This is a genomic window from Sulfuricurvum sp., assembly GCF_049277495.1.
Lineage (GTDB): Bacteria > Campylobacterota > Campylobacteria > Campylobacterales > Sulfurimonadaceae > Sulfuricurvum.
The window spans coordinates 1-51206 of the sequence record NZ_JBASYM010000056.1; the positions used below are offsets into that span (position 1 = coordinate 1).

A 51206-nucleotide genomic window follows, 5' to 3' on the forward strand; every position below is an offset into this window, starting at 1 on the left:
AACGGGTGTTTTTCTAACCAGTGAAACATTTTTCCCCTCCTTATTAAGCGCCCATAGGCGATGCGTTTTGAAGTTCACTCTCTTCAACACGGCGAGAGCTTGTCATTGTTTTGTACATATTGTACGCAAACAAGAACATACCTACGAGATACAAAGTACCACCAACAGCACGGATCGTGAAATATGGGTGCAATACTGAAACGGTATCGATGAACGAGTAAGCCAAGTTACCGAACTCATCGTGAGCACGCCACATCATACCTTGAGTAATCCCTGCAATCCACATAGATGTGAAATACAAAACAACACCAAGAGTTTGAATCCAGAATTGAGTATTCATCAACGATTTAGAATAAATCTCACGTTTATATACACGTGGAGCCATATGGAAAAGTGCCGCCATAATCATGAAAGCAACCCAACCAAGAACACCGTCATGTACGTGACCAACGATCCAGTCTGTAAAGTGAGCCAATGCATTGACCGATTTAATCGCTTGGATCGGACCTTCAAGAGTTGAGAACATATAGAATGTAGACGCAAGGATCATAAATTTGATCAATGGGCTAGATGCTACTTGTTGCCATTCACCCTTCATAGTAAGGAGCATATTGATCGCAGAACCCCATGATGGGAGAATCAATACAACCGAGAACACAGAACCCATAGTTTGCATCCAATCGGGCACAGTAGAGTAGATCAAGTGGTGTCCGCCTGCCCAAAGGTAAACAAACATCAATCCCCAGAACGCAAGAAGAGACAATTTATACGAATAAACCGCTTGCCCTGATTCTTTTGGAAGGAAGTAATAAATCATCGCAACGATAGGTACAGTAAATCCGAACGCAACTGCGTTATGTCCATACCACCATTGTACCAACGCATCATTTGTACCAGAGTACATTGAAACAGAGTGATACCATGCACCGATTCCGCCTGAAGCAAAATATGTTGGAATTTCCATATTGTTGAAAAGATACAACATAGCGATTCCAAGGAATGTAGCAATATAGTACCAGATAGAGATATACAAAGATTTTTCACGGCGAATACCGATCAAACCAAAAATTGACATACCCCAAGTAACCCATACCACAACTACTGCGATATCAATAGGCCATTCAAAATCTGCATACTCTTTACCGGTAGAAATACCGAGTAACAATGAGCCAACAACAGCAACTACTACTAATAGATAAACAAAAAAGTGAAATTTAGCGAGGAACATCAAAAACTTTGATTCTGCCATAGACACTTTCAATACACGTTGACCTACGTAATACCATGTAGCCCAGATACCGCTTAGGGTAAATCCAAAGATTACCGAGTCAGTATGTAACGGACGAAGACGACTAAAGTTGGTATACTCTGCCAACCCTTCTCCCGCCATCAAATTCACAGCTGGAAACGCCATTTGCCACGCTAAAATAACGCCGACAAGCATCCCGACAATACCGAGAACAACAGTTACAAGCATAAACCACTTAGCAACCGTGTAATCATACTCCAATGGACGATTCTCCATTTACGACCTCCTTAAAGATTCAAAGCATAAGAGCCTATTAGGGCACCTCTGACTTCGCAAACCTGTGAAATCAAAGATGCCCTTAACACTTTTGTAACAAAAGTAGGCTATTAAACACTCTAATGATAGCAACCACAGTATTTGAGGAATCTTAAATTATTAAATATTTTTCACACTATTCAAACTTAACGATATATTTAAGCTTATTCACAGAAATGGGGGTAAAAAAGTAACACTTGCAGGAAAAATTATTGTGGGAAAGTTACTTCGGGATCTCCGAAGCAACCCGTTTACCGTTGAAGAAGTTGGAGAAATTCGTTGAATATATAGCGGCTCTCTTTAGGGCCCGGACTTGATTCGGGATGGTGCTGAACCGAGAATACATGTCCGCTGTTGTAGCGCAGGCCTTCAATCGTATTATCGAAAAGGTTAATATGGGTTACTGTTGCGATTTCACGTACCGATTCCGGTACATTATAGTTATGATTTTGAGCCGTAATCTCAACCATACCGGTAGTAACATTTTTAACGGGATGATTTCCGCCATGATGCCCGAATTTCAGCTTATGGGTATCATAACCGTGAGCAATACTGAGAAGCTGGTGTCCCAAACAGATTCCGAATAACGGAATTTTGCGATTGATGAGCTTTTTGATCTCTTCTTGTTCACGCTTCAGAACCAGCGGATCTCCCGGACCGTTTGAGAGAAACACCCCGTCAATCTCTTTAGCGTCGTAACGGGCAATCAGCGTATCGGCACTAAAAGAGTTCGGCAATACTTCAACTTCCAATCCCGCTTCGGTAAGTTCGTTCAGAATATTGCGCTTGACTCCGAAATCGATTGCCGCAATCTTTGCTTTCGCTGCAGGTGCATCGTTATATCGGAAATTGAACGGGTCGTAGATACCGTTCTTATGAACGTATGACGTTTTCGTACTGACTTCTTCGATATAATTGACCTCTTCGATACGCGGTGAACTCTCAAGAATTTTTTTCAATTCCTCTTTGTCACTCACCTGTGTCGATGCGATCATCATCATCGCCCCTTCGGTGCGGAGCATTTTGGTAATGAAACGGGTATCGATATCACAAATGCCGATAATCCCGTGCTTTTCCAAAAAGGTATGCAACGCTTCTTCTGCGCGAAAATTCGAATAATGGCTTTGGTACTGGCGGACGATAACCCCTTTGCAGTGGGCAGATGAACTTTCCATATCTTCGCTATTCACTCCGACATTACCGATCTCCGGCATGGTAAAAGTTACAAATTGTCCCGCATAGGAAGGGTCGGTAATGATTTCCTGGTATCCGCTCATCGAAGTATTAAAAACGATTTCTCCGACTGCTGTCGTATCGGCACCAAAGCTTTTAGCACTTAAATAAGTGCCGTTTTCCAAATAAATCCACGCATCACGCATTATGCCATCCCCCTTCGAACCAACTCGTCTTTATAAAGTTTTTCATACACAATCTCATACTCATCCGTTCCGGGAATAAGGTTGCGCTTATAGCTTTTGATTTTTTCATACACAGCCGACTCGATTTCGCTTGAATCGGCGATCGATCCGGTAATGGCATCATAAATAATATTTTTAATACGGTTTTCACTCACATCGTAATTAATCAAATCTTCTTCATACAATACATCAAGAATCTGGTGTGCAATGTCGGAATAGCGGTCTTCGTACGAAAGGACAACACCGTACTCAGGAGCCAATTTCTTTTTGATCATGAAAAACAGCTGCCGCTCATCCGCCAAATAGAAATCAATTTGCTCTTCGTTGGCATTAACGATCTCTTTGACCTTCTCTTCCAGAGCCATCTCTTTTTTAATATTGGCGGCCAAAACCGTTTCGGCCTCTTTGGCAACACTCTCAAGTCCTTTGGTCATAGTGACCAAACCGCTGCGGCTAAGATCGACAGCTATGCGTGTCGCGATATGGGGTACGTGTGTCAGTGAAACCTTCATTGCCAGCCCTGAGTGAAATTTTTTGCATTTTACTCTAAAATACCTCTAAAATCGCTTAGAGGGATTAGGAAGTTATTTTGGGCTCTCCGGAAGTTTTCGCAGTGCATCGGTAACTTGTGATCCTTTTTTAGGGTCCATTTTCCCCAGAATCTGTCCGGTGACCTTGCTGTTAAGCGTCATCATAATCTCAGCGGCATCGGCCGCATCCATTTGGGAGAGGATTTGTGCCGATGCTGCCGGTTTCATTTTTCCGAAAGCCTGGGATACCTTGTCCGCTTTTAATTGCTTCATCTCATCCAATACTTTTTTATTCTCATCCAACATTTTTTTGATGGAGGCCTCTTTTGTTTTGATCTCATTTAATTTCTGATCGACTTTGACATCTTTCCCCTGGACCATGGCCTCTTTTTTACGTAAAAGTTCTTCCGTCGCACGTTTAAGGGCATCGAGGGATTGGCGCTGTTCGTCAATCCGTTCCAGCTCCACCAGCAGCTCATTTTTGCGATCTTCAAAAATTTTGGTACATTCATACGATTTGGTCGCGGGTGCACCGTAAAGTCCGCTCAATATCAGCAGTACTAAGCTCCAGATAATTTTCATAATATTTCTCTTTTATAGGTTATGGTTCCGATTTCATCGAGCATTTTATCCTCTTGAGCTTTAAGAAGTTTTAGATGTTCATTCATCTCTTGCACTTCCAAATATTTAAATTTCTCATAATCGATCATTGCCTGTTTAAAACGTTCGCGTGCTTGCACCTGTTTTTGCTCTGCGAGCTGAAGTCTGTTCTTACACTCTTCAATCGTGAGATGCTGGGCATGGATTATTGCAGCAGCTTGGGTGAATTCACCAATGGAACCTTGTGTGGGCAGCATCATACGAGAGAGATCCTCATAAGCATGATGCAGTTTAGTAGAAGCGGATGAGAGTTCATTATTCGCGCTTATGAGAGAACGTTCGGTGTTGTCCAGACTCTTTTTTTTGAGTTTGACTAACGGTGCATATTTTGACTTCATGTTCCGTCACCTCTGCCACACGATGGGCAAGTATCAGTGCCTTAGCGGCAAGTGCAGCCAAGCGGAATCTTCCGCCGGTGTTCACATTAAAATAGTGTCGTTTCGATCCGGTGATGTAGAAATCATACCGATTTTTGTTTGTGTTAACTCTTCAATCGCACGAAGGTATTCTTGTGCCGTAACAGGAAGATCTTCAAAACGGCGGACCCCTTCCGTTTTATCCCATCCCGGAAAAGATTTGTATACCGGTTTCACGTTATCCAAATCCAAAGGAAGATAATCGATCACTTCGCCATTGACTTCGTATCCGATACAGACTTCAATCGTCTCAAATCCGTCAAGAACATCGAGTTTCATAATGGAGAGATCATCGCATCCGTTGAGACGGCTTGCATAACGGCACGCTACCGCATCAAACCATCCGCATCGGCGAGGACGTCCGGTGGTCGTACCGAATTCATGTCCCGCTTTACGTAAACGCTCACCGATCTCACCGTGATCTTCGGTCGGGAAAGGGCCGTTTCCGACACGTGTGCAGTAGGCTTTGACGATACCGGTTACTTTACCGATGTCTTTAGGATTGATCCCAAGGCCGGTACATGCTCCTGCTGAAATCGTCGAAGAACTCGTAACAAACGGATAGGTTCCGTGGTCAATGTCAAGCATTGTCCCCTGTGCCCCTTCGAGAAGGATTTTTTTGTCCTCATCCATCATTTTCCAAGCCATTTGGGTTGTATTGGCTAAAAAAGGTACCAATTTTTCAGCATAGCCGTTGAGCTCAACAACCAAATCTTCGCGTGTCGGCAATGCAATTTTCATTGCCTCAAAAATTGCCTTATTTTGATCAAAATATTCCATGATACGGCTGGCCAAAGTTTCAATATCACGCAACTCTCCCAAACGAAATCCCGCACGGGCAATTTTTTCACTGTATGCAGGCCCGATACCGCGACCTGTCGTACCGATCGCATTTTCGCCTCGAAGAATCTCTTTGGCTTGGTCGATAAGGGTGTGGAAGGTTAAGATCATATGGGCCGATTCGCTCACAAATAAACGTCCGAGAAGATTATCAAATTGTTTCATCTCTTTGATAAGCGCTTCGGGAGAGACAACAACACCGTTTCCGATGATATTGATCGCTTTAGGATTCAAAATTCCGGACGGGATAAGATGCAATGCGTGGGTTTTACCGTCAACGACAATCGTATGACCGGCATTATGCCCCCCCTGATAACGGGCGACTACATCGTATTTCTGCGCCAATAAATCGACGATTTTCCCTTTTCCTTCATCACCCCATTGTATCCCTACGATCAAATCTGCTTTCATAAATAATCCTATTTTTATTGGTGTAATGCGTCAATTAACGCATCGGTGTAAATGGCGAATCCGACCGAAACGGTCTCATCGCTTTTATAGCGTCCGCCCATTGCATAGACTTCATTAGCCTCAATGACACGGAAAAAAAGCTCATCATAATAGAGCATTTTAGCGTAATAAAGAGGTGCTATGACGACATTTGGATATTCTAGCCCTTCACACAGCTCTTTGATCTTGATCAGTTCCGGTTTGATCGACTCCGGAACTATTTCAGCTACCGCATCGATTTCATCGGCATGCTGCATATACACCAGCCGCGTCAGCCAATCAATTTTCAATGACAAAAATTTCTCGATATTCACATGACGGAAATCATCTAAGCTCAACCCCAGTGTCTCAGACAAAATACGGGGGATATTGATGTTGGAGATTTGCAACAGAGGCGTTATCTCCAACTCATTTAAAATCTGTGTCGCCTGATAAAGCGCACTAGAGAGGTTGGGCTCATCGATGATCTCGACCCCTATCTGATACTGCTCATCAGCCGGAAAGCGGTATACCGGTTGGATATAGAACCATTTTTTGTGCTCCGTATTGCCATCAAGCCGCTTCTTTACTATCCGCACCACGTCAATCGTCGAATCGGCACGGAGGCTGATCGGATGATTTTCGCTGTCGTTCACGCGGATAAGCTCACGCTGATCGCAGACACTCATATGCTGGTGATAGGAGAAAAGAGGGGTTAAAATCTCTTCGAAGCCGGCATCGCTTAACAAGGTGCTCGCTTTGGTTTCGATCAGGCGCTTCATTTTGGCCGTTCCGGCAAAGTAAAGCTTTGAGCCTTCCGGAATTTCGTGTTCAAATACCATAATATCAGAGTCCGAAATAGACGGTATTGAATACGCGGTTCGCGGTCCCGTCATAGGCACGACGCCCAAGTTTTGCCATGGCTAACTCAACAGCATTGATAACCCATGAAGCCTCATACGGTGCAATCAGTCCCATGTGGTTAATACGGAAAATCGAATCTTTGATGTGGTCTTGTCCGCCTGCAACGTTTGTCTCGTACTCTTTTTTCAACAGTGAACGGATCTCTTTTGCCTGAGCATCATCAACAGTTGTCATCGAATCTGCGGGGGTTGCCGGATAAATATGCAATCCGATCGCTACCATCGCCTCACGGGTCGCTTTGGCACGGCGTGCCGTATCGCTGTAAAGTTTCTCCAGACCGCCTTCGGCTTTGATACGGTTTAGAATATTTTCAAGACCGATGATAAGGGTTGTTGCCGCGGTCCATGCGGTCGTATTTTTACGCTGGTTTTTGATCTCGGTTGCAAGGTTAAAGTAATATCCTTTACCGCTTCCGATCTTCTCTATTGCGGCGTTGGAAAGCCCCATGATCGCCAATCCCGGAGGAAGCATCAACGCTTTTTGGCTTCCTGAGATCAAACAGTCAATATTGCTGACATCGATTTTTTCAACACCGACCGCCGTGATCCCATCGGCAATCACCATGATCGACGGGTTAAACGCTTTGACGGCTGCGGCAATCGCTTCGACACTGTGGCGCAATCCGCCGGCACTTTCGCAGATTTGAATGGCGATAGCGTCAACGTCAGGGTTTGCATTAAGGGCTGCCTGTACCTCTTCAACCGTAGCCGGCGTGTCCCACTCGTGCTTGATCTCGACATTCGCGATCCCGTGAGCTACGGCGATTTTGCCGAAACGCTCTCCGAATTTTCCCGAATTGATCGAAAGGAGTTTGGAAGCGGTGAGATTGATCACCGCGGCTTCCATTGCACCGGTACCGGATGAAGCAAGCATCAAGACCTCATCCATCCCAAGCAGTTCAAACAATAATGTGCGGGTTCGCTCAAAAATCGCTTCAAATTCAGGGGTACGGTGGTGAAGCGTTTCACCAGCCATTGCAATACGTACCGATTCAGGGACAGGTGTAGGTCCGGGGGTAAAAAGTAACATCAAAAATTCCTTAATGGAAAGTGTCATAAATCCGCGCATTTTACCCTAGTTGAGGTTAGGGGAGGTTTAAGGGGGAACGCTATGGTACAATTGCACCCAAAAAAAGAGCTTTACAATGACATTATTTGACGCATTGATCCTCGGCGCACTCGAGGGGGTAACCGAATTTTTACCGATCTCCTCGACAGGCCATCTTATCCTTGCTTCGCAGCTGCTGGGGCTGGAACAAACCAATGCCCATAAAGCATTTGAAGTCTCGATTCAACTGGGAAGTATCCTCGCCGTCTTATTCCTCTATGCCAAACGGCTGATGCAGGATAAAATGCTGTGGCTGAAAATCGGTATCGCTTTTTTACCTACCGGTGCTTTGGGATTTTTGTTTTACAAACAGATCAAAGCCCTATTCGGAGTGGAAACGGTGAGTATTATGCTGATTGCCGGAGGGATTGTTTTTCTCTTAATTGAATATATTCGCAGACACGAGCCGATGACATCCGGAAAAGATGTCAGTGAACTCACTATGAAAGAAGCGTTTACGATCGGTGTTTTCCAAAGCCTCTCGATGATCCCCGGAACCAGCCGCTCAGGTGCTACCCTCATCGGGGGATTGTTCATGGGGCTCAGCCGTAAAAGCGCGGCAGAGTTTTCATTTCTCCTCGCGATTCCGACGATGATCATTGCCACGGCATATGACCTGCTCAAACACCGCAATGAAATGGTCGTGGACGATTATTTTATGCTTTCTATCGCATTTATAACCGCTTTTGTATTTGCATTGGCTACCGTCAAAATTTTCATCAATTTTGTCAGCCGCCACACCTTTGTCCCGTTTGCCATCTACCGTATTATTGTAGGGGTCATTTTCTTCTATTTAGTCGCAAGACTTCCGGTCTGAGTACGTAGGAATTTGATCTGATCGATTAAGATTTTCGCCAGTTCCAGCGCTTTGGAGCGGTGCGAAAGCCCTTTTTTGACATCGTTGGCTAATTCACCGAGCGTTTGTGCGTATCCGGCAGGGGTAAAAATCGGATCGTACCCGAATCCGTTTTCCCCTTTTAAAATTGTTCCGACACTTCCGTGCATCCAGCCATGCACACAGCTCTCCCCCTCTTTCGAGACAATCGCTATGGCAGCCGTATAGTGTGCATCGGAGCACTCTGCCCCTTTTTCTTTCAATGCTTCTACGAGTTTGAGCAGATTATCCCGATCACTGGCCCCCTCTCCCCCGTAGCGTGCACTGTAAATCCCGGGAGCACCGCCAAGAATATCCACACTGATACCGCTGTCATCGGCAATGACGACGGCCTCGGCATCTCCCAGCGCGGCATACACCGCACGCGCTTTGATAAGGGCATTCTCTTTAAATGTAGCGCCGTCTTCGATGATCTCGAATCCCTCGATCAAATCGGTATAGGGGAAAACTTCCCGATCATGAAGAAGTTCGATAATCTCTCGGACTTTCCCTTTGTTTGACGTAGCCAAGACGATTCTCATTTCATTCCTTACAATAGACTTTAACTATCGGTGTTTACCCGATGTTTCATCTAAGGGTGTAATATAATACTGAAAATTTTAACGTATCTAAGGTTGCACGGTGTTTAAAACGGTTCTCCCCCTCTCCGCGATTTTATCGCTTCGTTTTTTCGGTCTTTTTTTAGTTCTTCCCGTACTCTCTGCTTATGCACTTAATCTCGAAGGCGCCACTCCGATTCTTATCGGTGTCATCGTCGGCGGATATGCTCTGACTCAAGCTATTTTTCAAGTCCCGTTCGGTGTCATGAGCGATAAGATCGGCCGTAAGCCGACACTTCTGATCGGTTTGGTCATCTTTTTGGTCGGATCGATCATCTGTGCCGTCAGTACCGATATCTATATGCTGATGGTTGGACGTTTTTTACAGGGTGCCGGAGCAATCGGAGCAGTTATCCCTGCCATGATAAGCGATTTGGTGAATGAAGAATCTCGCGGTAAAGCAATGGCGCTTATGGGTGGAACCATCGCGATTAGCTTCGCCGCAGCAATGGCTTTAGGACCGGTTCTTGCGGCCTATGCCGGATTTTCGTCACTCTTTTGGATCGCTGGAGTTTTATCGATACTCTCCATGATCGTCCTCTTTACCAAAGTCCCGACTCCTCCGCGTATTCGTCATATCTACCATTCATCAACAACAACCAAAGATATTCTAAAAGATCCGAATCTGCTCAGTATGATTATTACCAACGGGATGCAAAAAGGGCTGATGACCGTTTCATTCGTCCTCATCCCTATTTTTCTTACCCAACCTGAATACGGCTTTCTATGGGATAAAAAAGATCTATGGCAGGCGTTTATACCGGCAATGGTCATGGGTCTCTTAGCCATGGGACCAGCAGCGGTGTTCGGCGAAAAATACAATAAACCGCGTGAAATATTTTTGATCTCTATCGTTCTCTTTATCGCAGCCTTTACCCTTATGGGCTTTGCCACAAAAAGCTGGGAATTTATTGTGGGCGTTGTCAGCTTCTTTATGGCATTCAACATGATGGAGCCGCTTGTACAATCGATGATCTCCAAATATGCCAAAGTGCATCAAAAAGGGGCCGCACTCGGCATTGCCAACGGATTTGCCTACTTTATGACGTTTATCGGAGGTGCTGCCGCGGGGATTGCCCTCCAATATTCAAGTCGCGAAGTATTCACGGTCACGCTGATCGTTATCACTACGTTATGGCTCTTATGGACATTCAAAATGCAAAATCCACACCGTTATTCGCATTTGTATCTCTCACTGGATCATGTTGATATGGAAAAATTAAATAATTTGGAACATGAACATATCGCAGAATGGTTTATCAATGAGACCGAAAATATTGTCGCGGTAAAATACCGTAAAGATATGGTTGAAGAAGAAGCTATTAGAGCGAAGATTATTAAATAAATTTTTGTCATCCCCGACCAGATCGGGGACCCATCTTTAATTCACTATCAAACTACCATTTAATCCAAACCATGTATCCAAAAGCAGATGTAAAACTACACCAAAATTTATTGCGTATCTGTAAAATGCAAAAAAAGCTTCATTTGCTCGTGCATTTTTATATTGATACTGCTCATCATTCGTTAATATTTTCCCCTTGAATTTTGCAAGATACGCATTAATACGTGCCAAGGCATGTTCGTTTTTTATCTTCCAAAAAGAAGCGGTAAAATATATAAAACAATAAGGTATCAGACTGCCTGGCATTACAAATATCACCAACATGCAAAAAACACTTAAAAAATAAAGTGGAGATAAATGGAACCAATCCATTCCGGCAAATACATGAAGAGGTATACTTATCATCAGAAGAAAATCTCCGAAACTATATCTCTTCGTTTGATGCTTATAAAAATTATTTACTTCTATCTCTTCCCTATTCATTGGTTCATCCATGAGCTTCTTCCGATGAAGTTCCATCGCGATTTCCCGCTCGGGACTTTTGAGAGTGCAGTATGGACGGTATAGGATCGTCAGATACGCCCCTATCGCCATAATGATTCCAGAAAAAATATAAAGCGGCATGACCCATGGTGCCATTTCGTATGACCTTTGATTAAATAATCGCTTATTATACAAAAATTATTAGATTATGTTAAATAATAAAAACGGAAATTAGGGATGGATTCCCAATCGAGTTGGGAATGACGAAGAGTAAAGGCGAAGAGCATTAAATAATTTGTCATTTTGGACTGCACGTGCCCTTTAGGGTAGATCCGCAATCTAAGATCCTGAATTAAATTCAGGATGACGAGAATTACAGTTTTATAACTCTAACAAGTGTCCCCGCTTCCAAATCCCCATCTTCTTCGCCGCAGATCATCAATCCGGCATTTCCCAGAAGGTTGGTCAATATCGCGGAACTTCCCGTCTTTTTCCCCTCAAAATCAACCCAGTAACGGCCATCTTCGAAACACAGATTACACGCCGTGAATTCGCTTTTATTGGAACGTTTGGAAAATGGGACCTTGAGCGTCGCTTCGATAGGTTCATAAGGATTTTCACGCCCCATCATTCGGGCTAAGAGCGGAGCCGCATAGAGGATAAAGGTGACCGTGGATGAGTAGGCGAACCCCGGGAGCGAGACAATAAACTTCTCTCTGCGCTGCGCCACCATCACATGTTGCCCGGGTTTGATGTTAACCCCTTTGAAAATGACCTCGGCACCGAGTGCAGGAACGATATGTTTGACAAAATCGTAGTCTCCGACACTCACGCCGCCCGTGCTGACGATAATATCACACGAGTGCATTGCTTCCTCAAAACGCTCCATGATTGCGCTTTTATTATCTCCGACTATTCCCATCTGTACACTCTCTCCTCCGAGAGAATCGACGAGGGCTTGAAGCGTGTAGCTGTTGGAACTTCGTATCTGGCCTGCATGACTCGCACTCTCGCCGATATCAAGTATCTCACTCCCGGTCGCGATAATGCCGACACGGGGACGCTGTACGACACGGATCATCACACGATTGATCCCCGCCAAAACACCGATTTCGGCAAATCCGAGCTTGGTCCCTTTTGAGATCAATACTTCACTGCAGCGATAACTCTCACCGACCGGCCGCGTCGCAAAACCATAGGGTACCGGCTTGGTGATAATGATTCGATCTCCATCCACACGGACATTTTCGATCGGGATCAGGGTATCTGAACCGCCGGGCATCAATGATCCCGTAAACGTTTTAATACAAATACCGCTCGTCACATCCGCTATCTTCTCGGCTCCGGCAGGGTTGTCTCCCTGAATTTCCAGAGAGTCCAATGCTTCCAAATCGCTGTGGAGTATCGCATATCCGTCCATTGCCGAGGTTGGATGCGTCGGATAATCTTCATCGGCAACAATATCTTCCGCCAAAACACGTCCCAAAGCGGAACTCAAAAAAATCCGTTCGCTTCGGATATTTCCCATACTCAAAAGGCTGATCATGTTTTGTGAGGTTTCATACGAGATCATACGTCTCCCCCCAACAATCCCGCTCCGGAAATCGGAGTAGAACGTTCCCGCGCATAGATTCGTTCTCCGTTTTTCAGATCGTACTTCCAAATCGGTGCGGAAGCTTTGAAATCTTCGACAAACTTCTCGATCGTTTCCAGTGCAACACGCCGTTTCGGAGAAAATACCGCCGCGATATAGCTCGATTCATGAACCATTACATCGCCCCGGCTGTGCGCCATTTTGAGCTTAGCCCCTAACGGTTCGACTTTAGCCTGCCATGCTTTAAACCATGCGTCCAGAATCGGCTCATACACATCGAAACTAAGTCCCTCGATACCGTCTTCCTCACGCACGGTACCGATAAAAGGGATATAAGCACCATAGTTATACTCCGCTTCTTCCGTGTACCATCGTGTAATTATCTCAGGGACGTTCAAAGGACCGTCATAAAGTTCCAACATACTCATCCACCGCATACCGGGGGGAGAAGAGAGACTTTATCCCCTGATTTGAGGGACACATCCAACGATGCCACAAGTGTATCATTGACCGCGACGGCACAATTTTCAATCCATTGAGCCATTTCGCTATCTTGTTTTAACACTTCTGCGACATCCCGTAAAGATGCTGCTTCCATCGTCATGGCCGCTTTTTGAATCGGCCCTAAGAATTCGATTGTCACCATGACAATTCCCCTTTTTGGGTAGTTTTATTGGTGTAAATTATAGCAAAAGAGAACTAACAGTCCCTTTGAGTATAATTGTATTTTCATATTCTAAAGAGGGATTATTTTGATTTTCGGAAAAATTGACTTTTTAAATCTCCTCCCCTTTCATGTCTTTATCAAACGCTACGCCCGCAGTACCCGATATCAGCAAACACTCCATTATCATAAAGGTGTCCCCTCGGCATTGAACCGTGAATTCGCCATGCGTCGCATTGATGCGGCATTTATCTCGAGTATTACGGCTAAAAACTGCCGCCATTTCGGCGTCGGGATCGTAGCTCAGCGCGAGGTTTTAAGCGTCTTGTCGCTTCCCAACGCCGATAAATCCGATGCCGATTCGGCGACCTCCAATCTCCTCTCCAAAATCCTTGATATTAACGGAGAAGTACTGATCGGAGATAAGGCACTGCGCTATTACTACAGCGGAGGAGAGCATAGCGATCTCGGAAAAGTGTGGAACGAGCGGACAGGACATCCGTTTGTCTTTGCCCTTCTCTGTACACACTACCACACGGATGAGCTCAAACGCCTCAGTCATGCGTTTATCAGCAAAAAAGTCAAAATTCCGTATTACATTTTAATGGAAGCGTCACGCCGCAGCGGACTTTCTCCCGCACAGATTACCCACTACTTAAAATTTATCAGCTATAAAGTCGGGATACAAGAAGAAAAAGGGTTCAAACGATTTGTGAAAGAGGCAAAAAAGAGAGGGTTAAATCCCTCTCTCGGAAAGATTCGATATTAATGCGCTAACAGCGCTTCAATCCGCAAAAGTGTCTCGTCGACACCGATAATGGACATCACCGTATCCAGCCCCGGACCGGAGAGTTTCCCCATCAATGCAACACGCAGCGGCTGCCCGATTTTCCCGAATCCGATTTCGAGTTCTGCCACGACCGCTTCCATAACATGGTGATAATCAGTCGGCAAATGAAGATCATGGGCATCTTTCAGTGCTTGGGCAAATTTTTCTAAAATAGCCCGGCTCTCCTCTTTGAACCCTTTTTTGAGTGCCGCTTCATCATACGCGACCGGAGAAACCAAAATCTCACTCACCAGCGACGCCATTTCAGCAATCGTTTTTGCACGCTCTTTGACCGCATCGAGGAGGATTTCCCGTTTATCGTGACTAATCAGCATCACACCGTGAAACTCCAATAAATCGCACAGTTTGTCATTGCTCATATTTTTAATGTAGTGACTGTTGAGCCAATCAAGTTTATCGACGTTATACACGGATGCGGAACGGTTGATATCGCTCGGATCGAAGAGTTCAAGCATCTCATCCATCGAGAAGATTTCCTGATCCCCGTGGCTCCATCCCAATCGAACCAAAAAGTTGAGCAGCGCTTCAGGGGTATATCCCATCGTTTTGTATGCCATAACGTCAGTCGCACCGTCGCGTTTGGAAAGTTTTTTCCCCTCGCCGTTGTGAATCATCGGCACGTGAAAAAATTTCGGTATCGGAAATCCGAGAGCTTCGTACACTACGATCTGCTTAGGGGTATTTGAGAGATGGTCATCGCCTCGGATAACATCGGTAACCCCCATCAGCGCATCATCGACCGCGACCACGAAGTTATACGTCGGTGTACCGTCGGCACGGGCGATAATAAAATCATCGAGAATATCGGCAACGTTAAAAACTACATCCCCTTTCACCCCGTCATGTACCGTAATCGACCCCTCTAGCGGCGTTTTGATACGGATGACCGCTTCGCGTCCCTCAGGCGGAGTCCCGGTAAAATCTCGGTAGCGGTTATCGTACTTCGCACGCTCTTTACGCGCCGTTTGTTCCTCACGGAGCGCTTCAAGTTCTTCTTTGGACATGTAGCATTTATATGCTTTTCCCTCAGCCAGTAATTTTTGGGCATATTCCTGATAAATCGCTAAACGGCTGGATTGATATTCAATCTCTCCGTCATGCTCCAATCCGACCCATTTAAACGCTTCGACGATTGCAAGGGCTGCAGCTTCATCATTACGGCTGAAATCGGTATCCTCGATACGAAGTAAAAATTTTCCGCCGTTGCGGCGGGCCCAGAGATAACTCAGCAACGCCGTGCGCAATCCGCCGATATGAAGATACCCTGTAGGGCTAGGAGCAAATCTGGTCACTACCATGTTGTAAATCCTTTTTGGATGCAATTGCGCAATTTTAGTTAAGGCTATGTTAAAAGCGGGTAAAATAGGAAACTTTACCAAGGAGCATCGATGCGTTCTTTAACCCTTTCCGCTTTATTAGCCACTTTTTTATGGAGTGCCCCGATCGGCGGCGTGGCCGTATTGGTCAAAAACAACCCTATTACTCTCTATGAAGTCACCCAAGAGATGAAACAAAGCGGAACAAGCGCAACCCAGAGTGCCGACACCTTGATCCGCAAAAAGCTGGAACAGCTCGAGGCAGATGAGAAAAAAATTACGGTGACCTCAGCTGAAATCAATGAAGAACTAGCGCGTATGGCGGCTCAAAACAACCTCTCTATGGAGCAGTTTTTAAATGCGATGCAAAACGTTCGGGGATTAAGCGAGAAAGAGCTCAAAGCGAAAGTGGAAGAGACGATCAAAGGGCAAAAGCTTTACAGCTCGATTGCTTTTTCCAAAATGGGTCAACCGACGACCGAAGAAGAAAATGAGTATTATCAACTTCACCTCGATGAATTTTCACGCCCGGAAAGTTTTGATGTAACGACCTATACTTCGACTTCCCAAGAAGCCCTATCGGCCAAAATTGCCGATCCGATGCGCCATTTTGAAAATATTCAGACCAAAGAGGAAAATATCCCTTATAAAGCTATCAATCCTCAGTTAGCACAAATACTCAATAAAACCCAAGATGGCAATTTCAGCCCTATTCTCCCTAACGGGAAAAACGGATTTATGAGCTTTTACATGCGCAATAAACAAAACGTCGTGACCGAGAGTCTCGAGTCTGTACGCCCACAAATTTCCAATGCGATTCTCGGTGAAAAACGGAATCAAGTCCTCAATGACTATTTCACCCGCCTGCGATTGAGCGCGGAGATTAAAGTTATACGCCTTCCCTAAGTTAGGGAAGCGCCCTCTCTTCTTTTATCGTACCATCTCATTCAAGATGGCAAAGAGTTCTTTACTCGCTTCTTCCGCAGCTTTAAAGCAAGCAATAACCTCTTGATCGTTTTTGACTGAGTCTTTTTTCAATAATTCCATCGCCTTTCGAATCTCTTCATGCACTTTCTTGTGCGGTTCCAAGAGTTTCCCGTATGCAGGCAATTGGCCGAATACCGTTTTCCCCTCGCCTTGCTCGTACCAATGTCCGAGGGCACAGGAATGGTGGTCGCTGAATCCATTTTGCTGCTCAACTTTCCCTTCAAATCCGACCTCATACGCACGGGCTTTAAAGATCATATGGTCAATCTTCGCCATATTGGTGAAAATTTCATAGCTGATCGCCTGATTGTCTTCTTTGATTTTCTCGACATTGCTGATTAATTGCGACATGACTTGTTTAAAGGCATCCAAACGCTGCGTTGAATCAACCGCATACTCTTCGACCCGCTCGCTATTTTCCAACATACCGACTGAATTTTGTTTCAAGACACTGATGTTGGATTCCACTTCACTCGTCGCTTTTTGTGTCCGCTCTGCCAGCTTACGCACTTCATCGGCAACAACGGCGAATCCTCGCCCGTGTTCTCCCGCCCGCGCAGCTTCGATCGCCGCATTAAGCGCCAAGAGATTGGTCTGATCCGAGATATCTTTAATCAGAGTGATGACATTTGAAATTTCACTCACATTGTGATTCAGCTGTTCGGAGTTGCTGCGCGAATCATTAATCATTTCGGTAATGTTGGCCATACTCGTCATAATCTCATCGGTCTGCGTACTCACTTGATCGACAACGTTTCCGGTTTCTTCGTTTAACTGGTTAACCTCGTTAAGATCTTTTATACTGCTTTCCAGGCTCCCGCGAAGGTTCCCTGCATTGTCAATCGTTCCGCCGATCATTCCATGTGCCAATGCCAATGAAATCGCGTTTTTGCGGTTTTGTTCTTCCATTTTTTCTTTTGCGAATGATGCCTCTTGAGCTTTCCCCTGTGCTTCAACCGCGATCTTTTCAACTTTTTCAATAAAGATATTGAAACTTTGCGCAGCTTTCCCGATCTCATCATTCGAAGAGATACGGAGCCGTTTGCTCAAATCAGCATCCCCGCTTGCAAGTTCCTGCGCTATAGCGTCAAGGTTTTTGATCGGTTCCGTAACGGCTCGGCGTACGATAATAACCAATAACACTAAAATAATAATATCGATGAATGACATAATGACCACTTGGCGCAAGAGTGAATTTTCCGATTCGCTGATCATACTTTCGACCGTTTCCAGTTTTTCACCGGTCAAAGCGTACCCCACGATGTTTTTGGAAAAATCTTTGATCGCGATAGGGGTCACATAATAATTTTCAGTTTTAAAGGAACCTTTTTGAGGGTCAAAAACTGTTGAATCCAGCTCTTTTAAAAACGCTTTGTCGATCGTATCCTTTTTCAGTGCCAGCGTATAGTCGGCACCGATTTTAGGGGCATCTTTCAGCTCTTTGGCAACACTCAGATAGCCATTATTGACGGCTACGATCACTTCAGCCCCATAATTTTTCCGCATGTCTTTAACGATAGAGTTCAGCCCCTGCATAAACTCCACAGAACCCAAATACTCACCGCCTGAAATAATAGGGGCAATCCCTCTAAGTTCGAGACCCGCATTCCCGACCTCGATGGCGACAAGAGGTTTTCGGCTCTCTTTAACCGCAAGAATGGTTTTTCGAAATCCGGACAGATCGTCACCGTATTTTTCGGGTTTCCACACACGGATAAAGCTGTGTACATTTTGGTCATGTACATGAATTTTAATATTGCCGAATTTGGTATTCTCTTTATACTCTTTGGATAAAGACTTCAGACTCCGGAGGGTAGCTTCCCTGTCCCCGCTAGCAAGGCCGTTGACGACAGCACTGTTTTTTGAAATACCGATGGCATTGGTAATCCCTACATTGTTTTTGGATTCGATTGCTTCGTCAAATACCGTAGTCATCTCTTTGGATTGTGCAGTATAGACATCAGCACGTATCTGATCTACCGAAAGCCAATAATTGACTAATACGATCACAAATCCGACCAAAATCGATGCAATTAACGGGACATGAACCTTTTGTGCGATACTAAGATTATTCACAAATACCTCTTTTTGATGATATCAATCTCCTACAATGGAAATTATCTATTCTCATAGAATAGCGGTTAAATGTAAAATTGACGTAAAATTAATCGAAAATGGCAAAAAAATGATGCACGGAAGAGTCTATTTCAATTCAGATCATTTTGGAAAGAATCTCGATAAAATTTTTGATAAAACAGAAAAATGGAAGGGAGTGGCTGAAAGGGTACAGCGGCGGTTAGCCGTTGTACTTTTCGAGATATTTGGTATCGAAGTTATTGGAAATAAAATCAGGATTTTTCATCATTTTCAAATGAAAAGGAATCGTTGTTTTAATCCCGGTGATCGTGAACTCGCTCAGAGCACGATGCATTCGTGCGATCGCATCATCACGGTTCGTTCCGTACACGATCAGTTTGCCGATCATTGAGTCATACGTCGGAGGTACGATATAGCCGGAATGGGCATGGGTATCTACCCGTACATTCCGTCCGCCCGGAGATATCCACTGCGTGATTTTTCCGGGACACGGCAAGAATTTAATCGGATCTTCCGCTGTGATTCGGCACTCGATCGAGTGGCCGCTGAGGACAACGCTCTCTTGCGCCGGAAGGACTTCCCCCTCCGCTACGCGGATCATCATCTCAATCAAATCCAAACCGCTGACCATCTCGGAAACCGTATGTTCTACTTGCAAACGGGTATTCATCTCCATAAAATAGAAATTCTTATCGGCATCCAAAAGATACTCGAATGTACCCGCTCCTTCGTATTTGATGAACTTGGTTGCACGAACCGCAGAAGCATGAAGTTCTGCACGTATCTCAGGAGTCAAGGCGACGGCCGGAGACTCTTCGATCAGTTTTTGGTGACGGCGCTGCATTGAACAGTCACGCTCACCGATATGCAACACGTTTCCGTGGCTGTCTGCAATCACTTGCACTTCGATATGGCGAGGATTTTTAATGAATTTTTCCATATAAATCGTACCGTCACCGAATGCGGTTACCGCTTCGGCTTCTGCCGCTAAAAATGCGTTTTCGAGATAACTTTCATCTTCAACGACACGCATCCCGCGCCCGCCGCCGCCGGCTGCTGCTTTGAGGATAATCGGGTACCCGACCTCTTTTGCACGTACCGCGGCATCGGCGATATCTTTAATTGCTCCGTCAGATCCGGGAACAACCGGAACGCCTGCGGCGATCATGACATCTTTCGCTTTTGATTTATCGGACATCAATACCATTACTTCAGGAGTAGGTCCGATAAACTTAATCCCGTGATGGGTACAAATTTCAACAAAATTTTGATTTTCACTCAAAAATCCGTATCCCGGGAATACGGCATCGCATCCGCTGATTTCACATGCTGCGATAATAGCGGGGATATTAAGATAACTTTGTGAGCTCGGAGCGGCTCCGATACAAATAGCTGCATCTGCAAGCTTAAGATAAGAAGCCTCTTTGTCCGCTGTCGAATAAACAGCTACCGCTTCTTTACCCATCTCTTTGATCGTACGGATAGCACGAAGCGCAATCTCGCCGCGGTTTGCGACTAAAATACGTTTGATTTCCGCCATGATTAGAGCTTCTCGACAGCGAATAATGGCATATCGTACTCAACTGCCTGCGCATCCGAAACAAGAACACTTACAATTTTACAATCAAACTCGGCTTCGAGTTCATTCATGATTTTCATTGCTTCAAGTACTGCAATAACTTGCCCTTTTTTCACACGATCGCCCACTTTTACGAAGGGAGCCGAATCGGGTGAAGGAGAGGCATAAAATGTCCCGACCATTGGAGAGACGATCATATCACCGGTATGCACAGGGGCTGAAGGTACTGTTTCAGATGCTGCAGACACAGCAACCGGAGCTGCCGCAACTGCTACAGGAGCTGCCATCACAGGTGCGGCAACCGCACCGATATTTTTTTCAAGTTCAATCGAAAAAGCGTCTTGAGTAATTTTTAATTTTGAAAGAGTACTTGCGTCAAACTCTTGCAAAAGGGCTTTAATTTGTTTCATATCCATCGGAAAATGCTCCTAAAAGTAGGGTAATAGATGTGTTATACTACCACAAATAAAATTAACAACGGATATGAAGATGGGTCTCAAAAGCGACGGATGGATACGGGAAAAAGCATTAAATGAGGGGATGATCTCCCCGTTTTGCGAAGATCAAGTGGGTGTAGGTGTCGTCAGTTACGGACTTAGTTCTTACGGATATGACATCCGTGTGACCAACGAATTTAAGATTTTTACCAATCTAAACTCCACTGTTGTCGATCCGAAACATTTCGATGACATGAACGTCGTCGACTTTACGGGTGACGTCTGTATCGTACCCCCTAACTCGTTCGCATTGGCGCGGACGGTGGAATATTTTAAAATTCCCCGCGATGTTTTAGCCATCTGTTTGGGTAAATCTACCTACGCCCGCTGCGGGATCATTGTCAATGTCACCCCTTTTGAACCTGAGTTTGAAGGACACATTACGATCGAAATTTCAAATACGACTCCCCTCCCGGCAAAAATTTATGCCAACGAAGGGATTGCGCAAGTCCTCTTTTTGCAAGGAGATGAGATGTGCGAAACCAGCTATAAAGACAAAAGCGGCAAGTATCAAGGACAAGAAGGGATCACGCTTCCACGGATTTTAAATTAACTAGTGGTACAATTCCGGCAAAATTCCACGCAAGGACATACAATGTTGCACGAATACCGCGATGTTATCACCCATATGAAACAAAATGATGCGGCTAATGCCCATTTTTTGAAAATTTTCGATCGTCACAACGATCTTGACAACCAAATCTCAAAAGCTGAAAACGGTGAAGTACCAATGACCGATCTTGAGCTTGAAAAACTTAAAAAAGAAAAATTGTTGCTCAAAGACGAAGCGTATGCAATGATCATCGAATACAAAAAAGAGCACAGCCTCTAATTTTCTTTCTCTCCCCGCTCGGGGAATTCTTTCTCACTTTTTCTACTTCAGTTGATTTCCTTTTTAGCTATAAATGGATACGATTTATTTTTTATGACTTCATCCAAGGGATAATAGAATGATTGCTGCCACTTCTTATACTGCGCTGTCCGAGTTTGGACGTTCATTATTGAAGCGCCCGACACTTTCCGAAGGGCTTCCGATGATATCGGAGTATGCCAAGCAAGTAAGCGGTGCCGAACGTTGCTCTATTTTCATATACAATCCAAAACTCAAAATGCTGTGGACGACTTTGGCCGATGGAGTCGAAAAAATTATGGTTCATCAGGATGACGGAATCGTAGGGCATACGGTTAAAGACGCGAAACCTATTTTAGTCAACAACCCTTATGAGGATGACCGTTTTTTTCATGCGGTCGATAATAAAACCGGTTTTGTCACCGAAAATATCGCGTCCATCCCAATTCTCGACTCATCCCGCCATGTAATAGGAGTCTTTCAGCTCCTCAACAAACCCGGCGGATTTTCCCGCGAAGATGCCAAATTTATGATATTTTTCGCCCACTATATCAGCGGCTACATCGAGTTGGCCATATTATTCGATGATGACGCCACACTGCTCAAAAAGGGGATTGAATGAGTTTAGCAATATACAAAAGGATTGCCGATTTCGGCAAACGGCTGACGCAGCTCGACCAGATTGAAGAAGCGCTTCCCACAATCTCCGAAGAGGCCAAAGCCATTGTCAATGCGGAACGCTGCTCGATCTTTATCGTCGATCGTGCCGGAAGTATGCTTTGGACAAAACTGAGTGACGGAATCGGGCGTATTGCAATCGGGATCGATTCAGGGATCGTCGGCGATACCGTCCACACTAAAACGGTGCAGATGGTCAACAATCCCTATGAAGATAGCCGCTTTTTATCCAAAATCGATGAAAAAAGCGGTTTTGTGACCCGCAATATCCTCGCCGTTCCTATCTTTAACTCACGCCAAGAGGTAATCGGCGTCATCCAATTACTGAACAAATATAACGGTGATTTTAATGAAAATGACGAAGGGATTATGAGTTTTTTTGCAAACTATATCAGCGGGACACTTGAATTGGCACTGCTGATGGAAAAAAAATAATTTTACAATAATTCGCGGTTCATCCAATGGCTGAGAACATAGAGTCCCCAAACATGCTGTTTAAAGCGGCCTTTTCGGCCCATTTCAATATATTCATCGATGACGTGCGGGTGGAATAACCCCGTTTTTGCATTGACTTCCCGGATCAGCTCAATTCGCCCGGAAGCGATCAGCCACTCCATATACGGATTTGCAAATCCTTTTTTCTTGCGATCAATAATTTCATCACTTAGATAATTCCGCGCAATTTGCTTCAAAAGCGTTTTGGTTTCTCCCGAACCGATACGCAATGCCGGATCGATTGACAGTACGCTCTGGGCTAAACGATGATCTAAAAAAGGGGTCCGGGCTTCGATCGTATGGGCCATGGAAACCCGATCAAGCTTGGTCAGAAAATGTTCTCCGACAAATAGTTTGAGATCAATCATACTGTACCATATGCTCGGATCACTATGGGCACTTTGTTCAAACATATCTCGATAGTTTTGCAAGAACCGCAGCGATTCGTTATCGCGAACATTACGGCGGAAAAGCTTGTTTTGCTGCAAATCGGTGAACTTGTCCCCGGATGTCCGAAACAGCAAGGTGTCATCAAAAACCCGTTTATACCATTCCCATTCCCGATTCATCGAAAAATTCGAATGAAAATATTTTTTGAGCCAATTTTTATGGTGCAAAGAGGCCGCTTTTTCGATGTCGAGATACTCAAAATACTGCCGGTATCCTAAAAAAAGTTCATCGCTTCCTTCGCCGCTCAAGATGACTTTATACCCATCTGCCGCGATTTTTTTCAAAAGCAGCGAGAGCGGTAATGCCGCAGGATCATTAAGCGGTTCATCCATATGGATTAGAAGTTCATCCAAATGGTCGTTAAAATCCTCCTTCGAAATAATGACTTCGGTATGTTCCAATCCCAAATATTCTGCCGTTGTTCTCGCATTGGCACGTTCATCATACGCACCGTATTCATTGTACCCGAGAGTAAATACGGGAAGTTTTTTCCCCTGCCGCGCTGCAATCGCGCAGATCATCGCACTGTCCAGCCCCCCGGACAAAAGTGCCGCTGTCGGTGCTTCAGTGTCAAGACGCAGCGCTATGGAACGATGAAGTTCTTCTTCAATACGCTCTAAAGCGGCAGCCAAATCTGTTATTTGCGTTGAGGGGGCATTCAGCAAATCATAGTAACGATGTTTCGTTATTTTCCCGCGCTCAAAGCAAAGCCACTCCCCGCTTTCAAGCTTTTCGATCCCTTTATAAAACGTATGCGGAGGAGTCGGCGCCAGAAAAGAGAGGTATGAGTGAAGGGCTTCATGATTCATTTCAACGGAAGGCAAAAAAGGTTTAATCGCTTTAATCTCCGATGCAAATACAAAACTGCCTTTTCCCTGGTGATAAAACAGGGGCTTCTTTCCGAAGCGGTCACGGACGAGAAAGAGTTTGTCGCCATCCATCAGCGCAAAAGCAAACATCCCTTCCAAGTGTTCTACACACGCGATTCCCCACTCTTCATAGGCTCTCAAAATCACTTCCGTATCACTGGATGTTTCCCATGTTGAACCGCTCAAGCGTTCCCGCAGTGCCTTATGATTATAAATCTCTCCGTTAAAGCTGATGAGCAGACTTCCTCTGCGCATCGGCTGGTGCGACCGCGCATGAGCATCGGTAATCGATAGCCGCTGATGTGCAAGAAAATATCCGTGATCCTCTTCTATCCCGCAATGGTCGCGTCCGCGATGGGTCAATGTTGCTAAGGCCTCACGCGCTTTATGAGGAGAATAATCGCCGATAATTCCGAATACACCGCACACAGGAAACCTTTTTTTTCGAAATTATACGCTATCATAGCCTAACCATAAAAAGTATCTTTTAAAGCACCGGAAACTCATGATACCTATCTCTATATCTCAAAAACAAATTGTTATGAACTTTTTTGAAAATGACATTAAAATCGTCAAGAAATATTTTAATGCCATCGGATTTGATTTTGACGAAGATTTTAGATTTGATGTGTTTAAAGAGTTTATTTATTCTGCTGCAGGAATGTTTAAAGATCTGGATCCCACCATCTATAACCAAGAGCTCATCACCAAATTTAAAACCATACGCTATCTCAATGAATGTTACAGTGATTTTGAACAACGCAGTCTGTACGCACAGAAAGTCTACAGCAAAGATTTTTTGAGCGCACAAGAAGCCTATATGGCTGAAAAACACACCTTTGACACCCTCAAATCCGAACTCCAGATGCTGATTACCAAGGAACAAACACTTTCTGAAAAACGCAAAATGATGGAGGCACAGTTCACCGATCAAGAGAATCCTATTCCCGCAGATCAACGGGATACCTTTGAAGAAGAGCTCAAAAAGACCCGCCGAGATCATGTCGATGCCATCCATATGATAGGGACGCACCGACAAAAGCTTGAAGAGATTCAGGCATTGCTTCAAGCCTTTGAAGAACAGCACAAAGAAGAGTTCCTACGCTATTTTAACGAGATGAAAGAGAAGCTGACGCACCAATATTCCGAGTCCCTGAACTATTTCGGATTTGATTTTAACGAAGCCTTATTCCGTAATTCAGAGCTATCCGGCCCTATTCAACGTTTCAAACGCGAAGCGGGGATCCAAGGCAATATCGATTTATGCAAATACGTCGAATATTATCTGCGCAATGTGATTCTCGAAGCACTGGCGGACATTAACCACAAAGAACGGCTGCTCAATGCAAAGCGCTACTGTGAACGCAAAGGGAATCACTGAATATGTCAACCGTTTTTATCGAGGCTTTCGCCTCACTCGGTCTTTTTATGTTCGGAATGATTTATCTCGAAGATTCTCTTAAAAAGGCTGCCGGGTCATCGTTTAAACGATGGGTAAAAATTTCAACCGATACCAACGCCAAAGCGCTTTTTACCGGAACGGCTGCCACCGCGGCACTTCAAAGTTCTTCCGTCGTCACCCTTATGGCACTCTCCCTAACCGGTGCGGGACTGATGAGCCTCCAAAGCTCTATCGGGGTCATCTTCGGCTCCAATATCGGTACGACGGCGACCGGATGGATTATTGCCATCATCGGATTTAAATTTGACATTAAACTTATCGCTTATGTGATGGTCGGGTTCGGCGGCATCGGAAGTGTTCTCGCAGGCGAAGGAAAAATACGTCATATATTCGGGGGAATTACCGGATTCGGCCTGATATTTTTAGGGTTGGAGGGGCTTAAAGACAGTTTTTCATCTCTCTCCGGAACGGTTGATATCGAAGCCCTGCGCGGGTATAACATTCTAATCTTCTTAATCGTCGGAATGGCTCTCACGGCCATTATTCAAAGCAGTTCAGCCTCTATCGCCATTGCACAAAGTGCTTTATTTACCGGTATTTTAGGATTTGAACATGCTGCGGCATTTGTCATCGGTGCCAATGTCGGGACAACTGCGACGGCATTGCTCGGAGCGATCGGCGGCTCCAGCGATAAGAAACGGACAGCCTTGGCTCATATTCTCTTTAACCTTTCAACCGGTATTGTTGCCTTTCTTCTCCTCTCCCCTATGAGTTGGGCAGTCACCCATATAGGGCTGGATCAGAATGTCGAAGCGCTGGCACTGTTTCATACCCTTTTCAATGTCATCGGGGTTGCCATCTGGTTCCCGCTGATATCCATCCTTACCCAGTGGCTCAAAGGGAAATTTCATGTCATCAAACCCACGGCTACGCTGTACATTCATAATGTAACGTTTGATGTTCCAGCCGTTGCCCATGAAGCACTGCGTAAAGAAATACTTCATCTCGGGCATGAAGTATGCGCGTTTGCCGTCACGGCAATCCATATTCCTCCCGAAGAAGGATTAAAACATAATGCATCCATCTCGAAGCTGTTAGAGGCGTACAAAGAGCCCCTCTCCCTCCCTCTTCATCAGCGCTATAATGATCTCCAGCAGCTGCAAGGGGAAATTCTCGATTATGCTACCGCCCTTTCTAGCCATATTCAGCTCCCGAATGTTCGGAAAGAGTTTGATCAGACCCTTAAAATGGCAACTCAGCTCATCGCTGCTTCCAAATACATCAAAGACCTTCTCGATGATATCAATATGCTCTCCGAAGCCGATACGCGTGAGATGGAAGCCTTCTACCATGAGCTGCGCTATCAAATCCTCGCCCTCTCTATGCACTATAACGACTGGCTCAACGGAGACAGTGAAGCGAGTGAAAAACTCGAAGCTCTTTTCACCAAACTCGATACCAGCTACAAAAACAGTGTCGGAATTCTCAGCGATATGATCAGCGACTATAAAATTTCCAAACAAATGACCGCCATTTTCATGAACATCACCCATATCACCCGCAATTTTTCAAAAGCACTGTATAAAAGCATGAATGAGCAGAGAGAGTAAATGGGCTATTTTCTGCGTTCAAAAAAGACGGACTTGTGTAACGCTGGGGAAAGGGTATTTAGTATTTATGAAGGACGTTTATACTACAATCGATTCTCTTTTAATCATAAAGTAAAGCAAAAATGAATACAGAAAATCATACTATCGGTATCGTTGGTTTAGGTTATGTAGGTCTCCCTTTGGCAGCAGCATTTTCTAAAAAATATAACGTTATCGGATTTGATATCAATACGGAACGGATTCAAGAACTCATTGGCGGATACGACCGCACATTGGAGATTGAAGCGTCTGAGCTCAAATCACTTTGCAACACTATGCAATTTACGTCAGAACTTAGCGCTTTGAAAGCATGTACTATTTTTATTATCACCGTACCGACTCCGATCGATGAGAGTAACCGTCCGGATCTTTCACCTCTTATTTCTTCTTCACGTGCTGTTGCTTCGGTGCTCAAAGAAGGTGATATCGTCATCTATGAAAGCACGGTTTACCCCGGGGTCACCGAAGAAGTTTGCGTGCCTGAGCTGGAACACTTCTCCGGCCTGAAATTCAATAAAGACTTTTTTTGCGGATACAGCCCCGAGCGGATCAATCCGGGGGATAAAGAGCATACGGTAACCAAAATCCTCAAGGTAACCTCCGGCAGTACTCCCGAAACTGCAAAAAAAGTCGATGATCTGTACAAAAGCATTATCACCGCCGGAACCCATCTGGCGAGCAGTATCAAAGTAGCCGAAGCGTCTAAAGTCATCGAGAATACCCAGCGCGACGTCAATATCGCCCTTATTAACGAGCTTGCCCTGATCTTTGATACGATGGGAATCGATACCAATGAAGTCATCGAAGCGGCGGCAACCAAATGGAATTTTATCAAGCTAAAACCGGGGCTTGTAGGGGGGCACTGCATCGGGGTCGATCCCTACTATCTCACCTATAAAGCCGAAGAGCTTGGGTATAAGCCCAATCTGATATTAGGCGCCCGGCAGATCAATAACGGAATGGGGAAATATATTGCCGAAAAAACAATCAAATGTATGATTTCCGCCGATAAAAAAATCAAAAATTCACAAATATTGGTTCTCGGAGTAACCTTCAAAGAAGATTGTCCCGATATGCGCAATACTAAAGTAGTCGATATTATCGAAGAGCTTAAAGAGTATGGGTGCAATGTTGATGTTTATGATCCGTGGGTTGATCCGAATGAAAATAAAAAGCATTACAAACACGGCATTATCCCTGATCCGTTTACACATACAAAGCGCTACGATGCAATCATTTTGGCGGTTGCACATGATCAGTTTAAAAAACTGCGAGATGAAGATTTCCGTAATATTTCAACTGATGCCCCGGTCATTATCGACGTCAAAGGGATTATTCCAAATGCGACATGGAGACTCTGAGAAATGAAAAACTTTGCCCTTATCGGAGCTGCAGGATATATTGCCCCCCGCCATATGAAAGCGATCAAAGAAACGGGCAATACCCTTGTGGCGGCATTGGATAAATACGACGGGATCGGCATCATGGACAGCCATTTCCCTGATGCCCATTTTTTTACCGAATTTGAACGTTTTGACCGTTTTATTGATAAATTTCACCGAGACAGTGACCAAAGAATTGAATATATCGCCATCGCAAGCCCAAATTATCTGCATGACAGCCATATCCGCTTTGCCCTCAAAAGCGGAGCGCATGCGATTTGCGAAAAACCCCTTGTGCTGAATCCCCACAACATCGACCAACTCAAAGTGATCGAAGAAGAGACCGGTAAAAAAGTTTACACAATCTTACAACTTCGCCTCCATGATTCCATCATCGCCCTCAAAGAAAAAATCGCTAAAGAGTTAACCGAAAATCCGAACAAAGTTTATGATATCGATCTGACCTATTTAACCAGCCGCGGACGATGGTATTTCATGAGCTGGAAAGGCGATGTTGCCAAATCTGGAGGCATCGCAAGCAATATCGGAGTGCACTTTTTTGATATGCTGAGCTGGATTTTCGGTCCCGTCGAAGAAAACATCGTCCACATTAAACAGCCGGACACAAACGCCGGATACCTGAAGCTCAAAAATGCACGTGTACGGTGGTTTCTCTCGGTCAATTACGACTATATACCCGATGAGATCAAAGCAACCGGCAGTCGCACATACAGAAATATTACGGTCGACAACGATACCTTTGAATTTAGCGAAGGATTTACCGACTTGCATACCATAAGCTACAAACATATTTTAGAAGGATACGGTTTTGGCTTAGATGACGCACGTCATTCGATCGAAATCGTTTCGGCTATTCGTAAACTTGAGCCGATCGGTCTAAACGGCACCTATCATCCCTTCTGCGAGAAAGTCGGCAATGCCTAATTATTTCGCACACGAAAGTGCTTATATCGATGATGGAGTTTTGATTGGTGATAACACCAAAATTTGGCATTTTTGTCATATCCTAACCGGATCACGGATTGGAAAGAACTCTTCATTCGGACAAAACTGCGTTGTGGGGCCGAACGTCACTCTCGGCAGCGGAGTCAAAGTCCAAAACAATGTCAGTATTTACGAGGGGGTAGAGTGCGAAGATGATGTATTTTTGGGTCCAAGCATGGTATTTACCAACGTCACCAATCCAAGAGCCTTTATCGTCCGCCGCGATGAATTTAAAAAAACCCTCCTTAAACACGGATGCAGCATCGGTGCGAATGCTACAATCATTTGCGGTATCACGATCGGAGAGTACGCGCTAATCGGCAGCGGCGCCGTCGTTAACCGTGATGTCAAACCTTACGCGCTCATGGCAGGTGTTCCGGCTCGTCAAATCGGCTGGGTCAGCCGTGCCGGCAATACACTCCATTTCGACGAAAATGGCGAGGCCGTAGATAGTTTTGACGGAAGCCGATATAAAATTATTGATGAGACCGTAGAGCTAATAGCATGAAGATCGATTTTGCCAATCTCCGATATCAGCATTCTCTATATCAAGAGGAGATAGAACACGCCGTTTTAAACGTCATGCATAAGTGCAATTTCATCATGGGAGAGGAAATTGCGGAGCTTGAAAAGTCATTAGCCGATTTTACCGGTGCAACCCATGCCATCACCTGCAGCAGCGGTACGGATGCATTAGTATTGGCCATGATGGCACTGAACATCCTCCCGGGTGACGAAATCATTACGACCCCTTTTACCTTTATCGCAACAGCGGAAACGATCGCATTTTTAGGGGCAAAACCGGTATTTGTCGACATCGATGCAATCACCTATAATATTGACGTTTCGAAAATCGAAGCGGCCATTACCCCAAAAACAAAAGCAATCATACCGGTAAGCCTCTACGGCCAGCCTGCCGATATGGATGAGATACAGGCTATAGCAGACAACTATCATCTCAAAATCATTATTGACGGCGCACAAAGTTTCGGAAGTACCTACAAAACAAAAACTGACAGCTGTCTGGGAGATATCTCCTGTACCAGTTTTTTTCCCGCTAAACCGCTGGGATGCTATGGAGACGGCGGAGCCGTATTTACAGATAACGAAGCTTTAGGTGAAAAGCTCAAGTCGCTCAGACTCCATGGCCAGACCAAACGGTATCACCATAAATACATCGGGATGGGAGGACGCCTCGATACGATCCAGGCTGCCGTTTTAAACGTCAAGCTTAAGTATTACCGGCATGATCTTTCTCTGCGCCAACACGTTGCCAATACGTATTCAAAGGTTCTAGCAGACAAAGATTTAATTTTACCGACGATAAAATCGGATCGTACTTCCGCGTGGGCGCAATATTCGGTGCGGATACAGGATCGCGACACGGTACAAAACAGACTAAAAGCAGCAGGTATCCCCACAGCGGTACACTATCCCCTGCCCCTTCATCTGCAAGAGTGTTTCGATTATTTGGGATATCAATCCGGCGATTTTGAAATCAGCGAAATGATCGCGAAAGAGATTTTGAGTTTGCCGATGAATCCGTATTTGAATGATCAAGAGATCAGCTACATAGCGGGATGTTTATGAGAAAAATGTTTTTGTACTGCTTCCTCATCATCTCTGCTCAAGTGATCCGTACAATTTGAATCATCGTAAATTGACATAAAAGGAATGGCCGATATGAAGCTTTTTTTTACAAAACTTTTTTCCATTCTGAGCAAACACGACCTGAGGTTTCTTACGCTTTTACTCTTTGTTTCCGTGTTCATTTCCTTAATTGAGATGATTGGTGTCACTGCCATTTTACCTTTTATCAATATTGCCAATAATTTTTCAAATATCCACACGAACCGCTATCTGGAGCAAATCTATACTTTCTTTCAATTTCATAATGACGTTGATTTTGTCGTTGCTATCGGCATTATCCTAGTGTTCTTTTATTTTTTGCGCAGTCTTCTTAATCTCGGCTATTTTTATCTGCTCGCTAAATTTTCAAAAGGGAGATATCATCTGCTGGCCTATCGGCTTTTTGAAAATTATCTCGGGATGAGCTATCGTTTGTTTATTGACAAAAATAGTGCGGAGCTGACGAAAGCAATCATTAACGAAGCTCAAAACATGACCAACCTTCTTTCCGGGCTTCTCCTCATGCTGAGCGAAGTATTTGTTGTTATTTTTATCTACGCGATCATGCTCTATATCAATTGGAAAATCACCCTTTTAATCAGCATAATCTTAATCGTGAACGCTCTTTTCTTAGTTAAAACTGTCTCGCGTGCGATCAAAAAAGCCGGAGTATCCCGCGTAGAACATCAAAAAAAGTTTTTCGAAATTATTCAAAAAAGTCTCGGGAATTTTAAAATGATGAAACTGACCGCGGGTACCGAACCGATCCTCCATGAATTTGATCACGCCAGTTCAGGCTATGCGCTCGCCAATATCCGCAACGAAACCCTTAGCCAATTTCCACGCCTTTTTTTAGAGGCTTTAGGCTTTGGAACCATCATCTTTATTGTCATTTATCTCGTCTATAAATATCAAACTGATATTTCAGGAACCTTGGCGCTAATTTCAATGTTTATACTTGGGCTCTATCGTTTGATGCCCTCTGCCAATCGCATTTTATCCGGCTACAATCAAATTTTGTTCAATAAAAGCGCCCTCGATATTATCCATAACGATCTTATGTATGATCCTGAAAATCTCGGTCAAGACGCTATCTCTTTTCAGCAATCAATCGATTTGCATCATGTCAGCTTCGAATACGACGAGTCTAAACCGATTTTATCGGATATGTCGATTCAAATTTCTAAAGGGGACAAAATTGCATTTATCGGTGAAAGCGGCAGCGGAAAATCAACCCTTATCGATCTCATCATCGGGCTGTACCGTCCTAAGAGCGGTTTCATCACGGTTGACGGCATTTTACTGAATGAAGACAATATCAAATCATGGCGGCAAAAAATAGGCTACATTCCGCAGAATATTTATCTTTTTGACGGAACCGTCGCTCAAAATGTTACGTTTAACAAACCCGTCGATGAAGAAAAAATCAGGCACGTCCTTGCGCAGGCCAATATTGCAGATTTTTTGACCACCAACCATGAGGGAATCTATACAAAAGTCGGAGAGAACGGAATCAATCTCAGCGGTGGACAGCGTCAGCGGATTGCCATTGCGAGGGCTCTTTATAACGATCCTGAACTCCTGGTTTTGGATGAAGCCACCAGTGCCCTCGACGCAGAAACCGAAGCAAAAATCATGGATGAAATCTATAAAATATGTGAAAATAAAACCTTGATTATCATCACCCACCGTCCGAGTACGATTACACGATGCAACAAGGTCATAACCTTATGAGTCTAAAATCTTTTTATGAGCACAAAATAAAAAAGATTTTTTCTATTCTCTACAGCATAAGGCAGAAAGACACCTATCATCAGTTAGATAAATGCGATGTATTATTGATATGCCACGATCATGATTTGGGCATGACTTTGGATGGAAAAGCCTACTCTCCCATCATTGACAGCATGCTTGAAGCATTAGAGAAACACGGCTGGATTTGCAGACGATTTGCTCTCCCGTTCTCTATCCTGGTCGGTGAAAAAGCGTTTGCAGCTCCGGTAAATGCTAACAGAAGAATGTTCCTGTCCAGAATACTAATGAAATTGGCCGAAACCTACAGAAAAATCAGGCACCAAACAAATGTTTCGGATGAAGCTTTCGCGCTATCCTCAGAAAACTTCTATTTTGAACTTTTTAAGAAGATAGAATGCAAATGCATAATGGGTATCGGATTAAGCAGCGACATCTGCAGGGCCTCAAACAGATTGGGCATTTTTTCGTTAGAAATCCTCCACGGTATCGGACTTCCTGAAATTTCACAAAAATTAAATCGACAAGAACCGCAGGCTTTGCCCAAAGGGATACTCTCGTTCGACACTATTTCTACGCAAGCGTATTCCGTACTTGCATCCAAAGAGGTTACGGTCAAACAGACGCCTCACCTATGGCTTAACCGTTTTACCGATGAAAACCGTGCAAACCTGCCCGCAGAATGGAAAAAAAGAGTTGAAACAAATCAAAAATATCAAAAAAATATTTTGATTACGCTCCAGTGGGGATATGACGGAGAAGTCCCTCTTTTACAAAATATTTTGAACAACGGGATTCTGTCCGAAGCGATAATCGAAGCGATAAAAGAGACGGGAAATGAGATCTTTTGGTGGATCAGGCTACATCCTGTCCAGCTCAGAGGCAGAAACTATCGACATCATAAAGAGTTTCTTGAAAATTTGTCATCACGCTTTAAAAATTGCGAATGGAGAGAAGCCTCAAGTCTTCCGCTGCCGGCCTTATTGCAACAATGCGACGGTCATATAACGATGATTAGCGGGTCAGCCTACGATGCATCATTTTTTGGAGTACCCACGCTGCTTCTTTGTCCTACGCTGCAAAAAGGGGGAGTCCATGAAAAATACTTTTCCGATCTCAAAACGTCAAAAAAAGCAATTTTAGGGAAGTTATCGCCTAAAGATATTATTGAATGGGTAAAATACGCTCATCGGCTGCCAGAAAATACAGAGTCTAAAAATATGAGTATCGAAGACGTCATTAAGTGGTCGATGGGAAGGGTTGATAAATAAGATGGAAACGGTTCGAAATTTTCAACAATGTACACGATGTGTTATGGATACGACCGATCCAGCCATTTATTTTGATCAGAACGGTGTCTGTAACCATTGTCATAATTTCCATGAGTCCACTGTAAAAAAATGGTTCCCCAATAAAGAGGGAGAAAAAAAGCTCGCACGTATCTATGAAAAGATAAAAAATGAGAATCGCAATAAACCTTATGATTGTATTTTAGGTCTTAGCGGAGGAGTAGACAGCTCGTATCTTGCTCTGAAACTTTATGAAGCGGGAATCCGTCCTCTCGTTGTACATGTTGACGGAGGCTGGAACAGCGAATTGGCAGTTCAAAACATTGAAAACATCATCCATTATTGCGGATGGCATCTTCACACCATTGTCATCGACTGGGAAGAGATGAAAGATTTACAGCTGGCCTATTTAAAATCCGGTATCGCAAATCAGGATGTGCCTCAGGATCACGCTTTTTTTGCATCGCTGTATCATTTTGCCACCAAACACAATATCAACTATGTCATCAGCGGAGGAAATATCGCAACCGAATGCATATTTCCAAAAACTTGGCACTGGAGCGCTATGGATTCTCTCAATTTAAAAGCGATACACAAAAAATTTGGTACAAAAAAGTTGAAACACTATAAAACTATCGGTTTTTTTGAACTCTATTTTTATTACCCGTTTATTAAAAAAATGAAAACCGTACGCCCTTTGGATTTCATCCCTTATGTCAAATCCCAGGCATTGGAAGAACTGAAAGAGAAAATTGGCTACAAAGAATACCCTAGAAAACACGGGGAATCTATTTTTACGAAATTTTTTCAAAATTACTATCTGCCTATGAAATTCGGATTTGATAAGCGAAAGCCCCATCTGTCCAGCTTGATCGTCACCGCTCAAATGACAAAAGAAGAAGCGTTAAGAGAGCTTGACAAGCCTTTATATGATGAAAAAGAGCTCGTTTCGGATAAAGAATATGTCGCCAAAAAACTGGGTATAACGGATGAAGAGTTGGAAAATATTTTGCAAATGCCGTCGCATACCTATAAAGATTTTCCCAATATGGAAAAACGCTATAAACAAATGAAAAAAGTCCAAAGTTTCTTCTCAAAGCTTTTAAATAAAAATCTATCGAACTACTCCTAGGATATTTATGATTGCAATTCTTGACTATGGAATGGGAAACGTCAAATCCATTCAGAATATGTTTAAAAAAGTAGGTGTTGAATCTATCATCACCGCCGATATCGACACCATCAAAAAAGCAGACAAATATTTACTTCCGGGTGTCGGCTCTTTTGACCATGGAATACGAAATTTAAAAAACTCCTCGTTTTTTGAGACATTGGAAGAAGAGGTTTTAGAGAATAAAAAACCGATTCTAGGCATCTGTCTGGGTATGCAGCTTTTAACCAACAGCAGCGAGGAAGGAACCGAAAAGGGTTTAGGCTGGATCGATGCCGTGACGCAAAAGTTTACCGTTCATGATTCTCTTCCGATCCCCCATATGGGGTGGAACAGGGTCAATCCGATTGACCGCAGCACTCTTTTTAAGGGACTTGCCGATGAAAATAGATTTTATTTTGTACACTCGTATCATGTCGTGTGCCATCATCGTGAAAATATCTTAGCCACATCCGAATATGGATATGAATTTACTTCCGGCATACAAAAAGAAAATATTTTTGGCGTTCAATTCCATCCTGAGAAAAGTCACCGTTTCGGAATGCAATTGCTTAAAAACTTTGGAGAAATATGATGGTTAACGTCAGAGTCATCCCCTGTCTGCTACTGCATAAAGGCGGATTATATAAAACCGTACAATTTAAAAAACCGACATATATCGGCGATCCCATCAATGCGATTAAAATTTTCAATGAAAAAGAAGTAGATGAACTAATCTTTTTAGACATCGATGCAAGTGCCGGCATGAAAGAACCGAATTATAAAGTCATTGAAGATATTGCCAGCGAATGCTTTATGCCATTATGCTATGGAGGCGGAGTTAAAACGATTGAACAAATGAAAAAAATCTACTTTTTAGGGGTAGAAAAAATATCCCTGGGTTCAGCCGCCGTTGAAAATCCGCACTTAATTACCGAAGCATCAAAACTGTTCGGCAAACAAAGCGTCGTCGTGACAATTGATTTTAAAAAAAACTTTTGGGGCCAGCAAAAGGTTTTTATCCGGAACGGAAAAGTAGGTACGGGACTGGATGTACTGACATTTGCACAACAGGCAGAAGCGTATGGCGCCGGTGAAATCATACTTAACTCTATCGATCGTGACGGAATGATGAATGGATACGACATAGAGATGATCACAAAAATCAAGCAAATACTCAACGTACCGATTGTCGCATTGGGCGGAAGCGGAAGTATTACCGATATGCAAAACGTGGTCAAAGAAACGGGAATCAACGCTGTCGCCGCCGGAAGCATGTTTGTTTATCAGGGTCCGTTAAAAGGGGTGCTGATCAACTATCCTTCTTACAGCAAACTTCAAGAAGTATTTGACAGCCAGACAACCCTGCAAAAAGACAGAAACATCACATGAAGTTGAAAATTACCCATCTCACATCCGTACACCCCCGGTATGACACCCGCATCTTTGTCAAAGAGTGCCAAAGTCTTGCTGCCTATGGCTATGATGTCTCGCTGATCGTAGCCGATGGGAAAGGGGATGAAAGCGGGCATGTTTCCATCTACGATGTCGGAAAACCCTCCGGACGGTTTAACCGGATCCTACAAACGACAACATTGGTCTATCAAAAAGCGCTCAAACTTGACAGCGATCTTTATCACCTGCATGATCCGGAACTGATCCCCGTGGGGATAAAACTTAAAAAACTCGGGAAAAAAGTGATCTTTGATGCCCATGAAGATGTCCCGGTTCAAATTTTGAGCAAACCCTATTTAGGCACCGTTGCCAAACAAATCTTCTCTGCCCTCTTTTCCCTTTATGAAAAAACTACGTGCTCCAAATTTGATGCAGTCATAACGGCGACCCCTTTTATTCGCGATAAATTTTCAGCCATTAATCCTCTCAGTGTTGACATCAATAATTTTCCTGTTTTGACCGAATTCGAGAGTAATGTCCGCTGGGAAAACAGATCCGACACAGTATGTTATATCGGGGGAATCTCGACTGTACGCGGTATTTCTGAACTGGTTCTTGCGATGGATAAAGTACAGAGCAACATACAGCTTATCCTTGCCGGTTCTTTTGGCGAAAAAGGGCTTTACGAACAAGTCTGTTCGCTCTCGGGATGGAAAAAAGTCGTCAACAAGGGCTTCGTTGATCGCCATCACATCAAAGAAATACTCTCTTCATCCAAAGCGGGGCTGGTAACGCTTCATCCCATTCGTAATTATATAGACGCTTTGCCGGTTAAAATGTTCGAATACATGGCTGCCGGAGTTCCGGTCATCGCATCGGATTTTCCGTTATGGCGAGAGATTATCGAAAAAAATGCATGCGGATTGTGTGTCGATCCGCTCCAACCGAGTTCTATCGCCGACGCTATCGATTGGATTATCACCCATCCGGCAGAGGCGGAGAAAATGGGTCAAAATGGCCAAATCGCTGCTAAATCTATTTACAATTGGAAACATGAAGAGGATAAACTTTTGCAGTTATACGCAAAAATATTTTCCGGGGCAAAGGAATCATAAATGTATTTTATCCGTCTTTTTTATACCTATATTCTACGGACAGAACCTCCTTATTACACGTATTATTCTCCGTGGCTGGTATTTTGGAAACCCTTGCGGAAATTTATCAACGTTGTCATTATCCCATCACTGCCGTTCAATACGCTGCGGGTATTTCTCTACCGTGCTATCGGGTACAAAATCGGCAAAAATGTTTTTATCGGGATGAAATGCTATCTTGATGATATGGATCCCTCTTTGACATCCATCGGAGACAACGTTACGATATCGTACGGATGCTACTTCGCATGCCACGGCAAACATCAATCCCATACTCCGATTGTGATTGAGCGGGGAGCCTATTTGGGAATGCGATGCAGTGTTATTTCCGGCAAAAATGGACTGATAATCGGCGAGAACTCCATTATCGGTGCCGGCAGCCTCGTTCTTCAATCCATCCCACCCGGGTCAAGCGCTTATGGGGTACCCGCTAAAGTCGCTGCAGGTTCCGATCCCCTATGAAAAGCTTATCCGTTATTATCCCCTGCCGAAATGAAGAACGCTATATCGCTACCTGTTTGGATTCGCTTCTAAACACTACCTATCCGCATGATTGTCTCGAAATTTTAATCATCGACGGAATGAGTGAAGATTCCACCTCTGAAATCGTACGCCGATATCTACACTCTACCCTCTCGATACGGATAATCGACAACCCTGACAAAACGACGCCGAAAGCCCTTAATATCGGGATTAATGCTTCCATGAGCGATTTTATCATCATCCTTTCGGCCCATGCAGATTACCCGGCCGATTATTTTGAAAAGCTTGTCAACGAAGCCATCCGGCTTGATGCTGAGTGCACAGGACCCGTTCTTCAGACCAAAACCTTTGCCGATACCCATACTTCCAATGCGATCATCAATGTCTTAAGCGATCGTTTCGGTGCGGCAAGCCAGTTCCGAACCGGTGTAGCAGCCGTTACACGCGTCGATACCGTTCCGTTTGGATGCTACCGTCGGGATGTCTTTGTACGGTTCGGTCTTTTTGATGAACGTCTGATACGCAATCAGGATATAGAATTGAATAAACGTATTGTTCGCGGCGGCGGAAGTATTTATCTCCTTCCCGATGTCGTCTGCACCTATTATGCCCGGGAGACCTTCAAAGAACTTGCCGCAAATAATTACCAAAACGGCTACTGGAATATCCTAACCGCCTACTATACAAAAACACTCAATTCTCTTAGTCTGCGCCACTTTGTCCCTCTCATTTTCATCATGAGTCTTCTCCTTCCCCTACTTTTATCGCCCCTTCAGCCGGTACTTTTTTGGGTAACCGCCGCTATTTTGGCAAGCTATATGGGAGTAATCGGTTTTCGCGCGTTTAAAATCAAGAAAAACACGACATGGGCTCATCAAATAACCGCATTTGCCGTTTTGCATTTTAGCTACGGGTTTGGCGGTATTGGCGGTATAATAACATTCACTAAAAAAATCCTATTCCGAGACTATTAATGAACTTTTCACTCCCTACTGAGAAACACACAACGCTTCATCTCATCGTTCTAATCCTTTTCGCTTATGCTTTTAGTGTCGCTACACGGCTTATTTGGATCAATTGGGCTTCGGGTATACCGGAATTTTATTGGAATAATCTACTGATGATCAATACCAATGACGGCTACTATTTTGCCGCATCGGCACAAAATGCCCTGACCCATTTTTATGACAACAACCCTCGGATTGCCGGTTTGTGGAGTTCTGCTACGGTTGCCGTGACCGCACTGCTATCCAAATTTTTCCCTATCGAAACCGTCATCTTATATCTACCTGTTTTTGTCTCTTCTTTTGTCGTTGTCCCGCTCATCCTTATAGGGCGGCTTTTTAACGCTCCCTACTTCGGGTTTTTCTCCGCCCTGCTCGCCTCTGTCGGCTGGAGTTATTACAACCGTACGATGGCCGGATATTTTGATACCGATATGTTCTCGGCAATGGCGCCGATGATGATCGTCTATTTTTTGATAGCGACAACCCTGAAAGAAAACATCACATGGATCCTGCTGAGCGCACTCTCGATCATGCTCTATCCGTTTCTATACGATCAGGGGCTTTCCGTCGTCTATGCCATCAGTATTTTTTACATGGGCTATATGCTTATTTTCCACCGCCGCGAGTCTTTTACCTATTTTTCCATTTCAGTTATCTCCGTTGCCCTGTTTTTAATTTCACCACTCATCAAAATACCGATTATTATTGCCCTGATTATTGCCTACCGCAAAGAATGGCTTAATTTTCGACTCCTGCTGATTCTATCGGGAGCGACCTTTCTCCTCTTTTTATTCAACGGCCATGTCGTCTCTTTGATCTGGGCAAAAATTATCGGCTACACGGCAAAAGGGACAGAAAACGAAGCACTCCATTTTTTCCAAGTGACCCAAACGGTTCGGGAAGCGGGGCATGTCCCTTTTTCAGAAATTGCCAACCGTATCAGCGGAAGCATGCCGGCTTTCTTTATCGCTTTTGTCGGATATATCGCGTTAGTCCTTCGGCACAGAGCGTTTATTTTAGCATTGCCGCTCATAGGGATCGGATTATTCGCATTTTGGGGTGGATTGCGTTTTACCATTTATGCTGTTCCCGTCGCGGCAATGGGCGGTGTTTATCTGCTGTATCTTTTGGGATCAGCCCTCTCCAGTGAAAAAGCCAAATATGCCTTTATTACAATCGCTACGTTCATCATGCTTTATCCAAATATCAACCACATTATGCAATATCAGGTTCCGACAGTACTGACGGCCAAAGAAGTCGCTTCGCTCGAAAAACTGGAATCCCTTGCCGATCACAAAGATTACACCATCGCATGGTGGGATTACGGATATCCGCTATGGTTTTATACGCATACCAATACCCTTATCGACGGAGGAAAACATAATCACGATAACTTTATCGTTGCCGAGATTTTAACAACTACTTCACAAAGCGAAGCGGCACGCCTTGCTCGTATCTCTACCGAAACCTATGTTTCTTCAGGGTACCGAGAAATAGCAGACACCCTTTTTATCGACAAAAACGGTTCAGCGATCAATGTTTCCGACTATCTCGATACCCTCCGATATCAAGAATCGGTTGTTTTACCGAAAAAAACCAGAGATATTTATCTCTATCTGCCGTGGAGAATGATGGATATTCTCCCTACCGTAGCCCTCTTTAGCAATCTTGATTTGAATTCTCCGGACAACCGGAAAGAATCTTTTTTCTATACATCATCATCCATACAAGATACCGGTAAAACAATTGAATTGGGTAACGGTATTTCGATACTCAAAGAAAAGAATATGATTAAACTCGGGAACCAAGAAGTCCCGATTAAATCATTTTATCAAGTCGGCTATACTCCGCAAAACATCCTGCAGGTCAACGAACAAACTTTTGCATCCGAAGGGTTAAATGTCATTTATATGGCAAGTTATGGCCGGTTTTTAGTCGTAGATAACGCCTATTTGAATTCGACCTATATCCAGATGTTTGTATTTGAACATTATGATAAAAATCTTTTTGAAGCGGTCTCTCTGGATGGAATGACAAAAATTTACAAGCTTAAGATCTAATGACGACATCACAGCAGTTAATCAAACGCTCTTTTGACATTGTAATTTCTGCCGTCGCTCTTCTACTCACCTGGTGGATTATCCTTATCGCCTTTACGATTGCGGCCATCGAAACCCGTAATAACGGGTTTTTTATCCAATCGCGGATTGGAAAAAATGGGAAAAAATTCCCTCTTATCAAAATCAGGACGATGCGTCCTATCCAAAATCATACGACAACCATTACCGTCACCAACGACCCTCGCATCACGCAAAGCGGGCAATTTTTCCGCCGTACAAAAATTGACGAGCTTCCCCAACTGATTAATGTTCTTATCGGAGATATGAGCCTCGTCGGCCCGCGTCCGGATGTCGAAGGATATGCGGATTGCTTATCCGGAAGCGATGTAGAAATTTTAACGCTTCGGCCGGGAATAACAGGTCCGGCAACACTCAAATATAAACGGGAAGAAGAAATACTTGCCGCACAAGAAGACCCAAAACGGTACAATGATGAAGAAATTTGGCCGGATAAAGTACGTATTAACCTTCAGTATCTGAAAGAGTGGAGTTTTAGCAACGACATTTTGTATCTATGGAGAACCCTTTCACAATGAGCAGACCCCGTCTTTTCCTCTCGCCTCCGCATATGAGCGGAATAGAACAAACCTACATTGCCGAAGCATTCGAGAGCAACTATATCGCCCCTTTAGGGCCGATGGTCGAACGGTTTGAGCAAAGTATCCGGGAATTTACCTCTACCCCGAATGCATTAGCCCTCAGCAGCGCTACCGCAGCCCTTCATTTGGCACTGCGGGTTCTCGGTGTCGGGGCAGGAGATGTCGTCTTAGCCTCCTCCTTCACCTTTATCGGTTCCATTGCCCCTATCCTCTATCAAAATGCCATTCCCGTTTTTATCGATAGTGACACTAAAAGCTGGAATCTTGATCCTGAACTTCTTGAAAAAGCTATTGCCGCATCACCGAAAAAACCGAAAGCGCTAATCCTTACTCACCTCTACGGACAATGCGCCGATTTGGCGAAAATTATTGCGATCTGTACTCTCCACAATATTGCCGTGATTGAGGATGCGGCGGAAAGTCTGGGTGCAGCCTATGCTGCCAGTCAAAGCGGAACTTTCGGAATCTTCGGTGTTTACAGTTTTAACGGTAATAAAATCCTCACCACTTCCGGAGGGGGAATGCTCGTCTCCCCCAATAAAGAGCTGATCGACAAAGCCCGTTTTTATTCGACTCAAGCCCGTGATGACGCTCCCCATTACGAACATACCGAGTTCGGTTACAACTACCGGCTCAGCAATATTCTTGCCGCCATCGGGGTGGCCCAGATGGAAGTACTGCAAGAACGTGTAGCAGCCCGTCAGCAGATTTTTACATGGTATCGTGAAATGCTCTCTGATATCGGGGAGATCACCTTTATGCCGGAACTTCCCGAAGCCTGCGGCAACCGATGGCTCACGACCCTTACTTTTGAAAAATCCGATCCGACGGAGATCCGGCTCGCCCTGGAAGCAGAAAATATCGAGAGCCGTCCTTTATGGAAACCGATGCATTTGCAGCCTCTTTTCAAAGAGACTCTATCAATCCAAAACGGCACATCCCAAAACCTCTTTGAAAAAGGGCTATGTCTTCCCAGTGGAACCCAAATGACTCGAGATGATGCAGAACAAGTCTGCGAAATCCTCAAAAAGGCTCTTCGATGAACGGTATGCTGCGTCCAAGCAGCAGCAAACGGATCGTATTTTTTCTCCTTGCGGATGTAGCTTTATCTCTATTCACACTCTTCGGAGCCTATCTTTTACGGTTTAACTTTGACATTCCTCCCGAATTTTTAAACCCTTTTGCTACCGTTGCCGTTACCTTTATTGCCCTCAAACTTTTTTTTATCCACAAGTTTAGAAATTACACCATTATTTGGCGTTTTTATGGTCTGCAAAAGGCCAAAAATCTCTTTTTCGCCCATCTGGCTACCTATGGGACGATTGCCCTGATCCATACCCTAATCCCTTCTCTTTTTTCACCGTTTCCGCGCAGTGTCATCATTATCGACCTCTTTCTCTCGTTGATCTTTTTAGGAGGGCTACGGGTTATGAAGCGTACCCTTTTAGGTACAGCACCGCGCAAGAATCTAAAACCGACGCTGCTCGTCGGTATCTCTTCCAACACATCAAACCTGATTAAAAGTATGTTAGAGAGTTCTAACGACTATTACCCGGTAGAGATCATCGCTTTACAAGAAGAAAATTACAATATGATCGGTTCCTATCTCAATAATATTGAGATCTCCGGAATCGACACCCTTATTTCACGAATAACATCAAAATCGGTCTCTTCCGCTATTATCGACGGCTCCCTTCCCAATGAGTATCTCCAAAAAGCCTATCGCCTCCTTAGCGATGCGGGCATTCATGATATCAAGCGTTCGTCGCTCCTGTCCGATGGCAAAGAGAGCATTACCTCCCTCTCCGTCGAAGAGCTTCTTGCACGTCATCCGAAAGATCTTGATACACAGACCATCGAAGCATTTATCCGCGGTAAAACGGTACTGATTACCGGAGCAGGCGGAAGTATCGGCAGTGAAATCGCCTTGCAATCGCACCGTTTCGGGGCGGCTAAACTCATTTTAGTCGATCACAGTGAGTACAATCTCTACCAAATCGGAGAGCAGATCCCCTCTGCCGAACTCCATTTGTGCAGTATCAACGATCGGCAGAGTCTCGATCAGATACTGAAGTCCGAAGCCATCGATATCCTCATACATGCCGCCGCATACAAGCATGTCCCTCTCTGTGAGAGCAATGTTCAAGCAGCCATTTTCAATAACATCATCGGCAGCCGCAACGTCATCGACAGTGCAATCGCGAACAATGTTCATAAGGTTGTGATTATCTCCACCGACAAAGCCGTGCGCCCTACGAACGTTATGGGTGTGACCAAACGGGTAGTGGAGCTCTACGCCCAAAACGTCGATTCTCGCAACAGCGAAATCGTATCCGTCCGCTTCGGCAATGTATTAGGATCCAGCGGAAGCGTAATCCCTAAATTCAAATCTCAGATTGAAGCGGGAGGGCCGATCACGATTACCCATCCTGAGGTCACCCGCTATTTCATGCTCATCTCCGAAGCCTGTCAGCTCGTCCTCCAAGCCGCAGCAATTGCTCGCGGAGGAGAACTTTTTATCCTCGATATGGGAGAGCCTATAAAAATCATCGATCTCGCCAAAACAATGATACGCCTCTACGCAACCCATCCGATCGAGATCACAACGACGGGCCTTCGTCCGGGTGAAAAACTCTATGAGGAGCTTTTGATCGACGAGAGCGAACAAAAAACCATCTTTCAGTCGATACTCATCGCACGATCGTCTTCCTACGATATTACGCTTCTGAATCATCAAATCGATTCCTTGCTGACCACATCCGATCCCCGTGCCCTTTTGCGGCAAATTGTCCCTGAATTTACCGGACATTCCTGATTATTGCCCTATTCCTTGTATAATGGTTGATAAGTCTCTATAATAATACCAAGACCGTTTGAAAGGCTTTTTTTCGAATGAAAAATTTCGTTTACCGTTTCTTGAGTACAGGAATCGTCCCGACGGATTTGGACATGCTTCGAAAACTAATGATGGCCAATGCTTTTTTATTGATTTCCAGCATCACTTTTCTTATCTTTACTGCTTTAAATTTTACCCTTTTCCATTCCCCGATGCTCGGTATTTTCGATGGTCTTGCTTTTCTCGCCTCAGTTTTTGCCTTGATCGATTTACACCGTAACCATACCCTGGAACGAGCCATTATCATCGGATCTGTCAGTTTTTTCTTTTTCTTTCTCATCTTTGCCTACACCAATCAAAACACCGATTTCGGTCTTATTTGGACCATCTTTTTCCCTATTTTCGTCATCACCCTAATGGGACATCAAAAGGGTCTCCGTCTGACCGCACTATTTTATTTTCTCCTTTTTTCATTGGCTTACCATGGAATCGGAATTTGGAACGGCGGGGAATGGAATTTCCGAAGCTTTCTCCGTTTTTCGATCGCTTCTGCTGTTTTAACGTATGTTGTCTATGTCTATGAAGCTGCCCTCTACCGTTCCAATATTGAACTTTTTGCTATACGTGAAAAAGAGGCAAAATATCTCCAAGAGCTCCAGCGGCTCTCCGTCACGGACCCTCTTACCGGATTATATAACCGCCGTCGCATGGATGAAGTGACCCAAGAGCAAGTTGAGTATGTCAAACGCTACCGAGTCCCCTTCTCTATTATTATGTTTGATATCGATGATTTTAAACTTATCAATGATCGTTTTGGACATATCATAGGGGATCAGGTTTTGGTCACAATTGCCGAAATTACAAAAAAATCATTACGAAAAACCGATTATATCGGCCGATGGGGAGGGGAAGAGTTTCTTATCCTTTTACCGAAAACACCCAGTCAAGAAGCAGCGATAATAGCCGAAAAACTGCGTCAAGAGCTCGAAGATGCCAATTATTCTCACCATGCGAAAGTAACTTGCAGTTTTGGAATTGCCCAATGTGACGGAGCCCTAACGATAGAGAACATTATCGATCAGGCCGATCAGGCTCTCTATCGCGCGAAAGAAAGCGGAAAAAACTGTGTTTGTATCAATACCAATGCGAGTGAGGCATCCTTTGAACTGCCGTATAAAGATCTTGAGGAGAAAAATTCTGCGGAGGGGTCTTTGCAAAAACAGTAAGCTGCCGGATATAGACACCATAATCTTCAGGTGAGCTTCGCTGCATCAAACGATAAGCATACGCCAAATCATCCGCATTACTCTTCGAACAGAACCAACGCCGTTTGTCATGAAGTCCCAAAGGAAATACTTGTGAAAAAAGAATTCCGATCCAATCATAGGAAGTTCCGTTTTTACGAAGCTGTCTGCGCTCGATTCGATCAACGATTTCATGCGGGAGGGTGATGTCGACTCTCTCCCAATCCGCAGGATCAATCTCTAAAATCTCGATTCTGGAAACAAAACGAAATCGGTCGTTTGAGTGGCAGAATCCGTCACTTCGGAGAAATTCACTATGCGAAAACGGACTTTTTGTCCACAACCGTATTAGCTTCTCCGCTAAGGTACCACGACCTTTATAAAAGAGGAGGCTAACGCTTTTGGTCGTGTTCATAGATCTCAAATCTTCCGTCATAATGCTCGACGATTGCACTGCATGATTCGACCCAGTCTCCGCAATTGAGATATTCGATCTCATTAATGACACGAATCTCGGCATGATGGATATGACCGCAGATTACCCCGTCATACCCGCCGTCATCCGCATGAAAGGAAAGGGTCTCTTCATAATCGGTAATAAAACTGACGGCTTGTTTCACACTTTGTTTCACCATTTTAGAAAGCGACCAATAATGGCATATTCCAAACCATCGGCGCACCGTATTGATCGGACGGTTAAGCCGAAGGAGAAAAAGATAGCACCGATCCCCCAAATGGGCTACCCATTTTTTTGTCATCGTGACCGCATCGAACATATCGCCGTGAACCACCAAATAGCGTTTGCCGTTAAGGCCGAAATGGACTTTTTCATGGGCGATCGTAATATTGTTTCCCATTGCCATCGGCAAAAAAGGGCGCAAAAATTCGTCATGATTTCCGATGATATAGTAGACTTTCGTCCCTTTTCGGGCTTTTCGGAGGATTTTTTGGAGGACATCGGATTGGGCTTGGCTCCACCGCCAGTTCCGCCGAAGTTCCCACCCGTCAATGATATCACCGACAAGGTAGAGACTTTCACATTCGACGTCACGGATAAACTCAAGCAGCCGCTCTGATTGAGCATCGCGCGTCCCGAGATGGAGATCCGAGATAAAGACACTGCGATAGCGTAATAATTCATTCATGCAGAAAGTGTAACCCCGAAGGATTACACCACAATTACACACGCCAATCGGGCAAAAACCCTGTTTAGCTACGCGCTATCGCGGAGTTCTCTTCGGCAGAGGACCCGATACTTCGCGCATATAATAAGGTTACAGCTCCGTTTTTAGAGCGGCACCGTTGGAAGCGTTGGAGACGAGAAGACTGTAGCGTTTGAGCCATTTGGAAGTGATCTCTTTTTTGACCGGTTTCCAATGAAGGCGGCGTTGTTCGAGGACTTCATAGCTCACGTTGAGCTGAAGAAGATGGGAATCGACATCGAGTTCGATCTCATCACCGTCTTCGATTAGAGCGATCAAGCCACCCTCTGCCGCTTCCGGGCTTACGTGTCCGATAGAAGCTCCGCGGGTTGCCCCGCTAAAGCGGCCATCCGTGATAAGGGCAACGCTCTCTCCCAATCCCATCCCCATAATAAGAGCCGTAGGGGCAAGCATCTCCTGCATTCCCGGTCCGCCTTTCGGTCCTTCGTAACGGATGACAACCACATCGCCGGCTTTGACTTTGTGGCTCATAATGCCTGCAATCGCTTCATTTTGAGAGTTAAAACAAACGGCTGATCCTTTAAACCGACGCATATTCGGGGTAATCCCCGCTGTTTTGACAACGGCTCCCTCTTCCGCAAGATTACCGAAAAGGATCGAAAGACCGCCAACCGGAGAATAGGCATTTTCATTCGTATGGATGATATTCGGATCTTTGATCACCGCATCTTTGATCCGTTCGCCCAGTGTCTCACCCGTAACGGTCATCGCATCGAGTTCGAGAACACCGCCGCGTCGGCTGACCTCTTTCATAACGGCGTTAACACCGCCGGCACGGTTGATATCATCCATATGAACCGTTGAAAGTGACGGAGAAATCTTCGCGATATGGGCTACTTTTTCAGAGATTTCATTGATTTTCGTAATGTCAAAATCAACCTCTGCTTCTTTCGCAATACTCAACAAATGCAATACGGTATTGGAACTTCCCCCCATAGCCATATCGATAACAAACGCATTATGGATCGCTTTATCGTTCAAAATATTGCGCATATTCCATTTTTCGGCATTTTTGTCTTTCACCATCTCGACGATACGGCGTGCCGCCGTTTTGACCATCTCGATACGCTCCGGCGTCATCGCGAGAACCGTACCGTTACCCGGCAGAGCAACCCCCATCGCTTCACAAAGGGTATTCATCGAGTTAGCCGTGAACATCCCGGAACATGATCCGCCCGAAGGACACGCTTCACACTCGATCTCATAGAGCTCTTCATCGCTCATCTTGCCATCTGCATGTTTGCCGACCGCTTCAAATGCCGTCGCCAAATCGATCGGTGTACCGTCTTTTTTATGCCCTGCTTTCATCGGTCCGCCGGAAACAAAAATCGTCGGAACATTGACGCGAAGCGCACCCATCAGCATTCCCGGAACGATCTTGTCGCAGTTGGGGATACAGATCAAACCGTCAAGCTTATGAGCGTTCATCACCGTCTCGATACAATCGGCAATCAGCTCACGGCTAGGCAAGGAATAAAGCATCCCGTCATGCCCCATAGCGATCCCGTCATCAACCCCGATCGTGTTAAACTCAAACGGGACGCCGCCTGCTTCTCGAATCGCTTCTTTGACGATTCTGCCGTACTCTTGGAGGAAAAAATGTCCCGGAATAATATCGATATGGGAGTTGGCTACACCGATAAAAGGTTTGTCAAAATCTTCGTCTTTCAGTCCGGTTGCACGGAGCAAACTGCGGTGAGGTGTTTTATCAAATCCACGTTTAATTGTATCGCTGCGCATAAGAATCCTTTGGCACTATAATGGTTTCAGTTATTGCGATTATACCTTAGAGGAACTTCTAAAAAACCTATATCTCCAAAATAATTGGAAAAAAAATATGCCAAACTCTTTACACCCACTATTTTTTTTGCTATACTTCCAGTCCACAAAAACAATGCGGGAATAGCTCAGTGGTAGAGCACAACCTTGCCAAGGTTGGGGTCGCGAGTTCGAACCTCGTTTCCCGCTCCAGATAATCCCAGTTGAAACATTCATTTTATGATGTTTGAACTGGGATATTTTTTTTCTATCAGATGCCCGGATGGCGAAATCGGTAGACGCAAGGGACTTAAAATCCCTCGGTGGTAACACTGTGCCGGTTCAAGTCCGGCTCCGGGCACCACCATGGTGGCGGCATAGCCAAGCGGTAAGGCATGAGCCTGCAAAGCTCTGATCCCCGGTTCGAATCCGGGTGCCGCCTCCAAAGAGAAAAGATAGTTTCAATTTTACTACGGGTCACTGGCAGAGTGGTCGATTGCACCGGTCTTGAAAACCGGCGAGGGTTATACCTCCCAAGGTTCAAATCCTTGGTGGCCCGCCATCTTTAATTTACACAATCCCTTCCAAATCAAATCCCTAAATTTCACCACCTTTCATCACTAATCTTTTCATAACCTTTAAAGCCATCAAAACTACGGTACTATTGCTCTATTAAAAACTGATCGCATAAAGATATCCATGAACCTAACCCCCTCTCAACAAGTCAACTTTGATGAAATGAGCATGACACAAAAAATTGCAATTCTTTTAGTGCAATTGGGTGAAGATGTCACCTCTAATATCTTCTCCAAAATGAGCATTCATGCAATTACCGAGATTTCTAAACATATTGCCAACAACCGTTCCATCGAAAAAAATGTCGGCGCGGCAGTGTTGGAAGAGTTTTATGCGATCATCCAATCGAATCAGTACCTCACAACCGGGGGAATCGAATATGCCCGGGAGATTTTGTATAAAGCGCTGGGACCCGAAGAAGCCAAAAAAGTTTTGGACCGTCTCAGCAAATCGATGCAAAGTTCGCAAAACTTTGCCTATTTGTCCAATATCAAACCTCAACAATTAGCGGACTTCATTATCACTGAGCATCCCCAAACCATCGCCTTGATTTTAGCCCATATGGATCCTTCGGCAGCGGCGGAAACCTTATATATCTTTTCGGATGATCTTCGTGCAGAAGTAGCGATGCGTATGGCAAAACTTGGAGATATCACTCCGGCGATCATCAAAAGAGTCAGTGCTGTTTTGGAATCGAAACTCGAATCTCTCGCCAGTTATAAAGTCGAAGTGGGCGGACCGCGTTCCGTTGCCGATGTATTCAACCGCTTGGGAGCAAAAGTCTCCAAAGCGACCTTGGCACAAATCGAACAGATCGATCAAGAACTTGCAACCTCGATCAAAGAGATGATGTTCACCTTTGAAGATATGATCGATCTTGACGGAAACAGCATACGCGAAATTCTTAAATCCGTCGACAAAAATGATCTTATGCTCGCATTAAAAAGCTCGGTCGATGAGCTCAAAGAAAAATTCTATGCCAATATGTCCCAACGGGCAAAAGATACGTTTATCGAAGAGATGCAATTTCTCGGTGCCGTTAAAGTCAAAGATGTCGAAGCTGCTCAACGAAAAATTGTGGATGCCGTCCAGTCACTGGCAGAACAGGGAATATTACAGCTTGGTGAATCTGAAGAGATGCTCGAATAATCCGATATTATCCAAAATCGCTATAATAATCTTACTGCAATTTCAAAGGGAGGATTATTATGGAAACGAAGTTTATCAACGAACCGTTCAAGGCATCGCTTGGTCCCGACACCGAGTACCTCTACTGTACCTGCGGTCTCTCCAAAACCTTTCCGTTTTGTGACGGAAGCCATGAGGGAACGGGAAAAATGCCGATCAAGTTTTCCGTCGACGTGGAGACGGACAAATGGCTCTGCCGATGCGGACGCTCAGGACGCAAACCCTACTG

General features: G+C 44.5%; 50 protein-coding genes and 4 tRNA genes. 33 read left to right on the forward strand and 21 right to left on the reverse strand.

Annotation, left to right across the window (positions count from 1 at the left end; all coding sequences use genetic code 11):
• Window positions 1-43 precede the first annotated feature (43 nt).
• From ccoN to WAO38_RS09975, 8 genes are all read right to left on the reverse strand, one after another.
• Window positions 44-1525: a cytochrome-c oxidase, cbb3-type subunit I gene (gene ccoN / locus WAO38_RS09940; RefSeq protein ID WP_422236691.1), complete on the reverse strand. Its 1482-nt coding sequence runs from the start codon at window positions 1523-1525 to the stop codon at window positions 44-46.
• A gap of 290 nt (window positions 1526-1815) precedes the next feature.
• Complete coding sequence (carA, locus tag WAO38_RS09945) at window positions 1816-2943, reverse strand: glutamine-hydrolyzing carbamoyl-phosphate synthase small subunit (protein WP_422236693.1); 1128 nt, start codon at window positions 2941-2943, stop codon at window positions 1816-1818.
• Window positions 2943-3494, reverse strand: coding sequence for a DUF507 family protein (locus WAO38_RS09950; protein WP_422236695.1), 552 nt, complete (start codon window positions 3492-3494; stop codon window positions 2943-2945). The genes carA and WAO38_RS09950 overlap by 1 nt, the downstream gene beginning before the upstream one ends.
• A gap of 72 nt (window positions 3495-3566) precedes the next feature.
• A complete protein-coding gene (locus WAO38_RS09955) occupies window positions 3567-4094 on the reverse strand; it encodes a MotE family protein (RefSeq protein WP_422236697.1) in 528 nt (175 codons plus the stop codon).
• Window positions 4091-4510 carry a flagellar FliJ family protein gene (locus tag WAO38_RS09960; protein ID WP_422236699.1) on the reverse strand — a complete coding sequence of 140 codons (420 nt, stop codon included), beginning with the start codon at window positions 4508-4510 and terminating at the stop codon, window positions 4091-4093. The genes WAO38_RS09955 and WAO38_RS09960 overlap by 4 nt, the downstream gene beginning before the upstream one ends.
• 81 nt (window positions 4511-4591) lie before the next feature.
• Window positions 4592-5839 (reverse strand): adenylosuccinate synthase, encoded by a 1248-nt coding sequence (locus WAO38_RS09965; protein ID WP_422236700.1) that lies wholly within the window; start codon window positions 5837-5839, stop codon window positions 4592-4594.
• 14 nt (window positions 5840-5853) lie between these two features.
• On the reverse strand, window positions 5854-6699 hold the full coding sequence (locus WAO38_RS09970; RefSeq protein ID WP_422236702.1) for an ATP phosphoribosyltransferase regulatory subunit: 846 nt from the start codon (window positions 6697-6699) through the stop codon (window positions 5854-5856).
• Window positions 6700-6703: 4 nt separating this feature from the next.
• Window positions 6704-7810, reverse strand: a complete 1107-nt coding sequence (locus WAO38_RS09975) for a pyridoxal-phosphate-dependent aminotransferase family protein (protein ID WP_422236704.1) — start codon at window positions 7808-7810, stop codon at window positions 6704-6706.
• 115 nt (window positions 7811-7925) lie between these two features.
• Between WAO38_RS09975 and WAO38_RS09980 the strand changes: the two genes are divergently transcribed.
• On the forward strand, window positions 7926-8705 hold the full coding sequence (locus WAO38_RS09980) for an undecaprenyl-diphosphate phosphatase (protein WP_422236706.1): 780 nt from the start codon (window positions 7926-7928) through the stop codon (window positions 8703-8705).
• Here the strand turns inward: WAO38_RS09980 and rdgB are convergent.
• Window positions 8678-9304: an RdgB/HAM1 family non-canonical purine NTP pyrophosphatase gene (rdgB, locus tag WAO38_RS09985; protein WP_422236708.1), complete on the reverse strand. Its 627-nt coding sequence runs from the start codon at window positions 9302-9304 to the stop codon at window positions 8678-8680. The genes WAO38_RS09980 and rdgB overlap by 28 nt on opposite strands.
• Window positions 9305-9404: 100 nt before the next feature.
• Here rdgB and WAO38_RS09990 point away from each other — a divergent pair, with 100 nt between their 5' ends.
• Window positions 9405-10727, forward strand: a complete 1323-nt coding sequence (locus WAO38_RS09990) for an MFS transporter (protein ID WP_422236710.1) — start codon at window positions 9405-9407, stop codon at window positions 10725-10727.
• A 36-nt stretch (window positions 10728-10763) separates the two neighbouring features.
• Here WAO38_RS09990 and WAO38_RS09995 read toward each other — a convergent pair whose 3' ends face one another.
• The 4 genes from WAO38_RS09995 to WAO38_RS10010 all read right to left on the reverse strand — a co-directional run bounded on the left by WAO38_RS09995 (window position 10764) and on the right by WAO38_RS10010 (window position 13450).
• Window positions 10764-11366 carry a hypothetical protein gene (locus WAO38_RS09995; RefSeq protein ID WP_422236712.1) on the reverse strand — a complete coding sequence of 201 codons (603 nt, stop codon included), beginning with the start codon at window positions 11364-11366 and terminating at the stop codon, window positions 10764-10766.
• A 217-nt stretch (window positions 11367-11583) separates the two neighbouring features.
• Entirely contained in the window at window positions 11584-12783 is a 1200-nt protein-coding gene (locus WAO38_RS10000) for a molybdopterin molybdotransferase MoeA (protein ID WP_422236714.1), read from the reverse strand.
• A complete protein-coding gene (locus WAO38_RS10005) occupies window positions 12780-13226 on the reverse strand; it encodes a molybdenum cofactor biosynthesis protein MoaE (RefSeq protein WP_422236716.1) in 447 nt (148 codons plus the stop codon). The genes WAO38_RS10000 and WAO38_RS10005 overlap by 4 nt, the downstream gene beginning before the upstream one ends.
• 2 nt (window positions 13227-13228) lie before the next feature.
• Window positions 13229-13450: a MoaD/ThiS family protein gene (locus tag WAO38_RS10010; protein WP_422236718.1), complete on the reverse strand. Its 222-nt coding sequence runs from the start codon at window positions 13448-13450 to the stop codon at window positions 13229-13231.
• Between the two features lie 106 nt (window positions 13451-13556).
• Between WAO38_RS10010 and WAO38_RS10015 the strand changes: the two genes are divergently transcribed.
• The gene (locus WAO38_RS10015) at window positions 13557-14237 is read left to right on the forward strand and encodes an MqnA/MqnD/SBP family protein (RefSeq protein WP_422236720.1); all 681 of its coding nucleotides are present in this window, start codon (window positions 13557-13559) and stop codon (window positions 14235-14237) included.
• Here WAO38_RS10015 and gltX read toward each other — a convergent pair.
• Complete coding sequence (gene gltX, locus WAO38_RS10020) at window positions 14234-15616, reverse strand: glutamate--tRNA ligase (RefSeq protein ID WP_422236722.1); 1383 nt, start codon at window positions 15614-15616, stop codon at window positions 14234-14236. The genes WAO38_RS10015 and gltX overlap by 4 nt on opposite strands.
• A 90-nt stretch (window positions 15617-15706) precedes the next feature.
• Here gltX and WAO38_RS10025 point away from each other — a divergent pair, with 90 nt between their 5' ends.
• On the forward strand, window positions 15707-16540 hold the full coding sequence (locus WAO38_RS10025; protein WP_422236724.1) for a peptidylprolyl isomerase: 834 nt from the start codon (window positions 15707-15709) through the stop codon (window positions 16538-16540).
• Window positions 16541-16564: 24 nt separating this feature from the next.
• On the opposite strand, the gene WAO38_RS10030 is transcribed toward WAO38_RS10025, so the two are convergent.
• The 3 genes from WAO38_RS10030 to accB all read right to left on the reverse strand — a co-directional run bounded on the left by WAO38_RS10030 (window position 16565) and on the right by accB (window position 20713).
• Complete coding sequence (locus WAO38_RS10030) at window positions 16565-18697, reverse strand: methyl-accepting chemotaxis protein (RefSeq protein WP_422236726.1); 2133 nt, start codon at window positions 18695-18697, stop codon at window positions 16565-16567.
• 220 nt (window positions 18698-18917) lie between these two features.
• Window positions 18918-20258 (reverse strand): acetyl-CoA carboxylase biotin carboxylase subunit, encoded by a 1341-nt coding sequence (locus WAO38_RS10035; RefSeq protein WP_422236728.1) that lies wholly within the window; start codon window positions 20256-20258, stop codon window positions 18918-18920.
• Window positions 20259-20260: 2 nt separating this feature from the next.
• Window positions 20261-20713 carry an acetyl-CoA carboxylase biotin carboxyl carrier protein gene (gene accB, locus WAO38_RS10040; RefSeq protein ID WP_422236730.1) on the reverse strand — a complete coding sequence of 151 codons (453 nt, stop codon included), beginning with the start codon at window positions 20711-20713 and terminating at the stop codon, window positions 20261-20263.
• 73 nt (window positions 20714-20786) lie between these two features.
• On the opposite strand from accB, the gene dcd reads away from it, so the two are divergent.
• From dcd to WAO38_RS10060, 4 genes are all read left to right on the forward strand, one after another.
• The gene (gene dcd, locus WAO38_RS10045) at window positions 20787-21347 is read left to right on the forward strand and encodes a dCTP deaminase (protein WP_015654670.1); all 561 of its coding nucleotides are present in this window, start codon (window positions 20787-20789) and stop codon (window positions 21345-21347) included.
• Between the two features lie 42 nt (window positions 21348-21389).
• A complete protein-coding gene (locus tag WAO38_RS10050) occupies window positions 21390-21626 on the forward strand; it encodes a YdcH family protein (RefSeq protein WP_422236732.1) in 237 nt (78 codons plus the stop codon).
• Between the two features lie 118 nt (window positions 21627-21744).
• On the forward strand, window positions 21745-22266 hold the full coding sequence (locus tag WAO38_RS10055; RefSeq protein ID WP_422236734.1) for a GAF domain-containing protein: 522 nt from the start codon (window positions 21745-21747) through the stop codon (window positions 22264-22266).
• The gene (locus tag WAO38_RS10060) at window positions 22263-22757 is read left to right on the forward strand and encodes a GAF domain-containing protein (RefSeq protein ID WP_422236736.1); all 495 of its coding nucleotides are present in this window, start codon (window positions 22263-22265) and stop codon (window positions 22755-22757) included. Before WAO38_RS10055 ends, WAO38_RS10060 begins: the two co-directional genes overlap by 4 nt.
• A gap of 2 nt (window positions 22758-22759) precedes the next feature.
• Here the strand turns inward: WAO38_RS10060 and asnB are convergent, their stop codons facing one another.
• Window positions 22760-24565 (reverse strand): asparagine synthase (glutamine-hydrolyzing), encoded by a 1806-nt coding sequence (asnB, locus tag WAO38_RS10065; protein ID WP_422236738.1) that lies wholly within the window; start codon window positions 24563-24565, stop codon window positions 22760-22762.
• Window positions 24566-24677: 112 nt separating this feature from the next.
• Here asnB and WAO38_RS10070 point away from each other — a divergent pair, with 112 nt between their 5' ends.
• The 19 genes from WAO38_RS10070 to WAO38_RS10160 all read left to right on the forward strand — a co-directional run bounded on the left by WAO38_RS10070 (window position 24678) and on the right by WAO38_RS10160 (window position 46214).
• The gene (locus WAO38_RS10070; RefSeq protein WP_422236740.1) at window positions 24678-25517 is read left to right on the forward strand and encodes a hypothetical protein; all 840 of its coding nucleotides are present in this window, start codon (window positions 24678-24680) and stop codon (window positions 25515-25517) included.
• A 2-nt stretch (window positions 25518-25519) separates the two neighbouring features.
• Window positions 25520-27148, forward strand: a complete 1629-nt coding sequence (locus WAO38_RS10075) for a Na/Pi cotransporter family protein (protein ID WP_422236742.1) — start codon at window positions 25520-25522, stop codon at window positions 27146-27148.
• A gap of 122 nt (window positions 27149-27270) precedes the next feature.
• Entirely contained in the window at window positions 27271-28548 is a 1278-nt protein-coding gene (locus WAO38_RS10080; RefSeq protein ID WP_422236744.1) for a nucleotide sugar dehydrogenase, read from the forward strand.
• Between the two features lie 3 nt (window positions 28549-28551).
• Window positions 28552-29514 carry a Gfo/Idh/MocA family protein gene (locus WAO38_RS10085; protein WP_422236746.1) on the forward strand — a complete coding sequence of 321 codons (963 nt, stop codon included), beginning with the start codon at window positions 28552-28554 and terminating at the stop codon, window positions 29512-29514.
• Window positions 29507-30082 (forward strand): acyltransferase, encoded by a 576-nt coding sequence (locus WAO38_RS10090; RefSeq protein ID WP_422236748.1) that lies wholly within the window; start codon window positions 29507-29509, stop codon window positions 30080-30082. The genes WAO38_RS10085 and WAO38_RS10090 overlap by 8 nt, the downstream gene beginning before the upstream one ends.
• Entirely contained in the window at window positions 30079-31164 is a 1086-nt protein-coding gene (locus tag WAO38_RS10095) for a DegT/DnrJ/EryC1/StrS family aminotransferase (RefSeq protein WP_422236750.1), read from the forward strand. Before WAO38_RS10090 ends, WAO38_RS10095 begins: the two co-directional genes overlap by 4 nt.
• A 93-nt stretch (window positions 31165-31257) precedes the next feature.
• Entirely contained in the window at window positions 31258-32937 is a 1680-nt protein-coding gene (locus WAO38_RS10100) for an ABC transporter ATP-binding protein (protein WP_422236752.1), read from the forward strand.
• Complete coding sequence (locus WAO38_RS10105; RefSeq protein WP_422236754.1) at window positions 32913-34226, forward strand: hypothetical protein; 1314 nt, start codon at window positions 32913-32915, stop codon at window positions 34224-34226. Before WAO38_RS10100 ends, WAO38_RS10105 begins: the two co-directional genes overlap by 25 nt.
• Window position 34227: 1 nt before the next feature.
• The gene (locus WAO38_RS10110) at window positions 34228-35376 is read left to right on the forward strand and encodes an N-acetyl sugar amidotransferase (protein ID WP_422236756.1); all 1149 of its coding nucleotides are present in this window, start codon (window positions 34228-34230) and stop codon (window positions 35374-35376) included.
• A gap of 7 nt (window positions 35377-35383) precedes the next feature.
• Complete coding sequence (gene hisH, locus WAO38_RS10115; protein ID WP_422236758.1) at window positions 35384-35989, forward strand: imidazole glycerol phosphate synthase subunit HisH; 606 nt, start codon at window positions 35384-35386, stop codon at window positions 35987-35989.
• Window positions 35986-36786 carry an AglZ/HisF2 family acetamidino modification protein gene (locus WAO38_RS10120; RefSeq protein WP_422236760.1) on the forward strand — a complete coding sequence of 267 codons (801 nt, stop codon included), beginning with the start codon at window positions 35986-35988 and terminating at the stop codon, window positions 36784-36786. Before hisH ends, WAO38_RS10120 begins: the two co-directional genes overlap by 4 nt.
• On the forward strand, window positions 36783-37904 hold the full coding sequence (locus WAO38_RS10125) for a glycosyltransferase family 4 protein (protein ID WP_422236762.1): 1122 nt from the start codon (window positions 36783-36785) through the stop codon (window positions 37902-37904). Before WAO38_RS10120 ends, WAO38_RS10125 begins: the two co-directional genes overlap by 4 nt.
• On the forward strand, window positions 37905-38405 hold the full coding sequence (locus tag WAO38_RS10130; protein ID WP_422236764.1) for an acyltransferase: 501 nt from the start codon (window positions 37905-37907) through the stop codon (window positions 38403-38405).
• Window positions 38402-39400, forward strand: a complete 999-nt coding sequence (locus WAO38_RS10135; RefSeq protein ID WP_422236766.1) for a glycosyltransferase family 2 protein — start codon at window positions 38402-38404, stop codon at window positions 39398-39400. The genes WAO38_RS10130 and WAO38_RS10135 overlap by 4 nt, the downstream gene beginning before the upstream one ends.
• Window positions 39400-41493 carry an STT3 domain-containing protein gene (locus tag WAO38_RS10140; RefSeq protein WP_422236767.1) on the forward strand — a complete coding sequence of 698 codons (2094 nt, stop codon included), beginning with the start codon at window positions 39400-39402 and terminating at the stop codon, window positions 41491-41493. Before WAO38_RS10135 ends, WAO38_RS10140 begins: the two co-directional genes overlap by 1 nt.
• Window positions 41493-42089, forward strand: coding sequence for a sugar transferase (locus WAO38_RS10145; RefSeq protein ID WP_422236768.1), 597 nt, complete (start codon window positions 41493-41495; stop codon window positions 42087-42089). Before WAO38_RS10140 ends, WAO38_RS10145 begins: the two co-directional genes overlap by 1 nt.
• Window positions 42086-43195 carry a UDP-N-acetylbacillosamine transaminase gene (gene pglE, locus WAO38_RS10150; protein WP_422236770.1) on the forward strand — a complete coding sequence of 370 codons (1110 nt, stop codon included), beginning with the start codon at window positions 42086-42088 and terminating at the stop codon, window positions 43193-43195. Before WAO38_RS10145 ends, pglE begins: the two co-directional genes overlap by 4 nt.
• Window positions 43192-44967 (forward strand): UDP-N-acetylglucosamine 4,6-dehydratase family protein, encoded by a 1776-nt coding sequence (locus tag WAO38_RS10155; protein ID WP_422236772.1) that lies wholly within the window; start codon window positions 43192-43194, stop codon window positions 44965-44967. Before pglE ends, WAO38_RS10155 begins: the two co-directional genes overlap by 4 nt.
• A 77-nt stretch (window positions 44968-45044) precedes the next feature.
• Window positions 45045-46214, forward strand: coding sequence for a GGDEF domain-containing protein (locus WAO38_RS10160; RefSeq protein ID WP_422236774.1), 1170 nt, complete (start codon window positions 45045-45047; stop codon window positions 46212-46214).
• Here WAO38_RS10160 and WAO38_RS10165 read toward each other — a convergent pair.
• From WAO38_RS10165 to ilvD, 3 genes are all read right to left on the reverse strand, one after another.
• Window positions 46123-46647: a hypothetical protein gene (locus tag WAO38_RS10165; protein WP_422236776.1), complete on the reverse strand. Its 525-nt coding sequence runs from the start codon at window positions 46645-46647 to the stop codon at window positions 46123-46125. The two genes, WAO38_RS10160 and WAO38_RS10165, sit on opposite strands and share 92 nt — an antisense overlap.
• Window positions 46625-47377 carry a UDP-2,3-diacylglucosamine diphosphatase gene (locus WAO38_RS10170; RefSeq protein ID WP_422236778.1) on the reverse strand — a complete coding sequence of 251 codons (753 nt, stop codon included), beginning with the start codon at window positions 47375-47377 and terminating at the stop codon, window positions 46625-46627. The genes WAO38_RS10165 and WAO38_RS10170 overlap by 23 nt, the downstream gene beginning before the upstream one ends.
• A 129-nt stretch (window positions 47378-47506) precedes the next feature.
• Window positions 47507-49195 carry a dihydroxy-acid dehydratase gene (gene ilvD / locus WAO38_RS10175; protein ID WP_422236780.1) on the reverse strand — a complete coding sequence of 563 codons (1689 nt, stop codon included), beginning with the start codon at window positions 49193-49195 and terminating at the stop codon, window positions 47507-47509.
• A 156-nt stretch (window positions 49196-49351) separates the two neighbouring features.
• On the opposite strand from ilvD, the gene WAO38_RS10180 reads away from it, so the two are divergent.
• The 6 genes from WAO38_RS10180 to WAO38_RS10205 form a co-directional block, all read left to right on the forward strand.
• Window positions 49352-49426 (forward strand) — tRNA-Gly (locus WAO38_RS10180).
• Window positions 49427-49490: 64 nt separating this feature from the next.
• Window positions 49491-49577 (forward strand) — tRNA-Leu (locus tag WAO38_RS10185).
• A gap of 7 nt (window positions 49578-49584) precedes the next feature.
• A tRNA-Cys gene (locus WAO38_RS10190) sits at window positions 49585-49658 on the forward strand.
• A 29-nt stretch (window positions 49659-49687) separates the two neighbouring features.
• Window positions 49688-49775 (forward strand) — tRNA-Ser (locus WAO38_RS10195).
• 137 nt (window positions 49776-49912) lie between these two features.
• Window positions 49913-50938 (forward strand): flagellar motor switch protein FliG, encoded by a 1026-nt coding sequence (fliG, locus tag WAO38_RS10200; protein WP_422236782.1) that lies wholly within the window; start codon window positions 49913-49915, stop codon window positions 50936-50938.
• 59 nt (window positions 50939-50997) lie between these two features.
• Window positions 50998-51206 (forward strand): CDGSH iron-sulfur domain-containing protein (locus tag WAO38_RS10205; RefSeq protein WP_422236783.1); only part of this gene is annotated, 209 nt, incomplete at its 3' end.

What these genes read in the sequence shown, in the direction of transcription:
- ccoN (WP_422236691.1), bottom strand. Translation starts at nt 1,525, where the DNA reads ATGGAGAATCGTCCATTGGAGTATGATTACACGGTTGCTAAGTGGTTT.
- carA (WP_422236693.1), bottom strand. Translation starts at nt 2,943, where the DNA reads ATGCGTGATGCGTGGATTTATTTGGAAAACGGCACTTATTTAAGTGCT.
- WAO38_RS09950 (WP_422236695.1), bottom strand. Translation starts at nt 3,494, where the DNA reads ATGAAGGTTTCACTGACACACGTACCCCATATCGCGACACGCATAGCT.
- WAO38_RS09955 (WP_422236697.1), bottom strand. Translation starts at nt 4,094, where the DNA reads ATGAAAATTATCTGGAGCTTAGTACTGCTGATATTGAGCGGACTTTAC.
- WAO38_RS09960 (WP_422236699.1), bottom strand. Translation starts at nt 4,510, where the DNA reads ATGAAGTCAAAATATGCACCGTTAGTCAAACTCAAAAAAAAGAGTCTG.
- WAO38_RS09965 (WP_422236700.1), bottom strand. Translation starts at nt 5,839, where the DNA reads ATGAAAGCAGATTTGATCGTAGGGATACAATGGGGTGATGAAGGAAAA.
- WAO38_RS09970 (WP_422236702.1), bottom strand. Translation starts at nt 6,699, where the DNA reads ATGGTATTTGAACACGAAATTCCGGAAGGCTCAAAGCTTTACTTTGCC.
- WAO38_RS09975 (WP_422236704.1), bottom strand. Translation starts at nt 7,810, where the DNA reads ATGTTACTTTTTACCCCCGGACCTACACCTGTCCCTGAATCGGTACGT.
- WAO38_RS09980 (WP_422236706.1), top strand. Translation starts at nt 7,926, where the DNA reads ATGACATTATTTGACGCATTGATCCTCGGCGCACTCGAGGGGGTAACC.
- rdgB (WP_422236708.1), bottom strand. Translation starts at nt 9,304, where the DNA reads ATGAGAATCGTCTTGGCTACGTCAAACAAAGGGAAAGTCCGAGAGATT.
- WAO38_RS09995 (WP_422236712.1), bottom strand. Translation starts at nt 11,366, where the DNA reads ATGGCACCATGGGTCATGCCGCTTTATATTTTTTCTGGAATCATTATG.
- WAO38_RS10000 (WP_422236714.1), bottom strand. Translation starts at nt 12,783, where the DNA reads ATGATCTCGTATGAAACCTCACAAAACATGATCAGCCTTTTGAGTATG.
- WAO38_RS10005 (WP_422236716.1), bottom strand. Translation starts at nt 13,226, where the DNA reads ATGTTGGAACTTTATGACGGTCCTTTGAACGTCCCTGAGATAATTACA.
- WAO38_RS10010 (WP_422236718.1), bottom strand. Translation starts at nt 13,450, where the DNA reads ATGGTGACAATCGAATTCTTAGGGCCGATTCAAAAAGCGGCCATGACG.
- gltX (WP_422236722.1), bottom strand. Translation starts at nt 15,616, where the DNA reads ATGGTAGTGACCAGATTTGCTCCTAGCCCTACAGGGTATCTTCATATC.
- WAO38_RS10025 (WP_422236724.1), top strand. Translation starts at nt 15,707, where the DNA reads ATGCGTTCTTTAACCCTTTCCGCTTTATTAGCCACTTTTTTATGGAGT.
- WAO38_RS10035 (WP_422236728.1), bottom strand. Translation starts at nt 20,258, where the DNA reads ATGGCGGAAATCAAACGTATTTTAGTCGCAAACCGCGGCGAGATTGCG.
- accB (WP_422236730.1), bottom strand. Translation starts at nt 20,713, where the DNA reads ATGGATATGAAACAAATTAAAGCCCTTTTGCAAGAGTTTGACGCAAGT.
- dcd (WP_015654670.1), top strand. Translation starts at nt 20,787, where the DNA reads ATGGGTCTCAAAAGCGACGGATGGATACGGGAAAAAGCATTAAATGAG.
- WAO38_RS10050 (WP_422236732.1), top strand. Translation starts at nt 21,390, where the DNA reads ATGTTGCACGAATACCGCGATGTTATCACCCATATGAAACAAAATGAT.
- WAO38_RS10055 (WP_422236734.1), top strand. Translation starts at nt 21,745, where the DNA reads ATGATTGCTGCCACTTCTTATACTGCGCTGTCCGAGTTTGGACGTTCA.
- WAO38_RS10060 (WP_422236736.1), top strand. Translation starts at nt 22,263, where the DNA reads ATGAGTTTAGCAATATACAAAAGGATTGCCGATTTCGGCAAACGGCTG.
- WAO38_RS10070 (WP_422236740.1), top strand. Translation starts at nt 24,678, where the DNA reads ATGAACTTTTTTGAAAATGACATTAAAATCGTCAAGAAATATTTTAAT.
- WAO38_RS10075 (WP_422236742.1), top strand. Translation starts at nt 25,520, where the DNA reads ATGTCAACCGTTTTTATCGAGGCTTTCGCCTCACTCGGTCTTTTTATG.
- WAO38_RS10080 (WP_422236744.1), top strand. Translation starts at nt 27,271, where the DNA reads ATGAATACAGAAAATCATACTATCGGTATCGTTGGTTTAGGTTATGTA.
- WAO38_RS10085 (WP_422236746.1), top strand. Translation starts at nt 28,552, where the DNA reads ATGAAAAACTTTGCCCTTATCGGAGCTGCAGGATATATTGCCCCCCGC.
- WAO38_RS10090 (WP_422236748.1), top strand. Translation starts at nt 29,507, where the DNA reads ATGCCTAATTATTTCGCACACGAAAGTGCTTATATCGATGATGGAGTT.
- WAO38_RS10095 (WP_422236750.1), top strand. Translation starts at nt 30,079, where the DNA reads ATGAAGATCGATTTTGCCAATCTCCGATATCAGCATTCTCTATATCAA.
- WAO38_RS10100 (WP_422236752.1), top strand. Translation starts at nt 31,258, where the DNA reads ATGAAGCTTTTTTTTACAAAACTTTTTTCCATTCTGAGCAAACACGAC.
- WAO38_RS10105 (WP_422236754.1), top strand. Translation starts at nt 32,913, where the DNA reads ATGCAACAAGGTCATAACCTTATGAGTCTAAAATCTTTTTATGAGCAC.
- WAO38_RS10110 (WP_422236756.1), top strand. Translation starts at nt 34,228, where the DNA reads ATGGAAACGGTTCGAAATTTTCAACAATGTACACGATGTGTTATGGAT.
- hisH (WP_422236758.1), top strand. Translation starts at nt 35,384, where the DNA reads ATGATTGCAATTCTTGACTATGGAATGGGAAACGTCAAATCCATTCAG.
- WAO38_RS10120 (WP_422236760.1), top strand. Translation starts at nt 35,986, where the DNA reads ATGATGGTTAACGTCAGAGTCATCCCCTGTCTGCTACTGCATAAAGGC.
- WAO38_RS10125 (WP_422236762.1), top strand. Translation starts at nt 36,783, where the DNA reads ATGAAGTTGAAAATTACCCATCTCACATCCGTACACCCCCGGTATGAC.
- WAO38_RS10130 (WP_422236764.1), top strand. Translation starts at nt 37,905, where the DNA reads ATGTATTTTATCCGTCTTTTTTATACCTATATTCTACGGACAGAACCT.
- WAO38_RS10135 (WP_422236766.1), top strand. Translation starts at nt 38,402, where the DNA reads ATGAAAAGCTTATCCGTTATTATCCCCTGCCGAAATGAAGAACGCTAT.
- WAO38_RS10140 (WP_422236767.1), top strand. Translation starts at nt 39,400, where the DNA reads ATGAACTTTTCACTCCCTACTGAGAAACACACAACGCTTCATCTCATC.
- WAO38_RS10145 (WP_422236768.1), top strand. Translation starts at nt 41,493, where the DNA reads ATGACGACATCACAGCAGTTAATCAAACGCTCTTTTGACATTGTAATT.
- pglE (WP_422236770.1), top strand. Translation starts at nt 42,086, where the DNA reads ATGAGCAGACCCCGTCTTTTCCTCTCGCCTCCGCATATGAGCGGAATA.
- WAO38_RS10155 (WP_422236772.1), top strand. Translation starts at nt 43,192, where the DNA reads ATGAACGGTATGCTGCGTCCAAGCAGCAGCAAACGGATCGTATTTTTT.
- WAO38_RS10160 (WP_422236774.1), top strand. Translation starts at nt 45,045, where the DNA reads ATGAAAAATTTCGTTTACCGTTTCTTGAGTACAGGAATCGTCCCGACG.
- WAO38_RS10165 (WP_422236776.1), bottom strand. Translation starts at nt 46,647, where the DNA reads ATGAACACGACCAAAAGCGTTAGCCTCCTCTTTTATAAAGGTCGTGGT.
- WAO38_RS10170 (WP_422236778.1), bottom strand. Translation starts at nt 47,377, where the DNA reads ATGAATGAATTATTACGCTATCGCAGTGTCTTTATCTCGGATCTCCAT.
- ilvD (WP_422236780.1), bottom strand. Translation starts at nt 49,195, where the DNA reads ATGCGCAGCGATACAATTAAACGTGGATTTGATAAAACACCTCACCGC.
- fliG (WP_422236782.1), top strand. Translation starts at nt 49,913, where the DNA reads ATGAACCTAACCCCCTCTCAACAAGTCAACTTTGATGAAATGAGCATG.